This window comes from Corticimicrobacter sp. (assembly GCF_040137905.1).
Taxonomy (GTDB): domain Bacteria; phylum Pseudomonadota; class Gammaproteobacteria; order Burkholderiales; family Burkholderiaceae_B; genus Corticimicrobacter.
This window is the reverse complement of sequence record NZ_JBEFDG010000040.1, coordinates 1-57,671: the sequence shown is the minus strand read 5'-3', so window position 1 is coordinate 57,671 and position 57,671 is coordinate 1. Positions and strand designations below refer to the sequence as shown.

Annotated in this window: 46 protein-coding genes (1 of these 46 running past the window's edge); 29 read left to right on the top strand and 17 right to left on the bottom strand. The window is 62.1% G+C overall.

Going from position 1 to position 57,671, the window contains the following annotated elements; genetic code table 11:
• On the bottom strand, nt 1-911 hold the 5' portion of the coding sequence (locus ABN482_RS06710; RefSeq protein ID WP_349503256.1) for a hypothetical protein. The gene continues 280 nt to the left of window position 1, outside the view; 911 of the gene's 1,191 nt are visible here — the first part of the coding sequence; the start codon lies at nt 909-911; the stop codon falls past the left edge of the window.
• Between the two features lie 36 nt (nt 912-947).
• Entirely contained in the window at nt 948-3,161 is a 2,214-nt protein-coding gene (locus ABN482_RS06705; RefSeq protein WP_349503255.1) for a bifunctional diguanylate cyclase/phosphodiesterase, read from the bottom strand.
• Between the two features lie 242 nt (nt 3,162-3,403).
• Between ABN482_RS06705 and ABN482_RS06700 the strand changes: the two genes are divergently transcribed.
• Nucleotides 3,404-4,102: a TerC family protein gene (locus ABN482_RS06700; RefSeq protein WP_349503254.1), complete on the top strand. Its 699-nt coding sequence runs from the start codon at nt 3,404-3,406 to the stop codon at nt 4,100-4,102.
• A gap of 96 nt (nt 4,103-4,198) precedes the next feature.
• Here ABN482_RS06700 and ABN482_RS06695 read toward each other — a convergent pair whose 3' ends face one another.
• From ABN482_RS06695 to ABN482_RS06685, 3 genes are all read right to left on the bottom strand, one after another.
• Entirely contained in the window at nt 4,199-5,236 is a 1,038-nt protein-coding gene (locus tag ABN482_RS06695; RefSeq protein ID WP_349503253.1) for an HAD family hydrolase, read from the bottom strand.
• Nucleotides 5,237-5,500: 264 nt separating this feature from the next.
• Nucleotides 5,501-6,610, bottom strand: a complete 1,110-nt coding sequence (locus ABN482_RS06690) for an S-(hydroxymethyl)glutathione dehydrogenase/class III alcohol dehydrogenase (RefSeq protein ID WP_109061925.1) — start codon at nt 6,608-6,610, stop codon at nt 5,501-5,503.
• A 77-nt stretch (nt 6,611-6,687) separates the two neighbouring features.
• The gene (locus tag ABN482_RS06685; protein ID WP_349503252.1) at nt 6,688-6,963 is read right to left on the bottom strand and encodes a metal/formaldehyde-sensitive transcriptional repressor; all 276 of its coding nucleotides are present in this window, start codon (nt 6,961-6,963) and stop codon (nt 6,688-6,690) included.
• A gap of 179 nt (nt 6,964-7,142) precedes the next feature.
• Between ABN482_RS06685 and ABN482_RS06680 the strand changes: the two genes are divergently transcribed.
• Nucleotides 7,143-7,646, top strand: a complete 504-nt coding sequence (locus tag ABN482_RS06680; protein ID WP_349503251.1) for a macro domain-containing protein — start codon at nt 7,143-7,145, stop codon at nt 7,644-7,646.
• A gap of 19 nt (nt 7,647-7,665) precedes the next feature.
• Here the strand turns inward: ABN482_RS06680 and ABN482_RS06675 are convergent, their stop codons facing one another.
• Nucleotides 7,666-8,427: a transporter substrate-binding domain-containing protein gene (locus tag ABN482_RS06675; protein WP_349503250.1), complete on the bottom strand. Its 762-nt coding sequence runs from the start codon at nt 8,425-8,427 to the stop codon at nt 7,666-7,668.
• Between the two features lie 227 nt (nt 8,428-8,654).
• On the opposite strand from ABN482_RS06675, the gene ABN482_RS06670 reads away from it, so the two are divergent.
• The 4 genes from ABN482_RS06670 to ABN482_RS06655 all read left to right on the top strand — a co-directional run bounded on the left by ABN482_RS06670 (nt 8,655) and on the right by ABN482_RS06655 (nt 13,312).
• Nucleotides 8,655-8,966 (top strand): DUF485 domain-containing protein, encoded by a 312-nt coding sequence (locus tag ABN482_RS06670; RefSeq protein ID WP_349503249.1) that lies wholly within the window; start codon nt 8,655-8,657, stop codon nt 8,964-8,966.
• A complete protein-coding gene (gene actP / locus ABN482_RS06665; protein WP_349503248.1) occupies nt 8,963-10,627 on the top strand; it encodes a cation/acetate symporter ActP in 1,665 nt (554 codons plus the stop codon). The genes ABN482_RS06670 and actP overlap by 4 nt, the downstream gene beginning before the upstream one ends.
• Before the next feature lie 68 nt (nt 10,628-10,695).
• Nucleotides 10,696-12,648 (top strand): acetate--CoA ligase, encoded by a 1,953-nt coding sequence (gene acs / locus ABN482_RS06660; protein ID WP_349503247.1) that lies wholly within the window; start codon nt 10,696-10,698, stop codon nt 12,646-12,648.
• A 7-nt stretch (nt 12,649-12,655) separates the two neighbouring features.
• Nucleotides 12,656-13,312 carry a response regulator transcription factor gene (locus ABN482_RS06655; protein WP_143858701.1) on the top strand — a complete coding sequence of 219 codons (657 nt, stop codon included), beginning with the start codon at nt 12,656-12,658 and terminating at the stop codon, nt 13,310-13,312.
• 160 nt (nt 13,313-13,472) lie between these two features.
• On the opposite strand, the gene ABN482_RS06650 is transcribed toward ABN482_RS06655, so the two are convergent.
• Both ABN482_RS06650 and ABN482_RS06645 read right to left on the bottom strand, forming a co-directional pair.
• Nucleotides 13,473-13,808 (bottom strand): hypothetical protein, encoded by a 336-nt coding sequence (locus ABN482_RS06650; protein WP_349503246.1) that lies wholly within the window; start codon nt 13,806-13,808, stop codon nt 13,473-13,475.
• On the bottom strand, nt 13,805-17,284 hold the full coding sequence (locus ABN482_RS06645) for a hybrid sensor histidine kinase/response regulator (RefSeq protein WP_349503245.1): 3,480 nt from the start codon (nt 17,282-17,284) through the stop codon (nt 13,805-13,807). The genes ABN482_RS06650 and ABN482_RS06645 overlap by 4 nt, the downstream gene beginning before the upstream one ends.
• A gap of 237 nt (nt 17,285-17,521) precedes the next feature.
• On the opposite strand from ABN482_RS06645, the gene ABN482_RS06640 reads away from it, so the two are divergent.
• The 9 genes from ABN482_RS06640 to ABN482_RS06600 all read left to right on the top strand — a co-directional run bounded on the left by ABN482_RS06640 (nt 17,522) and on the right by ABN482_RS06600 (nt 29,685).
• The gene (locus ABN482_RS06640) at nt 17,522-18,034 is read left to right on the top strand and encodes a sigma-70 family RNA polymerase sigma factor (protein WP_349503244.1); all 513 of its coding nucleotides are present in this window, start codon (nt 17,522-17,524) and stop codon (nt 18,032-18,034) included.
• A 3-nt stretch (nt 18,035-18,037) separates the two neighbouring features.
• A complete protein-coding gene (locus tag ABN482_RS06635; protein ID WP_349503243.1) occupies nt 18,038-19,054 on the top strand; it encodes a FecR domain-containing protein in 1,017 nt (338 codons plus the stop codon).
• 154 nt (nt 19,055-19,208) lie between these two features.
• Nucleotides 19,209-21,677 carry a TonB-dependent siderophore receptor gene (locus ABN482_RS06630; RefSeq protein WP_502877254.1) on the top strand — a complete coding sequence of 823 codons (2,469 nt, stop codon included), beginning with the start codon at nt 19,209-19,211 and terminating at the stop codon, nt 21,675-21,677.
• A gap of 7 nt (nt 21,678-21,684) precedes the next feature.
• The gene (locus ABN482_RS06625) at nt 21,685-22,908 is read left to right on the top strand and encodes an MFS transporter (RefSeq protein ID WP_349503242.1); all 1,224 of its coding nucleotides are present in this window, start codon (nt 21,685-21,687) and stop codon (nt 22,906-22,908) included.
• A 15-nt stretch (nt 22,909-22,923) separates the two neighbouring features.
• Entirely contained in the window at nt 22,924-24,141 is a 1,218-nt protein-coding gene (locus ABN482_RS06620) for an ABC transporter substrate-binding protein (RefSeq protein WP_349503241.1), read from the top strand.
• Entirely contained in the window at nt 24,125-25,201 is a 1,077-nt protein-coding gene (locus ABN482_RS06615) for a FecCD family ABC transporter permease (RefSeq protein WP_349503240.1), read from the top strand. The genes ABN482_RS06620 and ABN482_RS06615 overlap by 17 nt, the downstream gene beginning before the upstream one ends.
• Nucleotides 25,195-25,956, top strand: coding sequence for an ABC transporter ATP-binding protein (locus tag ABN482_RS06610; RefSeq protein WP_349503239.1), 762 nt, complete (start codon nt 25,195-25,197; stop codon nt 25,954-25,956). Before ABN482_RS06615 ends, ABN482_RS06610 begins: the two co-directional genes overlap by 7 nt.
• A gap of 126 nt (nt 25,957-26,082) precedes the next feature.
• Complete coding sequence (locus ABN482_RS06605) at nt 26,083-26,727, top strand: pseudouridine synthase (protein WP_349503238.1); 645 nt, start codon at nt 26,083-26,085, stop codon at nt 26,725-26,727.
• A gap of 96 nt (nt 26,728-26,823) precedes the next feature.
• Nucleotides 26,824-29,685, top strand: coding sequence for a sensor domain-containing protein (locus tag ABN482_RS06600; protein ID WP_349503237.1), 2,862 nt, complete (start codon nt 26,824-26,826; stop codon nt 29,683-29,685).
• On the opposite strand, the gene ABN482_RS06595 is transcribed toward ABN482_RS06600, so the two are convergent.
• Nucleotides 29,573-29,908, bottom strand: a complete 336-nt coding sequence (locus tag ABN482_RS06595; protein WP_109061911.1) for a YbbN family protein — start codon at nt 29,906-29,908, stop codon at nt 29,573-29,575. The two genes, ABN482_RS06600 and ABN482_RS06595, sit on opposite strands and share 113 nt — an antisense overlap.
• Before the next feature lie 407 nt (nt 29,909-30,315).
• Here ABN482_RS06595 and trpB point away from each other — a divergent pair, with 407 nt between their 5' ends.
• From trpB to ABN482_RS06565, 6 genes are all read left to right on the top strand, one after another.
• On the top strand, nt 30,316-31,545 hold the full coding sequence (trpB, locus tag ABN482_RS06590) for a tryptophan synthase subunit beta (protein ID WP_349503236.1): 1,230 nt from the start codon (nt 30,316-30,318) through the stop codon (nt 31,543-31,545).
• Between the two features lie 78 nt (nt 31,546-31,623).
• Nucleotides 31,624-31,893 (top strand): YtcA family lipoprotein, encoded by a 270-nt coding sequence (locus ABN482_RS06585; protein WP_349503235.1) that lies wholly within the window; start codon nt 31,624-31,626, stop codon nt 31,891-31,893.
• Between the two features lie 6 nt (nt 31,894-31,899).
• On the top strand, nt 31,900-32,949 hold the full coding sequence (gene mdtN, locus ABN482_RS06580) for a multidrug transporter subunit MdtN (protein WP_349503234.1): 1,050 nt from the start codon (nt 31,900-31,902) through the stop codon (nt 32,947-32,949).
• Nucleotides 32,950-32,958: 9 nt separating this feature from the next.
• Nucleotides 32,959-34,815 carry an FUSC family protein gene (locus tag ABN482_RS06575; protein WP_349503233.1) on the top strand — a complete coding sequence of 619 codons (1,857 nt, stop codon included), beginning with the start codon at nt 32,959-32,961 and terminating at the stop codon, nt 34,813-34,815.
• A complete protein-coding gene (locus tag ABN482_RS06570; protein ID WP_349503232.1) occupies nt 34,812-36,332 on the top strand; it encodes a TolC family protein in 1,521 nt (506 codons plus the stop codon). Before ABN482_RS06575 ends, ABN482_RS06570 begins: the two co-directional genes overlap by 4 nt.
• A 74-nt stretch (nt 36,333-36,406) precedes the next feature.
• Nucleotides 36,407-37,141 carry a sulfurtransferase gene (locus tag ABN482_RS06565; protein WP_349503231.1) on the top strand — a complete coding sequence of 245 codons (735 nt, stop codon included), beginning with the start codon at nt 36,407-36,409 and terminating at the stop codon, nt 37,139-37,141.
• 15 nt (nt 37,142-37,156) lie between these two features.
• Here the strand turns inward: ABN482_RS06565 and ABN482_RS06560 are convergent, their stop codons facing one another.
• From ABN482_RS06560 to ABN482_RS06540, 5 genes are all read right to left on the bottom strand, one after another.
• Nucleotides 37,157-37,837 carry an anaerobic ribonucleoside-triphosphate reductase activating protein gene (locus ABN482_RS06560; RefSeq protein ID WP_349503262.1) on the bottom strand — a complete coding sequence of 227 codons (681 nt, stop codon included), beginning with the start codon at nt 37,835-37,837 and terminating at the stop codon, nt 37,157-37,159.
• A gap of 98 nt (nt 37,838-37,935) precedes the next feature.
• Complete coding sequence (gene nrdD / locus ABN482_RS06555) at nt 37,936-38,151, bottom strand: anaerobic ribonucleoside-triphosphate reductase (RefSeq protein WP_109061904.1); 216 nt, start codon at nt 38,149-38,151, stop codon at nt 37,936-37,938.
• A gap of 50 nt (nt 38,152-38,201) precedes the next feature.
• Nucleotides 38,202-39,926, bottom strand: a complete 1,725-nt coding sequence (locus ABN482_RS06550) for a ribonucleoside triphosphate reductase (RefSeq protein ID WP_349503261.1) — start codon at nt 39,924-39,926, stop codon at nt 38,202-38,204.
• Nucleotides 39,927-40,310: 384 nt separating this feature from the next.
• The gene (locus ABN482_RS06545; RefSeq protein ID WP_349503230.1) at nt 40,311-41,429 is read right to left on the bottom strand and encodes an NADH:flavin oxidoreductase; all 1,119 of its coding nucleotides are present in this window, start codon (nt 41,427-41,429) and stop codon (nt 40,311-40,313) included.
• Between the two features lie 15 nt (nt 41,430-41,444).
• Complete coding sequence (locus ABN482_RS06540) at nt 41,445-42,233, bottom strand: SDR family NAD(P)-dependent oxidoreductase (protein ID WP_349503229.1); 789 nt, start codon at nt 42,231-42,233, stop codon at nt 41,445-41,447.
• A 140-nt stretch (nt 42,234-42,373) separates the two neighbouring features.
• Between ABN482_RS06540 and ABN482_RS06535 the strand changes: the two genes are divergently transcribed.
• A complete protein-coding gene (locus ABN482_RS06535; protein ID WP_349503228.1) occupies nt 42,374-42,943 on the top strand; it encodes a TetR/AcrR family transcriptional regulator in 570 nt (189 codons plus the stop codon).
• 79 nt (nt 42,944-43,022) lie between these two features.
• On the opposite strand, the gene metG is transcribed toward ABN482_RS06535, so the two are convergent.
• On the bottom strand, nt 43,023-45,125 hold the full coding sequence (gene metG / locus ABN482_RS06530; RefSeq protein ID WP_349503227.1) for a methionine--tRNA ligase: 2,103 nt from the start codon (nt 45,123-45,125) through the stop codon (nt 43,023-43,025).
• Between the two features lie 102 nt (nt 45,126-45,227).
• Entirely contained in the window at nt 45,228-45,494 is a 267-nt protein-coding gene (locus tag ABN482_RS06525) for a hypothetical protein (protein WP_349503226.1), read from the bottom strand.
• 188 nt (nt 45,495-45,682) lie between these two features.
• On the opposite strand from ABN482_RS06525, the gene apbC reads away from it, so the two are divergent.
• The 4 genes from apbC to dcd all read left to right on the top strand — a co-directional run bounded on the left by apbC (nt 45,683) and on the right by dcd (nt 52,800).
• Nucleotides 45,683-46,771, top strand: coding sequence for an iron-sulfur cluster carrier protein ApbC (apbC, locus tag ABN482_RS06520; RefSeq protein ID WP_349503225.1), 1,089 nt, complete (start codon nt 45,683-45,685; stop codon nt 46,769-46,771).
• A 23-nt stretch (nt 46,772-46,794) separates the two neighbouring features.
• Nucleotides 46,795-48,630, top strand: a complete 1,836-nt coding sequence (locus tag ABN482_RS06515; protein ID WP_502877253.1) for an autotransporter assembly complex protein TamA — start codon at nt 46,795-46,797, stop codon at nt 48,628-48,630.
• Nucleotides 48,627-52,127, top strand: a complete 3,501-nt coding sequence (locus ABN482_RS06510; protein WP_349503224.1) for a translocation/assembly module TamB domain-containing protein — start codon at nt 48,627-48,629, stop codon at nt 52,125-52,127. Before ABN482_RS06515 ends, ABN482_RS06510 begins: the two co-directional genes overlap by 4 nt.
• 106 nt (nt 52,128-52,233) lie before the next feature.
• The gene (gene dcd / locus ABN482_RS06505; protein ID WP_109061896.1) at nt 52,234-52,800 is read left to right on the top strand and encodes a dCTP deaminase; all 567 of its coding nucleotides are present in this window, start codon (nt 52,234-52,236) and stop codon (nt 52,798-52,800) included.
• Between the two features lie 199 nt (nt 52,801-52,999).
• Here dcd and ABN482_RS06500 read toward each other — a convergent pair whose 3' ends face one another.
• Complete coding sequence (locus ABN482_RS06500; RefSeq protein ID WP_109061895.1) at nt 53,000-54,052, bottom strand: cytochrome-c peroxidase; 1,053 nt, start codon at nt 54,050-54,052, stop codon at nt 53,000-53,002.
• A gap of 46 nt (nt 54,053-54,098) precedes the next feature.
• On the opposite strand from ABN482_RS06500, the gene ABN482_RS06495 reads away from it, so the two are divergent.
• The 3 genes from ABN482_RS06495 to ABN482_RS06485 all read left to right on the top strand — a co-directional run.
• Complete coding sequence (locus ABN482_RS06495; RefSeq protein WP_349503223.1) at nt 54,099-54,413, top strand: hypothetical protein; 315 nt, start codon at nt 54,099-54,101, stop codon at nt 54,411-54,413.
• Nucleotides 54,414-54,453: 40 nt separating this feature from the next.
• The gene (locus tag ABN482_RS06490; RefSeq protein ID WP_349503222.1) at nt 54,454-56,715 is read left to right on the top strand and encodes an Orn/Lys/Arg family decarboxylase; all 2,262 of its coding nucleotides are present in this window, start codon (nt 54,454-54,456) and stop codon (nt 56,713-56,715) included.
• A 54-nt stretch (nt 56,716-56,769) separates the two neighbouring features.
• Nucleotides 56,770-57,671, top strand: a 902-nt coding sequence (locus ABN482_RS06485; protein ID WP_349503259.1) for a BaiN/RdsA family NAD(P)/FAD-dependent oxidoreductase, incomplete at its 3' end; no start/stop codon positions are given.

Sequence of the window (57,671 nt, the reverse complement as noted above, 5' to 3'; positions counted from 1 at the left end):
TATCCCCATCGATAGTAGGGGGCATTATGGTCTGTCAGGCGTGATGGACACCATGGATGACCATAGTGGGTCAGGATGTCACCGATGCGGGTCTGCTCGGCCACCCAGTGAATGGCAGGTGTGGGGCCCTGGGCCGGCAGGCGGGCGACCTGCCAGTAGCTGTCCATGTCGGGCAGGTAGATGCCAAAGCGGGGCCCGCCATCGAGATGCGTACGCTGGTACAGTGACTGTTCCGAGGCCAGCAGCCAGACTTCGCAACGGTCGGCGAAATGACAGATCAGGGCTTGACGATCCTGGGCCTGCAGAAAATCGGGCAGTGCAGCGGTATAGTCCTCCAGGCTCAGGCGCAGGGCTCCATTGCGCTTTTGCATGGACAGCCATTCGAAACCATCATGCGCTACCAGCGAGCGGTCACTGGCATTGAGGAACGGGCAGGTGGCCTCCCAGAGTGTGCCGTGCCGGTACCAGTCTTCCAGCGACAGCGCATCCTGCAGATAGGCATTGCCGTAGCTTGCCCAAAGGACACGGCGCCAGCGAGCAGGGGTGTCCGGCCTGAGGGCGGGATCATCCGACAGCGTACCGGCCTGAAGGCCCTGGAGTGCGGGCAGGCTGCTCGGAGGATAGGGGACTTGTTCTGGATCGATCCCCGAAGGTGACGGTGTGCTCAACAACTCGCCGAGTATGTTGTCGGCCTCTGGTGGGCGTGCCACGGCCAGGGGCGCATCGGGTTCGGCGGGGCTGTCATCACCCTCCTGCTGCGCAGGCACCAGCGCGGTATCGGGCTGACTGTGGAGACGGTACTGGATCAGCGCGAAGAGTGCGACCAGCAGCACGCCTGCCAATCCCCATGACGATGTTCCGAGGATCAGAAACCAACCCAGCGCCAGACTCAACCATGAAAGCAGTTTCAAAACGTGCACCTGTAAGTTTTATTGTCCGAGTGTATGTCAGGAAATCCAGGGTGTGTTGATCTCGATCCAGGATGGGACGGCATGCGCCGGTAATGGATGAGAGAACAGATAACCCTGTCCGATGTGATAGCCCAGTTCGGTCAGTTGCGCCAGATGACTCGAGGTTTCGATGCCTTCGGCAATGACTGGCAACTGCATGCTGTCGCCGATGTGGAGAATGGCCTGTGTCAGGGCATGCAGGGTGATATCGGTGTCCATGCCGTGCACATAGCTTTTGTCGAGCTTGATGGCGCAAACGGGCAGGCGACGCAGATAGCCGAGGCTTGAGTAGCCGGTGCCGAAATCATCCAGCGCCAGGCGGATGCCCAGGCGATGAATGGCATCCAGGGTGCGCAGTGTATCCGGGTGGTTGTCCAGAAGGACGTTTTCCGTGATCTCCAGGATGAGGTCTTGCGGCGAAAGGTTTTCATCCCACAGGATCTGCCCTATCTTGGTGGGAAGCTCCGCATCGTGCAGGCTGTTGGGCGACAGGTTCACGGAAATGGACGGGATGAGGGCACCGGCGCTGCGCCAGTGTTGCAACTGTTGGCAGGCCTCAGTGATCGACCAGATGCCAATGCGGTCGATCAGTCCGCAGTTTTCTGCGATCCGGATGAACAGTGTCGGCGGGACGTGGCCGAGCCTGGGATGATACCAGCGGGTCAGCGCCTCGAATCCGTGCAGCGAGCCATCCCTGAGGTCGATCTGCGGCTGGTAGTAAAGTCGCAACTGGGCGCTATCAAGGGCATCATGCAGCGCGGACTCCAGGGCAATATGCTCTTGCGTGGCTTCGTTGATGGCGTTGTCGAAGAAATTCCAGCGATTCCGTCCGGCTGTCTTGGCCTGGTCCAGCGCCATGCTGGCTCGGCTGATAAGCTGTTCTGTATCCTGTCCATCTTCCGGATATGTACTGATGCCGATACAGGCGGATGGGTGGATGGGGACATTGCCGATCAGCACCGGCTGGCTGAGCTGCTCCAGGATATTGCCGGCGATGTCGACGACATGCCGCATGTCGCGGAATGCCACGATGGCGATGAATTCGTCGGCAGAGAGCCTGCAGACGATGTCGGGCTCGACGATCTGCCCCTTGAGCCGATGTGCGGTGGTTTTCAGCAGCGTGTTGCCGGCAGCGGTGCCGAGGGAGTCATTGATGCGCTTGAAGCCGTCTATATCGATGAACATGAACGCCAGCTTGCTGCTGGCGCGTGAAGCTGCCGCCAGGGCCTGGCGTGACTGGGCTTGCAGGAATTGCCGGTTGGGCAGTCCGGTCAGGTCGTCGTAAAAGACCAGGCGCTGGATTTCGTCGCGCGAGGCCTCGCGCTCGAACAGCAGTGCGCAAAGTTGCAGGCACAGCGCGGTCAACTGCGCCTGCATGGCATCGTTTTTCTGTGGGTGGCGATAGTATTGCGTGAAAACGCCGACTACCCTGTCGTTGCCACCCTTGATCGGATGCGAGTAGCTGGCATGCAATCCCAGTGAAAGCGGCAGATGACGATGGTGTTCCCAGAGCGGGCTGGTGGCGATGTCATTGCTGACCACGGTTTGTCCGAGATAGGCTGCCGTACCGCTTGATCCGGCCATCGGGCCGATCTGCATGCCCTCGGTTTCATCATAGAAATGCTTGGGCATGCCGGGCGCTGCGAGGATGCGCAGGCGGTCTTCTGCGTCGACCTTGGCGATGGTGGCAACACAGTCCGGCTGCAGCGTCATTACCTCATGGCATAGCAGTGTGGCAATATCGTAGATCGGCTTGTCTTCGACCAGCGCGGCAAGTATCTTGCCATTGAATTGCTCATGGATCTTTGACATGCCGATGTCGGTCAGCATCATGGCAAGGCAGGTATTGTCCTGGTGATCTGGCAGGCAGGGCATGATCTGGCAGGCGCACCATAGTGGTCGCCCCTGGGCATGGCGCAAGGGCAGATCGATGCGCACCGGCACCGCTTTCGACAGACAGTGACGTGCCTGGTTGTGCCAGATCTGCAGATCCTCCGATGACAGCAGCATGTCGAGCGATTGGCCGTCCAGGTTGGCTGGTGCATGCCCCAGCAGTTGGGCCACACCTGGGGTGGCATGCCGGATGAACCCATTGCCGTCAATGATGAGGAGGGCACACAGGCTGCCGGTCAGTGTGCTGACCAGAATGTTCCTGATGTGTGGCTCGCTCTCGGCGAGCTGAGGTAAAGGGGGAGTATGGCGAGAACCCATGGCAGGTGCCTGGCTCCTGAAAAGACAAAAGACCACTTCGCAGTATTCCCCAACTTTCTGTCAGGGTATTGTGAAAACAACCTGCTGGTTTGGCCCTAGTTCAACATTTGGAATTATGTGTGACAAACAGGGCGGTAGCCTGACAACTGAAAGCTAAATGAAATTTACGCAGATCGATGTTGTGCCATAATCGGGAAACCTTACATTATCCTTAAAGCAACCACAGACAGCATTTATCCATCATGATTGAATTCCTGCAGACCCTGAGTTGGGCAGCTGTATTCCAGATTATTGCCATCGATATCCTGCTGGGGGGCGACAATGCCGTCGTTATTGCCCTGGCGTGTCGCAACCTGCCGCCAGAGCAGCGTCTCAAGGGTGTGTTGTGGGGAACTGCAGGCGCGATTATTTTGCGTGTGATCCTGATTGCCTTTGCGTTGACGCTGCTGACCATTCCTTATCTCAAGATCGTGGGGGGAGCCCTGTTGCTGTGGATCGGCGTCAAGCTGCTGATGCCCGAGGATGAGGGACATGCCAATGTGCAGGGCGGCGCTTCGATCTGGGCTGCGATCAAGACGATCATCGTGGCCGACTTCGTCATGAGTCTCGACAATGTCATCGCGATTGCCGGTGCGGCCCAGGGAGCCCATCCTGATCATCAGGTGGGGTTGGTGATTTTTGGCTTGGTAGTCAGCGTGCCGATCATCATCTGGGGCAGCACGATTGTGCTCAAGCTGATTGACCGCTATCCCCTGGTCATCACGCTGGGCGCTGCGCTGCTGGGCTGGATTGCCGGCGGCATGATCGTGGGTGACGTCGTGGCTGTACGCCATTTCGGGGAACCCGGCACGGCGACTTCGCTGATTGCGCAGGTGGTGGGTGCCCTGTTCGTGGTGGGCCTGGGTCGGGTGCTGGCCGAGCGCCGCCGCAGCAGCAAGTAAACGACTGGGGCTGACACCTTCTGCGGAAGGTGTCACCGCAAACCGCCGGATGTGTTTACACATGCCGGCGGTTTTTCATTGCCGGCACAATGTGATTCAGCGCGCGCTGGGGTAGACCGTATTCCAGTCGTCGCGGATGCTGATGCGTGTCCAGTCACGCTCGGCTGCGCGTGCATGGCTGCGGTCGGCTCCCCGGGCGTAGTCATATTCACGCTGTGCGTCGTCGTGATCCACCAGCAACACCAGGGAGGGGCCGCTGCGGTCGGCCACATAGGTCATCATGGCCAGGTCGCCATCCGAATTGCCGGCGGCCAGGATGGGACGCATGCCCAGGGCAACCTCGATGCCGACAGGCTTGTCTTCGTTGTAGTTATAGAAATCCAGTGTGGGTTCGCGCATGACGACCGAACCGCCTTCCTGCTCCTGGTAGGTCATTTTCCAGCGGGTGGCAAGCACTTCATAGGGCTGGATGCCATAGACGGGAGCCAGTGCGCGGGTGAATTCATCGAATCCACCCGTGCTGATGTAGGTGCGAAAGCCATGACCACGCAGCAGGTCGAGCAGCTCCAGCATGGGCTGGTAAACCATGTCCCGGTAGAGCATGCCGGTTTCCGGATGCCGGGCGGTGGCCAGCCAGTCGCGGGCAATCGCGCGGAAGCTTTCCTGGTCCAGGCCGGTTTCCGCCAGCGCGGCCAGTCGGATCACTTCCTTGCCGCCCAGCTTGGGCGGATCAGCCGGATCGTTGGCGATGACCGAGGCCAGCAGGGGGTCGGCCATCCATTCGGGATGCTCCGGTGCCAGCGCGCGTACGCGGTCTATGTAGAACTGTACCGAGAACCAATGCGGCTTTTCCGCCCAAAGTGTGCCGTCGTTGTCGAAGACCGCCAGTCGCTCGGCAGGAGGCACATAGTCAGGGTGGCCGGGTGTGGTGACATGCTCGATGAATGCCAGGATTTCCTGCCGGGCTGCGCGATCCTGCCAGGAGGGAAGCGCCTGCGTGGTGGCTTGTGTGGCGCAGGTTGCCGAAACGGCAGAGCGGGCCGGGCTGTCTGCGGGAGGCAGGGTGCAGCCGGCCAGGGCAAGGGTGGCGGCGATCAGGCCGACGCGCAGGCGAAGGGAGAAGGAAGGGGACATGGGATAGGCAACCGTAGCGAACGAGGATGACAGCAGTCGCGCTGTGTGCCCAGATTCTAACCGCCGATGCCGCCTTGGCGGGGACCGCGATATCCAGTCAGCCCGGAGATGCGCATTTTTTGCGCAGTGCGTGTGATGGCCGCATGGTTGCGAGGGTGGAGGGATATACCCATCGCTTGCCCCCAGGGTTGTCCACAGGTGATGGGGACAACCCTGGCAAGGGCAGCCCACGACAGCCAGAGGCTCGTGGGGGGGCTGCATCGATCAGTAGTGGATGACCGTGCGGATCGATTTGCCTTCGTGCATCAGGTCGAAGGCTTCATTGATCTGTTCCAGCGGCATCGTGTGGGTGATGAAGGGATCAAGGTCGATTTCTCCCTTCATGGATTGCTCGACCATGCCTGGCAACTGCGTACGGCCCTTCACCCCGCCGAAGGCCGAGCCGCGCCAGACGCGGCCGGTGACCAGCTGGAACGGGCGGGTCCGGATTTCCTGCCCGGCACCGGCCACGCCGATGATGACGCTTTCGCCCCAGCCCTTGTGGCAGCACTCGAGCGCGGCTCGCATGACGTCCACATTGCCGATGCACTCGAAGCTGAAATCGACGCCGCCGTCGGTCATCTCGACGATGACTTCCTGGATGGGCCGCTCATGATCCTTGGGATTGATGCAGTCGGTGGCCCCCATGGCCTGCGCAAGGATGAACTTGTTGGGGTTGGTGTCGATGGCGATGATGCGGCCTGCCTTGGCCTGTACTGCGCCCTGGATCGCGGCCAGCCCGATGCCGCCCAGGCCGAAGATGGCGACGGTATCGCCTTCCTGTACCTTGGCGGTGTTGTGGACGGCACCGATGCCGGTGGTCACGCCGCAGCCCAGCAGGCAGACTTTTTCCAGCGGAGCCTCGGGATTGATGACTGCCAGCGAGATTTCGGGCACGACCGTGTATTCGCTGAAAGTCGAGCAACCCATGTAGTGGTAGATGGGTTCGCCGTTGTAGGAGAAGCGCGTGGTGCCATCGGGCATCAGGCCCTTGCCCTGGGTCGCGCGTACGGCCTGGCAGAGGTTGGTCTTGCCGGACAGGCAGAATTTGCAGGCACGACACTCTGCGGTATAGAGCGGGATGACATGATCGCCGGGCTTCAGGCTGGTGACGCCTTCGCCGACCTCGACCACGATGCCGCCGCCCTCATGGCCGAGCACCGCCGGAAAAATGCCTTCCGGATCGTCTCCCGACAGGGTGAAGGCATCAGTGTGGCAGACGCCGGTGTGCGTGATGCGGACCAGGACTTCACCTTTTTGAGGGGGGGCGACATCGATCTCGACGATTTCGAGGGGCTTGCCTGGGCCGAAGGCCACTGCTGCACGTGATTTCATGGTGGAACTCCTTGTTGGTATGGAATGGCGCGGCGAGGCCGGCGCGTGCGAGAAGGACACAGAGAACGGGATGCTGCCTACTTGAGATAGGAGCGGACCAGACTGTTGAGCTCTTCGATCTGGCGGCTGCGTTCGGGGGAGGTGTCGGGCGTCTGGCCGAAGGTTTCGCGGATATGGGCTTCCATGACCTCCGACATCAGGCCGTTGACGGCACCGCGGATGGCCGCGATCTGCTGCAGGACGGCAGCACATCTCTGGTCCGCATCGAGCGCGCGCAGCAATGCTTCGGTCTGTCCGCGAATGCGCTTGACGCGTGCGGTGACGCGTTTTTTCTCATGAACGGTATAAGGCATGTCCAGCACTCTCTATATACTGGGGGGTAGTATATTTATATTGTCTGGCCATGGCAAGTCGAGTGGCAGGAAATACAGCGCAGCGTGTTTGATCACTGTCAAGGCAGGGCCGGCATGGCGGGCGTACCCTGACATTGCCAGCTGGTTCTAGTAGAAGTGTTCAACCAAGAGGAATAATCATGATTCGAGAAGTTGAAGGCGATATTCTGCTGACCCAGGCCCAGGTGATTGCCCACGGCATCGCGCCACAGGATCCGTTCGACAGCGGCCTTGCGCTGGCGCTGCGCGAGCGCTGGCCGTCGCTGGTCAAGGATTACCGGCATGCCGTGCGTGCCCATTCCGTCGAACCGGGCGACATCTGGCCCTGGGCCGGTGTGAACGAGGATGGTTCGGTGCGTCGCATCGTCAACCTGGTGACCCAGGACAGCCTGGGTGATGGCCGTACGGCTCGGCCCGGCAAGGCAACCCTCGAGAATGTGGGGCATGCCTTGCGCCATCTGGCCAGGCATCTGCGCGACGAGCACGTCACCAGCGTGGCATTGCCCCGGCTGGCAACCGGCGTGGGCGGGCTGGCGTGGCATGATGTCAAGCCGTTGCTGGAAAAGTACCTGGGCGAACTGGATATCCCCGTGATCGTCTACGAGGTCTATCGTTCCGGCGTGCAGGCCGACGAGGCGATCTGACAGATCGCCTCTCAGGCGGTCAGTCTTCCGGCGGGCGCAGGGGTGCCACCGTGGCCCCTGCGATGCCGTGTTCGTCGAGGCGAGCCTGGATGAAGCCGCTCTGCTTGAGATATTCGGTATAGGCCGCCAGGAATCGGGCGGCATCCGCGCCGACCTCTTCGGAAATGCCGAGTACCTGTTGCAGGACCATGAAGCAGCCATCGAGCTGGCGCAGCCGGTCTTTGTGGGGGGAATCATTCCAGGACGTCTGGCGGATGCCGACGACCGCATCGGCACCGCTGTCGAGCATGCGGGCGATGGCATCGAGCGAGGTGCTTGCGCGTACCAGCTGTGCATATTCCAGTGACTTGCCCAGGAATTGCTCGTAGGCGCTGCCCTGGCTGACCACCACCTTGTGATGGGCCTGGTCCACGTCTTCATTGCTGCGGATGGGGGACTCCTGCCTGACCAGATAGCAGCCTTCGATCAGCAGATAGGGCGCGCTGGTGGCGATGGGCTGGTCCTGACAACTGTCGAGGGTGAAGAAACCGAGATCCGCTTCAAGGCTGCCGACGGCCTCGACGGCCTGGCGTGCATTGTCCACCACCATCAGGCGGGCTTCCACGCCCAGGCGCTGGGCCAGATCCTGGGCAATATCGATGGAGACACCTGCGACCTGCTGTTCCGGGCCTGGCCGCACGCGTGCCAGTGCAGGATTGCCCAGGTTGATGACGGTGCGCAGTACGCCGGTGGGGGCGAGGCTGGCAACCAGTGTGGGGTCGATGGTGAGGATCGCACTCATGGTGATGTCTCCTGAAAATCACTGGCGATGACTGCTGGGTCGATCGATAACTCTGGATCGATCGGCTGCTAGTGTATCAGCACAATGGTGTTTCCCAGTACGACCAAAGTCGCGCTGTCCATGCCGCTGGCAGGGCTTTATATTGGCTGCCAGAAACCGCGTGTAGCGGTGTCGATATACGCAGGGCCATAACCTGCGATACCCCATAAACGACTGGAGGCATCAACATGAGCGACAAAGATGTTGTCACTGCCGTTCTCAAGCATCCCAAGTATCAGGAATTGCTGAGGCGGCGCAACCGGATGAGCATGCAGTTCTTCATTGCGACTCTGGTCATTTACGCAGGGTTCATCCTGACCCTGGCCTTCGATCCCGAACTGTTCGGCAGTCCCCTTGGGCCGGGCTGGACGATGAGTATCGGCGTGCTTGCGGGCGTGCTGGTCTGCGTGAGCGCTGTGGTGCTGGTGGCGGTCTATATCTACTTTTCCAACAAGATATTCGACCCCCTCATCAAGGACATCGTGAAGGACGTATCATGAAAAAAATATTTGCTGCTTCCTGGCTGTTCTTCGCCATGACGGGGCTGGCACAGGCCGCTGCGCCTGGGCAGGTCAGCACGTCCGCCATTGTCATGTTCCTGGTCTTCATCGCCGGCACGATGGGCATCACATGGTGGGCTGCCCGCCGCACGGTGACGACATCCGATTTCTATACCGCAGGTGGCGGTCTCACCGGTTTCCAGAATGGCCTGGCCATTGCGGGTGACTATCTGTCGGCGGCGTCCTTCCTCGGGATTGCCGGGCTGGTCTATGTGAGCGGTTTCGATGGCATGATCTATGCCATCGGCTTCCTGTTTGGCTGGCCGGTGGTGATGTTCCTGATCGCCGAGCGCCTGCGCAATCTGGGTCGCTACAACTTTGCCGACGTGACTTCGTTCCGTCTGGGCCAGACGCCGATGCGCGTGCTGGCAGCAAGTGCTTCGCTGCTGATCATTGCGTTGTACCTGATTGCGCAGATGGTAGGGGCGGGCAAGCTGATCGTGCTGCTGTTCGGCCTCAACTACAAGCTGGCCGTGCTGATCGTCGGCGCGCTGATGATGATCTACGTAGCCTTTGGTGGCATGACGGCCACCACCTGGGTGCAGATCATCAAGGCCGTGCTGATGCTGTTCGGTGCGACGCTGATGGCCGTGCTGGTACTGGCGATCTTCAATTACAACCCCAATACCATGCTGGCAGAAGCCGTCAAGGTGCATCCCAACCATCTTGCATTGATGGCGCCGGGCGCATCGGTCAGCAGCAATCCGCTCAATGCGCTGTCACTGGGGATAGCCCTGGCGTTCGGTACGGCAGGCCTGCCGCATATCCTGATGCGATTCTTTACGGTGTCCAATGCCCAGGAAGCGCGCAAGTCTGTGATCTATGCCACCAGCTTCATCGGCTACTTCTATATCCTGACTTTCATCATCGGTTTTGGTGCCATTGCCCTGCTGGTTCGTCATCCCGAGTATTTCGTGACGGGACCGGATGGCAAGTTCAATATGCTCACCAACCTGATCGGTGGTACCAACATGGTGGCCGTGCACCTGGCCAATGCCGTTGGTGGCAACCTGCTGCTGGGCTTTCTGGCTGCGGTGACGTTCGCTACGATCGTGGCGGTGGTGGCTGGTCTGGCGCTGGCCGGTGCAGCCGCAATCTCCCACGACCTGTATGCCAACGTGTTTGCCAAGGGCCGTGCGACCGAGCAGCAGCAGATGCGCATCTCCCGCCTTTCGACGGTGGCGCTGGGCGTACTGTCCATCCTGTTGGGGATCGTGTTCGAGAACCAGAATGTGGCCTTCATGGTGGGCCTGGCCTTCGCGATTGCGGCCAGCTCCAACTTCCCGGTCCTGGTGATGTCGATCTCGTGGCGCGGCTGCACGACCCGTGGGGCAACCATCGGCGGCTTTATCGGTCTGGCCACGGCCACGATCTGGGTGGTGCTGAGCAAGACGGTCTGGGTCGACGTACTGGGCAATGCCGAAGCCATCGTGCCGTTCCCGAATCCGGGTATCCTGTCGATTCCGCTGGCGTTCCTGTCGATCTGGCTGTTCTCCAAGCTTGATAACAGCGAGCAGGCCCGCAAGGAAAGCGAAGCCTTCGATGCACTGACAGTGCGCAGCCAGACCGGGATCGGTTCTACGTCGGCCGTTTCCCACTAAACTGATCTGTCGATGACCATGCCTGGACCCTCCGGGGTCCAGGCCTGATTTCTGAAAGAGGTAATGCCATGACCGAAGTTCTCGACCGCTATCCCGCTCCTGCCGGATTTGCTGGCCCCAATACGATCACCGAAGCCGAGTACAACCGACTGTACAAAGAGTCGATCGATGATCCTGATGCGTTCTGGGGCAAGGTCGCCAAGCGCCTGCAATGGTATAAGGAACCGACCAGGATCCGCGATGTCGACCTTAATCCCGACCACTTCAAGATCAAGTGGTACGAAGACGGCGAGCTGAACGTCAGTGTCAACTGCGTGGATCGCCATCTCGAAAAGCGGGCCGACAAGACCGCCATCATCTGGGAACCGGACGATCCCAACGCACCAGCGCAACGCATCACCTACCGTGAACTGTATACCCGCGTCTGCAAGCTGGCCAATGCGCTGCGCAAGCTGGGCGTGGGCAAGGGTGATCGGGTCACGGTCTATCTGCCGATGGTGGTCGATGCTGCCGTGGCGCTGCTGGCCTGCGCCCGTATCGGTGCGATCCACAACGTGGTGTTCGGTGGTTTTTCGCCGACATCGCTGGCCGACCGGGTGCGCGACTGTGACGCCAAGGTAGTGATCACGGCCGATGAAGGCCTGCGTGCCGGCCGTCGCGTGGCGCTCAAGGCCAACGTCGATGCTGCGCTGCAACTGCCGGACGTGACCAGTGTCGAGGCGGTTGTGGTACTGCGTCATACCGGTGGCGAGATCGAGATGCAGACGGGTCGCGATCACTGGTGGCACGAAGTGACGGCCAATGAGCCGGGTGATTGCGAGCCCGAGCGCATGAATGCCGAAGATCCGCTCTTCATTCTCTACACCTCGGGCAGTACCGGCAAGCCCAAGGGCGTGTTGCATACGTCGGGGGGCTACCTGACCTATGCCAGCTATACCCATGAGTGCGTGTTCGACCTGCGCGAAGACGACGTGTACTGGTGCACGGCCGATATCGGCTGGGTCACCGGCCACAGCTATATCGTCTACGGCCCGCTGGCCAATGGTGCCACCACGGTCATTTTCGAGGGCGTGCCCAGCTATCCCGATTCGTCGCGCTTCTGGACCACCATCGACAAGCATCAGGTCTCGATTTTCTATACGGCACCCACGGCGATCCGTGCGTTGATGCGCGATGGCGAGGCACCGGTCAAGAAAGCCTCGCGCAAGTCGCTGCGACTGCTGGGCACGGTGGGCGAGCCGATCAATCCCGAAGCCTGGCGCTGGTACTACGATGTGGTGGGCGACGGCCGCTGCCCGATCGTCGATACCTGGTGGCAGACTGAAACCGGCGGTTGCCTGATGGTGCCGCTGCCGGGTGCCACGGCGGCCAAGCCGGGGGCGGCCATGAAGCCGTTCTTTGGTGTCGAGCCGGCACTGGTTGATGCCAACGGAGAGTTTATCCAGGGGGCCGGCGAGGGGAATCTGGTGCTGATGGGATCGTGGCCCGGCCAGATGCGGACGGTGTACGGTGATCACCAGCGGTTCATCGATACGTACTTCAGGGCCTATCCGGGCATGTACTTCACGGGAGATGGCTGCCGCCGCGACGCCGATGGCGACTACTGGATCACCGGGCGTGTCGATGACGTGATCAACGTCAGCGGCCACCGGATCGGTACGGCTGAACTGGAAAGCGCATTGGTGCTGCACGCCAAGGTCGCCGAGGCCGCTGCGGTCGGTTTCAACCATGACGTCAAGGGCCAGGGTATCTATGTGTACGTGACGCTCAAGGCCGGCGAGGTCCCGAGCGAGGAGCTGCGCAAGGAGCTGGTGGCCCATGTGCGCCAGAATATCGGCCCCATCGCCACGCCGGACTACCTGCAGTGGGCACCTGCATTGCCCAAGACGCGTTCGGGTAAAATCATGCGGCGCATCCTGCGCAAGATTGCCGAAAACGCGCCTGAGCAATTGGGTGACATCAGCACGCTGGCCGATCCGTCGGTCGTCGAGTCGCTGGTCCAGGAGCGTTTCATCCGCTGATGACCGCATGACAGAACTGCTGATTGCCGACGACCATCCCCTGTTTCGCGAAGCGTTGCGCGGGGTGGTCGCGCGGGCATTGCCAGGGACTGCCATCCATGAAGCCGACCAGCTCGCACGCCTGTACGAACTGGTCGAGGAATATCCCGATGCCGACCTGCTGCTGCTGGATCTCGATATGCCGGGAGCCAGTGGTTTCAGCGCACTCATTCACCTGCGGGCACTGCATCCGCAACTGCCTGTCATCATTGTCTCGGCACATGAAGACCCGCTGCTGATGCGACGGGCGCTCGACCATGGTGCCATGGGATTCATCCCGAAGTCCGCCGATGCCACCATTCTCGGGCAGGCCCTGCAGCAGGTGCTCGATGGCGGTACCTGGGTTCCAGAAGTGGCCTATTCCGTCCAGGGAGCCAGTGATGAGGAGCAACTCGTGGCCGCCCGTGTGCGTGAGCTGACACCACAGCAGTTTCGTGTGCTGCAGATGGTCGGAGCCGGACAGCTCAACAAGCAGATTGCCTATGATCTTGGCGTATCCGAAGCCACGGTCAAGGCGCACATGACCGCGATCATGCGCAAGCTGGGCGCGTCCAACCGTACCCAGGCAGTGCTGGTTGCCGGCAAGCTGGGCCTGAACCTGCCGAATCGGCCGATCCAGGACTGAGCCTGCTTTTTTTGTCACCGGGCCGCCCCAAGACAAAAAGCGCCCCTTTGGGGGCAGCGCCGGCGCGCAGTGACAAGCATGAGGGTATTTTTTGGCTGTCCTTGATCTACTAGGTTTATTTACCTGTGCCGGGTGAGAAAGCCAAGGCGGACAGGCTGGATCATGGCTGTTCGATATCTATGCGGTAGCAATCGGGGCTGGACCACGAGATGACTTTATAGCTTCCGCAGTAAAGTCCCTGTTCCCTGTACAGCGCCATGACTTCGGAGGGGTACCACCCATATCCGAAGAGAAACAGAGCATCCATCTTGGCCAGCGTTGCCAGGATCTGGATCTTTTCAGCCTGATCGTGCGTGATCCTGACCATGCAATCGTTTTCGGCCCTGAACCCAAGGTGCTTCATTTCTGACAACAGACACTGGCCTTCGACCCTGATCCTGATTTTCTCTGCGGCAATGTCCTGCACGATGATGGTGTCTGGAGGTGTGGCGTTCATGCATCTATGCTTGTAGACGGCAGGTTTCGGCGCCGGCTGGCCTGCGCAGAGAGAAACGCCCGCAGCGAGGCCGGCTTGACCGGTTTGGTCAGTACCCGATAGCCTCGCGTGCGAGCGGCCTGCTTGACTTCGGCGCTGCCATCGGCCGTCAGGAGTGCTCCTTCTATGCCCGGACAACGCGCCGTGAGTGCGTCGAGGCTGTCGAGACCGTCAAGACGATCATGCAGGTGATAGTCCACCAGCAGCACATCGGGGCATTCCTGCATCAGTTCCAGCGCTTCGTCGATCGTGGTGGCGCAGATCGGTTCGATCTGCCATCGGCCAAGCAAGGCCCGCATGCCGGCCAGGATGTCGGGATCATTGTCCAGGCAAAGCACGCGCAGGCCATGCAGCGAGGCATCGACCGGCAGCACCGGGCGCTGGGTGTCGGCTGCCTGTATCACAGGAGGAGCAGCCACGGCAGGCACCGAGATAGAGAACATGCTGCCTTTGCCGACGACAGAGCGCGCGCCCAGCGCATGGTCAAGCAGCAGTGAAATGCGCTGGCAGATCGACAGGCCCAGGCCGAGGCCGCGGCCATCCCAGTCGAAAGGCTGTTCGAAACGATGGAACTCTTCGTAGATCTGCCGCAGGTGGTGCGCGGGAATGCCTGGACCGGTATCCCAGACCTGCAGGATGATCTGGTCGCCGCGTCGTCGTGCCGACAGGATGATCCTGCCTGTGCGTGTGTAGCGCAGGGCGTTGGCCAGGAAGTTCTGCAGTACCCGGCGCAACAGGCGCCGGTCACTGCGCACGAAGGTGGGGCGGGCATGGATGCGTATTCGCAGGCCGCGTCCGGTTGCCATCGGTACATACTGGTCGGCCAGTTGGCGCAGCATGGCGCTGACATCGAATTCGGACAGCTCCGGGCGCAATGCGCCCGCATCCAGGCGCGATACATCGAGCAGGCCGTCGAGCAGTTCTTCGGCGGCGCGCAGCGAGGTATCGACCCGTTCCGCCAGATGCCGGAGTTCCTCTGCCTCCTGGCTTTCCCGCATGGCCGAGGCGAAGAGCCGTGCGGCATTGATGGGTTGCAGCACATCGTGGCTGACGGCAGTCAGAAAGCGCGAGCGTGATTCGTGTGCCTGTTCGGCTTCGCGGGTGCGTTCGGCGACCCGCTGCTCCAGGGTTTCATTGATATCGCGCAGTTCACGCTCGACTCGCTTGTAGTCGGTGACATCGCTGTAGCTGGTGACGTAGCCGCCACCAGGCAGCGGGCGCCCGCGCAGTTCGATGACCTGGCCGGACTTGAGGGTGCGCTGGTAGATGTGGGGAGAGCCCGCCTGCATGAAGGCGATGCGCTTGCTGACCTCCTGCTCCATGTCGAGATCTGGGCGACCATCGCCGATCTTGCCGCTGGCGACGTTGTAGCGGATCAGGTCGGCTACCGAGCGGCCTACATAGAGCATGCCGGCCGGATAGTTGAACAGTTGCTGGTAGCGCTGGTTCCAGGCCATCAGGCGCATTTCGCTGTCGACCACGCTGACGCCCTGGTCGATATTCTCCAGCGTGGCCAGCAGGATGTCGCGGTTAAAACGCAGTTCCTGGCCGGCTTCGTCGAGCACGGCCACGACGGCGGCAATTTCCATGCCGGAACCCTGCAGGGCACTGGTCATGACCAGCCGTGCCGATGCCGCGCCCACGGCAGCGGCCAGCAGCAATTCGGTGAAGTGTACCCAGGCACGATCGGCGCGCTGATTGGGATCGAGCGGCTGATTGAAGACCTTGGCCTGGCGCTTGAAGGCGCGCAGGGCAGTCTTTTCGCCGACGATGCGTGCAGCCAGCGTCTGCAGGTCATGCACGCGCAGGGTGCCGTGCCACTGGCGCGATGTATGGGCGCGGCGGTCGGCATAGGGATCCAGGAATGGCTCTGCGCGCAGGCGCTCGGCCAGGCTGGGGCCCCAGCGTGCCGAAACCAGCAGCATGACGATGCTGTTGAGCAACAGCGACCAGAAGGTACCATGCGTGAGTGGATCCCAGCCATCGAGGCCGAATAACTGGTGGGGGCGCAGCCAGCCGATACCGAACGGGCCGTGAACCATCCAGCCGGGATCGAGCCAGCCGGCCTGGGTCAGGCTGGGCAGCAGCAGGGTGTAGGCCCAGGTGCCAAAACCGATCAGCAGGCCGGCCTCCACACCCTTGCGGCTGGCACCGTGCCAGTAGAGACCGCCGATCAGCCCGGGACCGAACTGGGCCACGGCGGCAAAGGACATCAGGCCGAACGAGGCCAGCGACGAATCGCCGCTGCCGGCGCTGGCACGGTAATAGCCATAGGCCACGGCCGCCAGGCCGAGAATGGACAGGCGCCGTACCCACAGCACGACCGAGGCCACGCTGCCCTGATGGGCCTGGGCCCATTTGCGGCGCAGCAGCATCGGCATGATGAGGTCGTTGCTGACCATGGTGGCCAGCGCCACGCTGACCATGATCACCATGCCGGTGGCTGCGGAAAAGCCGCCGATGTAGGCGATCAGCGCCAGCCAGGTCTCGCGCTGCGACAGCGGCAGCGCCAGCACGAAGCTGTCGGGGGCAACGACGCCGTGCGCACCGAACAGGGCGACGCCCGCGCTGGCAATCGGCAGGACCATCAGGCTGATGATGACCAGGTAGGCACCGAACAGCCAGCGGGCACGGCGGATGTCGCTGACATTGCCGCATTCGACAATGGCGACGTGGAACTGGCGGGGCAGGCAGATAATGGCGGCAAACGCCAGCAGGGTCTGGCCGACAAAACCAACCGGCGGCGTGGATTCGATCAGCGCACGGCTGGCAGAGACCAGGTCCAGCTCATGGCCGGAGAACCAGTGCATGGCGAACAGGCCGACCGCGACCAGCGCCAGCAGCTTGACCAGTGATTCGAAGGCGACGGCCAGCATCAGGCCGGGCCGGTGTTCGGTGGCATCGACCTGCCGGGTGCCGAACAGTATGGAAAAGAGCGCCATCAGCGCTGCCACGTAGAGCGCTGGATCACCGAACGTGGTGGACAGCATTTCGACGCCGCCCAGTACCCCCAGACTGATGGCGACGGCCTTGTATTGCAATGCCAGGTAGGGGATGGCGGCGATGATGGCGATCACTGCCACGATGGCCGCCAGGCGCTGGGAGCGGCCATAGCGCGAGGCGATGAAGTCGGCGATCGAGACGGTGTTCTGCGACTGGGCGATCAGGGCCAGCCGTTCTAGGATGCGCCAGCCGAACAGCATCATCAGGAAGGGGCCGAGATAGATCGGCAGGTAGCCGATGCCGTAGCGCACGGCCGAGCCGACCGCGCCGTAGAACGTCCATGACGAGCAGTACACCGCCATGGCCAGGCTGTAGACGGCCGGGCGCAGCCAGGGGCGCTGCGGATACAACGGATAGCGGTCGCCGATCCAGGCGACGGCAAAGAGCAGGGCGGCGTATCCCAGGGATGCCAGAACGACCCAGCCGGGCAGCATGCATGTTCTCCTCGACAGGCGGGTCATGCCCGCATGTTCTTGTTGTGATGTGATGCTTGGTTGTGTCGCCATTATCCACCAGCCTGAGGTTGCCTGCGTGATGCAGAAGGGGGGCAGAAGAGGAGGCATCGTCCGGGGGATGTGCTGCATATCTTGTTTTTGAAAAGAGTGATTTATAATAAAAATCAATCACGTTGATCTTCAAAGTCCTCTCTTTTCATTCGAGGCGCTGTCCTCATGTCTGCACCCGACGTCAATCCGCTGGATTTCCCCGCTTTCGAACGCCTCTATCGCGACCACCATGGCTGGCTGCGGACCTGGCTGCATGGCCGCATGGGTGGCAGCGCCGAGGCCGCGGATCTGGCGCACGACACCTTTGTCCGGGTGCTCAGCACGCGCCGCATGCCGGCGATGCCGGAGGATGGCCGGCGCTTTCTGACTCACATCGCCAAGGGCTTGCTGATCGACCATTGGCGTCGCCAGGATCTGGAGCAGGCCTGGCTGGAAACCCTGGCGGCCTTGCCAGAGGCCATGGCACCCTCGCCGGAAACACAGGCGTTGCTGCTGGAAGCACTGCATCGTATCGATGCCATGCTGCAGACCTTGCCGGCACGCACGCGGCGTGTCTTCATGCTGTCGCAGTTCGATGGCCTGACCTATGCCCAGATCGCGGCCGAAACAGGCCTGTCGCTGCCGACGGTCAAGCGTCATATGCGGTCGGCCTTTCTGGCCTGCCTGTCGGTGGGCTGAGTCATGCCGCGCAACGTGTCAGGCAATATGCCAGGCAAAACGACCGACATCGTCCCTGACCGCAAGGTGCTCGAACAGGCTGCCGACTGGATGGTATTGCTGCAGTCGGGTGAGGCCACGGCACGCGATCGCAGCCGCATCGAGCACTGGCGCAGCCAGAGCCCGCATCATGAGGCGGCATGGCAGCGGGCCGGGCAGATCATGGGCTTGCTGGGGGCCGTGCCTGGAGAACTGGCCGGCGAGACGCTGGGCCGGCTTGACCGCAAGGGGCGGCGTCGCATCGCACTCAAGCTGGCCGTGCTGATGGCGGCCGGGCCGCTGGCCTGGGCGGGCTGGCAGGGGCGTGACGGGATACGTGCACAACTGGCCGATGTCCAGACCGGTACCGGCGAGCAACGGACCCATACGCTGGCCGATGGCGGGACCGTCCTGCTCAATACCGGCAGTGCCGTCAATGTGGTCTATACAGACGAGATCCGGGCGCTCGAATTGCTGCGGGGCGAGATACTGGTGACGACCGCATCAGATCATGGCACGGCGGCACGGCCGTTCGTGGTGCGGACTGCCTATGGCGAGATCCGGGCGCTGGGGACCTGTTTCGACGTGGCTCTGACGGGTCGGGGTTGCCGGGTGGCCGTCTACGAGGGGACGATCAGTATCTCCAATGTGGCAGGAGAGGCAGCCGGGTTGCGGATCGAGGCGGGTTGGCGCGGGCAGGCCGATGGCAACCCTGCGGTCTGGTCACGGGAGCCGATGGCATCCGGCAATGATCGTCCCGCCTGGACGCGGGGCATGCTGCTGGCACAGGACATGCCGCTCGAGACCCTGCTGGGAGAATTGTCACGTTACCGCCCCGGCGTGATCCGCTGCGATCCTGCACTGGCGCAATTGCGTGTGTCGGGAGCCTTTCCCGTACTGGATAGTGACCGCAGTCTCAATCTGCTGGCTCAGACACTGCCGGTCCGTGTCGTGCGTATGACGCGCTACTGGATCAGGGTGGTGCCTGCCGCCCAGGTGTGAACGGGCTGGCAACTGTGTGCCCTGTCGATGTTGCGGCATGTGCAGTCATTTTTTGATCATAATTGCATAACGCACTGATACCTTTTTTCATTTCGTTCGGTATAGCTCATGAAGCGATGATTGCATCGCACGAAACCGGAGAAAAGGTAGCACCATGTCGTCATTCTTCCTTCCGTCTCATGCGCTGCCGGGCCATCGCGGCGTGTCTCGCACCCTGCTGGTGCGCCGGCAACCACTGGCCTGCGCCGTTCAGGCTGCCCTGGTCGGCATGCTGTTGCTGTCTGCCATGCCGCAGCAGGCCTCGGCACAGACAGCCGAAGCGGCGTCGGCTGCGCAGGCCGTGGATATCGCTGCAGGCCCGCTGGCCGATGTGCTGTCGCGTTTTGCTGCGCAGGCGGGGGTGGCCCTGTCGTTCGATCCGACGCAGGTGGCCGGTGTGCAGAGTCAGGGCGTGCGTGGTACGGTCACGCCCAGACAGGGCTTCGAACAGATCCTGGACGGTACCGGTTTTGATCTGGTGCAGCGTGGCGATGGTTATGGCCTGCGTCGCCTGCCACAGGCCCCCGGCGTGGAAACGCTCTCGACGATTTCGGTGACGGCGGCCGACCAGTCGCTGGATCTGCTGCCCCTGCCGTATGCCGGTGGCCAGGTGGCGCAGGGCGTGCGTCTGGGGGTGCTGGGCAATACTTCGAACATGAAGGCCCCGTTCAGCACGACCAGCTATACCGCAGAGGCCATCGGCAACCTGCAGGCCAATACGATCGCCGAGGCGGTCAATCGCGATCCCTCGGTGCGCTATACGGTGCTGCCGGGCGGTAATGTCGACAATCTGTATATCCGCGGCTTCCCGATCTGGGAGGGCAATTCGGGCGAGATCGCCTTCGACGGCATCTACGGCGTGGCACCCAACTACCGTGTCAGGACCGAATATGTGGAGCGCATCGAAGTCGTCAAGGGGCCGGGGGCGCTGCTGTTCGGCATGTCGCCCAATGGATCGGTCGGCGGGGTGATCAATATTGCGCCCAAGCGGGCGCTCGAGGACAGCGCCAGCCTGACCACGACCTACACTTCCGACAGCCAGTTCAAGGGGCACCTGGATGTAGGCCGGCGTTTCGGCGAGGACGAGGAGTTCGGTATCCGCCTCAATGGCAGTTACTACGGTGGTGATACCACGATGAAGCACCAGTCGGTCGAAGGCAATGTCGGCGCGCTGGCGCTGGACTATGCCGGTACCCGTTTCCGAGCCACGCTGGACCTGCTGTCGCAGAACGAACGGATCGATGCCACTGGCCGTCCCATCATGCTGGCAGGCAATTTCGACATGCCCGATGCGCCGGATGGCAAGATCAATGTCACCCAGCCCTGGGAGTGGTCGCGCAACCGCGAGCGTGCCGCATTGCTGCGTACCGAGTTTGACGTGACGGATTCCCTGTCGGTATTTGCCAACGTCGGCACGTCAGGTGCCAAGGTCTCGCGCGTATATGATTCCGCGCCACGTCTGATCAGTGCCTCCGGCGATACCCTGATCACGCCGACGTACGCAATCTTTGAAGTTGATCGTCGTACTTTCGACGGCGGCCTGCGCGCCCGCTTCGAGACGGGTTCGGTCAAGCATTCGGTGACCCTGCAGGCAAGCGCTTACCGTGAAGTGTTCGACCGTGCGCTCAACCCCGGTACGGCGGTGCAGTCCAATATCTATGATCCTGTCTACTACCCCGAACAGAATATTGCGCGGCCATCCGAGGTGCCGCGGATCCATGACAACCGCAATACCAGCCTGGCCCTGGTCGATACGATGACTCTGTTCGACGACACCCTGCAATTGTCGCTCGGGGTGCGTCGCCAGAAGATCAAGTCCACCAACTACAACGTGCTCAGCGGTGGCGGCTCCAGCGTCTATGACGAGAGCGTCACGACACCTGCCGTGGGCATCGTGGTCAATCCGTCGCGCAACTGGTCCCTCTATGCCAACTATATCGAGGGTCTGAGCAAAGGCGAGATTGCACCACCCGCCGCCAGCAACTACGGCGAGGTCATGGCCCCGTACAAGAGCAAGCAATACGAAATCGGCACGAAATACGATTTTGGCGACATGTTTGCCAGCCTGTCCCTGTTTCAGATCGAGAAGCCCAGCGGAGGGCTGAATCAGGGCGTGTTCTCGGTCAATGGCGAGCAGCGCAACCGCGGACTGGAGCTGTATGGCTATGGTGAGGTTCGGCCGGGCCTGCGGGTGCTGGGTGGCGTCACGCTGCTGCAATCCAAGATGACCAGTTCGGGCAATCCGGCGCTGGTGGGCAATCGTCCCATCGGTGTGCCGCGACTGATGGCCAACCTGGGTGTCGAGTGGGATGTACCCGTCGTGCCGCGCCTGACCCTGACCGGTGATCTGGTCCATACGGGGCGGCAGTACGTCAACCAGACCAACAGTGCGGAGATCCCGGCGTGGACCCGGTTTGACCTCGGTGCCCGCTATGTGGCCAGGATTGCCGGTCACACCACGACTTTCCGGGCGACGGTGCAGAATGTCGCCGACCGTGCTTACTGGGCCGGCGTGACATCGTGGGGCGCGGCGTCGCCTGCGACACCCAGGACCTTTGTATTGTCTGCCACGGTGGATTTCTGACCGAATCGTGAGGGCAGCTTCCGCGCTGACGCGGCGGATTATCGTGATCCAGTTCATTTCCATGGGAGCCATGGAAATGAGCAACCCATTCTGGCCCCTGTATCTGCAGGGACTGGTGCATGATCGCGCCCTGTTGTCGCTGGCCGGAGCAGGGGTCTACATCCTGCCGATGCTCGGTGTGGCACTGACCAGCATCTGGTGGGGGCGCGTGGGTGATCGGGTCGGGCACCGCTGGATGATGATCCGCGCACTGATCGGACTGGCGCTGACGCAACTGGCGCTGGCCTTCAGCAGCGGGGCGGTCGAAGTGCTCGTGCTGCGCTTCCTGCAGGGGGCGCTGGCCGGTTTCATCGCGCCAGCCCAGGCCTATTGCGCTGCATTGACACGCCGCAGGCAGCGCTATCGGCTGTTTGCCAGACTGCAGATCGCGACCAACGTCGGGTCGTTCCTGGGCGCGTTGGCGGGTGGTGCGCTGCTCGGCGTGGCACCGTTCTTCTGGCTGAATACGCTGGCGGCACTGGCCTGTACGGCCTGTGCGCTGGCCGTGGCCGTGTGCCTGCCGCCGCTGCAGGGGCGTGCACGCCTGCCGGCCTCTACCCGGTTGGCTGTACGGGCTTCCGGACACGCATCAGCAGATTTGGCAGGCCGTCAGGGTGAGGGTGTGCCAGGCTGGCTGCGTATCACGATCCTGGCTCTGGGTTTGCTGCTGGCCGCCAGAATGATCCTGCAACTGCCGCTGTCCCTGTATGCCGAGCAGGTATTGCAGTTTGCGCCCTGGCAGACAGGGCTCTCTTACGGACTGGTCGCATTGGGTTTCTGCGCAGGGGCGGGAGCCTGGGCACGCCATTTCGAGGGGCAGCAGGCCGTCGGCGTCATGCGTGTTCAGCGATGGCTGGCCTGGGGGCTGGCGCTGGTTGGCTGCGTGCTGGGGGTAGCCAGGGTGCCGGGATGGTTTTTTGCCGGCCAGTTCATAGTGGGCGTGCTGCTGGCGGCCACCACGCCGGTTCTGACAGGACTGGTGTCCCGGCATACGCCGGCCGGTCGGCAGGGGGCGGTGCTGGGACGGCTCCAGAGTGTATCCCAGTGTTGTTCGGTGGTCGGTGTCGCCTGCGGTGCCGGCCTGCTGTATGCCGGCGCGCTGGCAGATATCTATTTTTACGTGGCGGCGGCCTATCTGGTCGCATGGTGGGTGCTGCTGCGGGTGCGCCCGCCTGCGGTATCGGGTTCGTGATGGACGGAGGAAAGGATGATGCATGAATGGGCAGGCAGCAACTGGGGACGCCTGCTGGCAGGCATGGGGCTGTGGCTGGCGATGGGGTGGGGAGCGGTGCAGGCTGCTCCGGCATCTGTCGTACCGGCGTCGGCAGTTGAGGCCGGCACGGGGGGCGAAGACCGCATCGTCGTGACCGATGTGCTGGGGCGGCAGGTGGAGATCAGGCTGCCGGTGCGGCGCATTATCCTGGAGGAGGCGCGCCAGGCTTATGCCGTGGCCATGCTCGAGGGGGCTCGTCCTTTCGAGCGTATCGTGGGGTGGGGCGGCGACCTGGAGCAGGCCGACCCGGCGACCTATACGCAGTACCTCAAGATATTTCCAGAGATCCGAGAGATCCCGGTATTGGGACGGCTGGCCGATGCTTCGTTCAATCTCGAGCGCGCGGTGGCACTCAGGCCCGATGTGCTGTTTCTCAACATGGAGACAGCGCGCATTGCCGATGATGCCCGCTATCTGGAAACGCTGGACAGCCTCGGCATCCCGGTCGTGTATGTGGATTTTCGCCATCATCCCGAGCGCAACACAGAGCCCTCGCTGCGGTTGTTTGGCGACATCCTGGGGCAGCGTGCGCGCACGGAGGATTTCATCGCGTTCCGTGCTCGAGAACGTGCGCGTGTCACCGAGCGCCTCGCGCAGGCAGACGTGACGCAGCCGCGTGTGTTCATCGAAAGAATGGGAGGGTTCGCCGAAGAGTGTTGCTACAGCTTTGGCGATGAGAATATGGGCCATTATGTGGAAATGGCAGGAGGGCACAACCTGGCGGCTGAGGTACTGCCGGGTACCTTCGGACAGCTCAGTCCCGAACAGGTGCTGGCCATGTCCCCGGACGTCGTGCTGGTGACCAGTGCCGACTGGAGCGCCTTCCGCCCTGATGGCGACTGGATCCCGGTCGGGCCCGGCGCGGACGCGGTGCGAGCCCGGCAGGCTTTGGCACGTTATCTGGACAAATCCGCCTACAGCGGCTCGCCCGCTGTTGCGCAGCGCAGGTTCTATGCCATCTGGCACCAGTTCTACAACAGTCCCTACGACTTCGTCGCCGTACAGCAATTGGCCAAATGGCTGCATCCGGCGCTGTTCGAGGATCTGGATGTGGACGAGACATTCAGGACGCTGCACGCGCGTTTCCTGCCCGTGCCCTATGCGCCGGGCTATTTTGCCGCGCTGGAGGGAGAACATGACCATGCACACTGATTCGTCCCTTGGCAGGTCGCAGGCGAGTGGGCGTCATACCTATGGGCGCAGGGTCCATTTCAAGGTCGGGGTATTGCTGGCCTTGCTGGTGGCGCTGTGCCTGAGCCTGGTGGCCGATATCGGTTATGGCCCGACGCAGTTGTCGCTGTCCGAGGTGTTGCAGGCGATTGTGTCGCCGGATGGTGTAGAGCGCACTGTCCGGGTAGTGGTGTGGGACATGCGCCTGCCGATGGCGCTGATGGCCGTGCTGTGTGGTGCGGCGCTGGCACTGGCCGGCGCGCAGATGCAGACCATACTCGACAACCCGATGGCGAGCCCCTTCACGCTGGGGATCTCCGCTGCGGCCAGCTTTGGCGCTTCGCTGGGGATTGCCGCCGGGATCAGCCTGGTTCCGTTCGTGACGGCGCAGGTGGTGCCTGTCAACGCTTTCGTGATGGCCATGCTTTCTGCGGGTGTCATCCACCTGCTCAGTGTGCGTCGGCACGTGACCCGGGAAACGATCATTCTTTTCGGGCTGGCCATGGTGTTCATTTTCAATGCACTGCTGGCGATCGTGCAGTTCTTTTCCTCGGACCAGGCAGTGGCCGCAGTGGTGTTCTGGTCGCTTGGCAGCCTGACCAAGAGTACCTGGCCCAAGCTGGGGATCGTGTTGCTGTCGCTGGCGATAGCGGTCCCGTTCTTTGCCTGTCATGCCTGGAAACTGACAGCCTTGCGGCTGGGTGACCAGCGGGCTGCCAGCCTGGGGGTGAAAGTCGCCCGCCTGCGGCTGTACGTGCTGGTGATGGTCAGCCTGCTGGCAGCCTGCTCCGTGGCGGCGATCGGCACCATCGGTTTCATCGGTCTGATCGCGCCGCATCTGGCACGGCTGACCGTAGGCGAGGACCAGCGCTTTTTCATGCCGGTCGCCATGCTGTGTGGCGGCCTGATCCTGTCGCTGAGTTCGCTGGTGAGCCGGATGATCCTGCCGGGCGCAATTTTCCCGATCGGAGTGATCACGACCCTCATCGGCATTCCGTTTTTCATTGCACTGATCATGGACAGGAAGAGACAGGCATGGTGACGCTGACATTGGATCGGGTCGGGGCTGCCTATGGCCGGCAGACCATTCTGGAGGGGGTCTCCACGCCTGCGTTGCAGGGTGGTTCCCTGGTGGCGCTGGTCGGTGCCAATGGTGCAGGCAAGTCCACGCTGCTCAGGCGCCTGGCCGGCCAGCTCGACGGGCCGGGGTGTGTTGTGGCCGAGCATGATGGCCGGCCGGTCGAGGCGGCCCGGATCTGCTACATGCCGCAGGACACGACGCCGGAGGCACGCCTGACGGTCTATGAGTCGATGATCCTTTCACTCAAGAACCAGAGCCGAGGCTGGCGGGTCAGCAGTCATGAGCATGATGAAATCGAGTCCGTGCTGGCGATGCTGGGGATTGCCGAACTCGGCTTTCGTACCATGGCCGAATTGAGCGGCGGTCAGCGGCAACTGGCCGGCCTGGCCCAGGTGCTGGTGCGCCAGCCGCAGATCCTGTTGCTGGACGAACCCACCAGCGCACTGGATCTGCGCCGACAGATGCAGTTTTTCAAGCAGATCAGCCAGGTGATCGCGGCACGCAGCATGGTGTGCGTGGCGTCCCTGCACGACCTGAACCAGGTCATGCGGTTTGCCGAATGCGTACTGGTGCTGGAAGACCGGCAGCACAGCGTGTGCGGACACCCCGATGTGGTGCTGACGCCCGAGCGGCTGGCCCGGATCTACGGCATCGAGGCGCGCATCGAAAGCTGCTCGCGAGGGCAACGGCATGTCTTTGTGGATGACTGTAGCTAGGATGACTCCCCCTGGCTTCCCCTGCGCAGCGCCTTTTGATGTGAACCGGTGTCCAGTGGATGCTTCGGCCGGGAGTCGTTGCGGCCGGGTACACTGCAGGTCGTCCTGTCCTGTCCCGGTTTCCCCATGGTTGAATCTCGCCGTCAACGCCCTGCACGTTCTCGTTCACCTGCCGCGCCCGCTGCCCGGGGGCCGGTCGGCCAGGTTCGGCAGACGCTGGCTGCGCCGTCGCGCCTGATTCTGCTGAACAAGCCGTATGATGTCCTGACGCAGTTCAGCGATGACCAGGGGCGGCCCACGCTCAAGGATTTCGTGCCCGTGCCGGGGGTCTACCCTGCCGGGCGGCTTGACCGGGACAGCGAAGGCCTGTTGCTGCTCACCAACGATGGCCGTTTGCAGGCACGCATTGCCGACCCGCGGCACCAGATGGAGAAGACTTACTGGGCCCAGGTCGAGGGGCTGCCGACCGAGTTGCAGTTGCAGCAGCTGCGCGATGGCGTGGTGCTCAAGGATGGCCCGACGCGGCCGGCCAGAGCCCGCCTGCTGGATGCCCCGACACTGTGGCTGCGCGATCCCCCCATCCGTTTCCGCCAGCATATTCCGACCGCCTGGCTGGAACTGGTGATCACGGAAGGCCGTAACCGGCAGGTACGACGGATGACGGCGTCGGTAGGCTTGCCCACGCTGCGGCTGGTGCGGATGCGCATCGGCCCGTGGGCGCTCGATGACCTGCTGCCCGGACAATGGCGCGAGGTGCCTGGCCGGTTCTGAGCGGGCCGCTATCCCCATTCCTGATATGGGAATGCTTGTCATTTTTGTTGAAAAGCAATAAATTCCAATATTCTGTTGCTTTTTCAACTTTGCCCAATGAGTGATCCTTTGCTCGACGCGCAGCCGTTCGCCGCGTCATCGGTCACGGCTGGCATTCCGGGCGAGACCGGGTTCAGGCTTTTCTTCGAACGCAATCCCATTCCCATGCTGGTCCATGACCAGGATTCGCTGCGGCTGCTGGAGGTCAATCAGGCAGCTCTGGACCTGTACGGATATGGGCGGTCGGACTTCCTGATGCTGACCCTGCATGATCTCTGGCCCGGACAGGATATCGGGCAGGCACTGTATGGCGGTGTGCCTCCTGTTACGCCGAAGGCGGCAGATTCCGAGAGCCTGCGACAGCGACACTGCCGTGCCGATGGGACGCTTATCGATGTGGAGGTCATTGGCAGCCAGTTCGAACTGGCCAGGCGGCGTGTCCGATTGCTGTCACTGCGAGATATCACACGCCAGATCCGGGCCGGTCGGGAGATACTGCGTGTCGGTGGCGTCCAGCGCCTGTTGAGTGCCTGCAACGAAGCGCTGGTTCGTGTCGACTCCAGGGCTGATATGTTCCGGCAGGTGTGTGCGCTGGCCGTGCAGGTGGGCGGCTATCGGCTGGCCTGGGTCGGGCTGGCCCGTCCTGGGTTCGACAAGAGGCTGGAGCCGGTGGCGGCCGCAGGCGATACGCGTTATCTCGATGATGCCGTGGTTTCCTGGGGTGAGGGGATGGCAGGCCATTCGGTGCTGGCGCATGGTGTGATGACGGCAGGCGAGATCGGCGTGGCCGATGACCTGGCCAGGCAGACAGACATCGCCTGGCCGGAGCGTGCCCGCCGGTTTGGCCTGGCCAGTGCGATCTGCCTGCCGCTTTGCGAAGATGATCGTGTCATCGGCATGCTGGGCCTGTATTCTGCCGATCCTGTCCAGGCGGGCGAGGATGAGCGGCGTCTGCTGCAGACGCTGATGGATGATCTGGCATTCGGCATGGGGCGCATGCGTGCCCTTGAAGAGCAGCGGCATATCCAGTCGGCCATGCTGCAGGTGGCAGCAGCGGTGTCCTCGCATTCCGGCAGTGCCTTCTTCGAGCAGATGGTGCGGCACATGCTGGAGGTGCTGGGGGCGAAGGCGGGTTGCCTGGCACGTTGCCTGCCGCAGGGCGGTTTGCGTACCGTGGCCGCGATCGTCGAGGGACAGGCCTGCCCCGATCTCGAATGGCAGCCGGAGCGCATGGCATGCGGCAGCGGAGCGTGTCGGGTGCGCTGGATGATGGCGGGGCATGACCTGCCTGCCGGGACGATGCTGGGACAGTGCCATGCCCAGGCCTGCGTGGCCTACCGTGTCGAGGATGCCTCCGGGACGGCCATTGGGGTGCTTTATGCCATGCTCGACCACCAGCCCAAGCAGCACGACTTCATCGTATCGATCCTGCAGATATTTGCCGCCAGTGCGGCCAGCGAGATGCAGCGCCAGGAAGGGTTGAGGGAAATCCGCCAGATCGCCCTGCATGATGCCCTGACCGGCCTGCCCAACCGCAAGCATCTGATGGATATGCTGGAGCAGGCGCTGAACCGGGCGCGACACGAGCAGGGGGCGGGCGCACTGCTGTTCATCGACCTGGACAATTTCAAGACGATCAACGATACGCTGGGCCATGACAAGGGCGATCAGTTGCTGGCGCAGGCGGCCCGCCGGTTGCGTCAGTGTGTGCGCAGCGGCGACATGGTCGGGCGTCTGGGCGGGGACGAGTTCGTTGTGCTCCTGGAAGGGCTGGGTACAGTGCCGGCCCAGCTCAACCGCCAGGCCCGGCGCGTGGCACGCAATATCCTGTCGGCCCTGAGTGCGCCCTACCATATCGATGGCTATACCTACGAGAACAGCTCCAGCATCGGGGTGGCGGCGTTCCTGGGCGGGGGCGAAACGGTCGGTGAACTGATGAAGCAGGCCGACATGGCGATGTACCAGGCCAAGGCGGCAGGGCGCAATGGCGTGTGTTTTTTCGACCGTCGCATGCAGGCCGACATGATGGCCCGCGCCTTGCTCGAAATGGACCTGCGCCAGGCGCTGGCGCAGGAGGATTTTGCGCTCTATTACCAGCCTCAGTCGGACAGCCTGGGGCAGGTCACCGGCGTCGAGGCGCTGGTGCGCTGGCGGCATGCCCGTATGGGCCTGGTATCGCCGCTGCAATTCATTCCCGTGGCGGAAGAAACCGGGCTGATCGTCCAGTTGGGCCAGTGGATACTGCAGTGGGCCTGCGAGCGCCTGGCGGCATGGGCGAGCTCCCCGGAAACGGCGCGGCTGACCATGTCGGTCAATATCAGCGCCCGTGAATTTCGTCATCCCAGGTTTGTCGAGCAGGTGCAGGAGACGTTGCTGCGGACAGGTGCCGATCCATCGCGCCTGAAGCTGGAACTGACCGAAAGCCTGATGGTGGAGGATATCAAGGGCACCATTGCCAAGATGGAGTCCCTGCGGAAACTGGGTATCGGCTTTGCCCTGGATGATTTCGGCACGGGTTATTCATCGCTGTCGTATCTCAAGCGCTTGCCGCTCGAGCAGATCAAGATAGACCGCTCGTTCATCCTGGATGCGACCCTGAGCCGGACCGGGGGAGCTATCGTGCACAGCATTTTCCAGCTGGGCCGGGATCTCGGCCTGACGGTGGTGGCCGAGGGGGTGGAGAACGAGACGCACCTGGATTTCGTGCTCAAGCACGGGTGCGAATGCTATCAGGGCTATTTTTTCAGTGCACCACTGCCCGAAAGCGCGCTGCCGGCCTTCCTGGCCATGCATGGGGTGAGGGCGGTCAGGGCAGTTCGGCAGGGTAATTGCTTTCCGCCAGCGCCAACTGACGGCGGATATCCCATGACTCCAGCCGTGCGTCGACCGGCCCGTAGAACACGCCGTCGCGGGCCATGAACATGCTGGGCAGGTGGAAAACCTCGTAGCGCTGCACCAGGCCGCCATTGTCGCCGGCATCGATCCAGCACAGCCAGTCTACCGGCAGGTTCATCTGCGGCAGCTGTTCGCGGGCAAGCTGGCAGTTGCCGCAGGTGCGACTGTAAAAGACCAGCAGGCAGGTGCCTGGCGTGTCCAGCAGAAAACGGTCTGCCGTGCCATCGTCGAGTTCGGTTTCTTGCATGTCGGCTGCCCCTGGCGGCGAGGAATGTGTGGCGGGCATCATAGCGGCAGATGCGCTTCGGGCCAAGAAGGTCGTTACCCGGTTCTCAAGCGTGCGGTTTTGTATTAATCTGGACAGGTCGCTCTTTCCTGACAGATATCGCATTGGTCACTGCCACCAACAAACGTCATCTCTCGCCGCGACTCTCGTGGTGGGTACGCATCGGCAAGCGCGAGCGCTGGCCGTTTTCCCTGCGCCCTTGAGCGGCCCGGGTGGTTCTCGCTGACCACCGATCTCTGCTGTCCTGCATGCAATGATGATGCCCTGCACAGTATGTGCGGGCCAGACTTCTGCCGCGTGCCGGACGTATCTGCATCAGCCTTCCACCCGCCTGTGCGCGGAGGATGAACGCTATGGAAAGTCCCATCATGAATCACGTCCACGCCAATCCTGTTTCCTGCCTGCCCGACGAGGCCGGCCATTTCGGTCGCTATGGCGGCAGCTTCATCGGCGAAACCCTGGTCCCGGCCGTCGCGCAGTTGCGCGAGGCCTACCTGCACTATCGCGACGATCCCGCATTCCGCGCCGAATTTGAATATGAGCTGGCCCACTATGTCGGCCGCCCGACGCCGATCTACCATGCACGGCGGTTGAGCGAGCAGGCCGGGGGCGCGCAGATTTTCCTCAAGCGCGAGGACCTGAACCATACCGGCGCGCACAAAATCAACAATGTGATCGGGCAGGCCATGCTGGCCAGACGCATGGGCAAGCCGCGCATCATTGCCGAAACAGGGGCGGGTCAGCACGGCGTCGCCACGGCCACCATCTGTGCACGTTATGGGCTTGAGTGCGTGGTCTACATGGGCAGCGAGGATGTGCGCAGGCAGCGGCCCAATGTCGAGCGCATGCACCTGCTGGGGGCTACCGTGCGGGCGGTCGATTCCGGCAGTCGCACACTCAAGGACGCCATGAACGAAGCCATGCGCGACTGGGTGACGAATGTCGACGATACCTTCTACCTGATCGGCACCGTCGCCGGCATGCATCCCTACCCGATGATGGTACGCGACTTCCAGAGCGTGATCGGCCGCGAATGCCTGACACAGATGCCGTCGTTGCTGGCGGAGCTGGGCATGGGCCGACGCCAGCCCGATGTCGTGGTGGCCTGCGTGGGCGGTGGCAGCAATGCGATGGGTATTTTCCATCCCTACATCGATCAGCCGGATGTCCGTCTGGTGGGGGTCGAGGCAGCCGGACTGGGGCTCGACAGTGGCCGGCATGCTGCGTCCATCCTGCGTGGCAGTCCCGGTGTGCTGCACGGCAACCGTACCATGGTGTTGCAGGATGCACATGGGCAGGTCGTCGAGACGCACAGCATCAGCGCAGGGCTGGATTATCCCGGTGTCGGGCCTGAGCATGCCTGGCTGCATGAAACGGGGCGCGCCGAATATGCCGGGGCAACCGACGAGGCCGCGCTGGATGCATTCCAGCGCCTGTGCCGCGTCGAGGGGATCATTCCTGCGCTGGAATCCAGTCACGCCGTGGCCCATGCCCTGGCACTGGCACCGTCGATGCGCCGGGACCAGGTCATCCTGGTGAACCTGTCCGGGCGTGGCGACAAGGATATCGATACGGTATCGGCTGCGCTGGCGCGATAGGGGCGGAACGGAAATTACCTGAAAATTCAGGTCATAATATGTGAAGACTTCCGATATCTGCAAAAGGATGAATACCGCATGCATGTGCGCAGTGCTTTGATGGCGGTGATGACCGCATGTCTGCTGACGGGCTGCGGTACCCCGCGTGCCGGGGAATTCCTGCTGTTCGGCTCGTATTTCCCGGCCTGGCTGGTGGGAACGGCGCTGGGCATTCCCCTGACTTTCCTGGTGCGCTGGGTGCTGGTACGGACTGGCATCGATGACCAGTTGCCGCTGCGGCTGCTGGTCTATGTCTGCCTGACCGTACTGTTCGCCATGGCCTTCGCCTATGCCTATTCTCCCCGTTGATCCCACATGACGACTTCTGCCCAGCGATCTTCCAAGCGTCCTGCAGCCATTGCCGTTGCGGTCCTGTTCATCGGTCTTACCCTGATCGCCGCCATTGCCTACCTGCGGCATGACGAACTCAATCCGCTGTCCGAGGATGCAGCCTTGCAGGCCAATATCGTGCATATCAGCGCGGCCGTGCCCGGGCAGTTGATCGAGCTCGCGGTCGAGGAGGGCGCGCGCGTCAAGCGTGGCGATCTGCTGTTCCGGCTGGATCCGACGGTTTACGAACTGCAGTTGCAGCAGGCCGAGGCCGGGCTGGAAATGGCGCAGGCCGTATTGTCCACGCGAGGTCGCCAGATTCGCGCCGAGGCGGCCAATGCGGCGATTGCCGATGAGCAGATCGCGCGGGCCCGCACCAACCTGGAACTGGCCGAACGAACCTTGCGTCGTTTGCAGCCCCTGGCGGCCAAGGGTTATGTGCCGCAGCAGCAACTGGACACGGCCGCGACGGCAGAACGCGATGCCCGCATCAGCCTGACGCAGGCATTGTCGCAGGCCGAGGCAGCCCGCGAACTGGTCGGTGAAATGGAAGCGGCCGAAGCCGCCGTGATGCAGGCCCAGGCCACGCTGGGCCTGGCCCGCAAGGCCCTGGCCGATACCGAGGTGCATGCCCTCAACGATGGGCTGGTGGTGGGCCTGCTGGTGTCGCCCGGCGAGCGTCTGGCACCCGGGCAATCTCTCTTTACCCTGATCAATTCCGAGCGCTGGTATGCCACGGCATTCTTTCGCGAGACCGACCTGCTGGCCATTCGTGGGGGCAATTGCGCGGTGGTCTACACCATGATTGATCCGACCCGTCGTATCGAGGGACGGGTCGACAGCATCGGCTGGGGGGTCAACAACGAAGACATGATTTCCCTGCCGCGTGCCTTGCCCTATGTGCAGAAATCCCTCAACTGGGTACGTGTCGCGCAGCGTTTTCCTGTACGCATCCTGCTGCAGGATCCGCCCGAGGACCTGATGCGCATGGGGGCTTCGGCCACGGTGGCGGTACGACCTGGCGTGGATTGCTGAGGCCGCACGGTGCCGCACGCGATCTGGGAGATCCTCAAGAAAGAGCTGGCACCGTTTGACGGCCGGCTGGCCACGGCCTGGCGGGTTGCGGCCATCTGCATGCTGGCATCGTCGATCTTCATGATCTACCAGTTGCCACTGGTGGCGATCGGCTGCTACCTGATCCTGTTCGTGATGAAGCCGAACACAGGCGAAAGCATGCTGATGGGGCTGGGGATCTGTGTGCTGGTCTCCATCGTGGTCGGCATCATGTTCATCCTGATGCGCTGGACCATCGACAGCCCGATGATGCACATGGTGGTGCTCGCCCTCAGTTCCTTTCTCTTTCTGTACCTGGGGGCCGCCAGCCCGCTCGGGCCGGTCGGCAACATCATCGCGCTGGTCATGGGCTTCATCATGTCTTTGCTGGGCATGGTGCCGCTGGGCGAGGTGGCAACGCGGGCATTGCTGTATGCATGGCTGATGGCGCTGGTGCCCATGGCAACGCTGGTGGCCTTTTGCGCGGCCTTTGGCCGGTCGCCGCTGAGGCTCGTGCGGACTGAAATAGCCGAGCGGCTGCGCATCGTGGCGGCGGTGTTGCAGGCAGGAGCGGATACCGACCCGCCTGTGCCGACATCTGGTGCCCAGGACGAAACGGCCCGGCCGCGCCTGCTGGAGCGCATCCGGGAAGGCAATGAGTCGATCGGCAAGGCCATGCTGTTCGTCCAGTTGTTCCACCTTTCCTCGAGCAAGGAAATACGCCTGCTGGCCGATGCGATCAGGAGTACCTATGCCTTGATGGTGGCTGCTGCTGCATTGCCTTCCGATGCGGCTGCCGATACCTGGCGGTTACGCCAGGGCGAGCGTTGCCTGATGCTGGCTGCGGCAGTACAGGCAGGCGATGTGCGCACTCTGGCAGCGCAGCAGGTCGAGGACACCGCGGCGGCGACCGATCCGGCCGGGGCGCTGGCTGGCATGCTGGCTGCCTTTCCGGTGGTGCCGGGGGCGGAGCAGCACAAGGTGAAAGAACCGTCGGCAGGCTTTTTCTTTGCCGATGCGTTGACCAATCCGGAATACACCCGCTTTGCCCTGAAAACGACATTGGGTGCCATCTTCTGCTATCTGGTCTATACCGCATTGCAGTGGCAGGATATCCATACGGCCATGATCACCTGCTATATCGTGGCCCTGGGCTCGACCGGAGAAACGGTGCACAAGCTGACTCTGCGCATCATCGGCTGCCTGATCGGTGCACTGATGGGCGTACTGTCCATTCTGCTGCTGATGCCGCAGATGACCTCGATCGGCGAATTGATGCTGCTGGTATTTGTCGGCATCCTGTGCGCAGCCTGGGTGTCGAGCGGCTCGGAGCGTATCGCCTATGCCGGTGTGCAGGTGGGGCTGGCATTTCTGCTGACGGTCCTGCAGGGGTTCGGCCCAAAGGTCGAACTGTCGGTCGCCATGGACCGAACGATTGGTATCCTGCTCGGCAATGTGGTCATGTATGTCCTGTTTACCCGCGTCTGGCCGGTGAGTGCGGCCCGGCTGGCCGAGCGCAAACTGGCTGCCGTGATCGAGGCGACGGCATTGCGCTGCAGCGATGTGGACTATGGTCCCTGGCGATTGCGTGCCTATGCCGACAGTGCCCTGGCCCAGATTGCCGCTGCGCGCGAACAACTGGTCATGTCCCATTTCGAACCCGCCAGCGTGCATCCCGGCCGTGAGCGCCTGCAGCGCCTGCATGCACTGGCTGACGATCTGGAACAAACCTATGTCGCGCAGACCTTTCCTGCCCGGCAGCCCAAGACGGCCAGTGCCGCATCCCGGGAGGATGCCATGGCAAAACTGGCCGGGTTCAGGCAGACACTGACAATGAGCCCTGCATGATGACGATATACAAACTCCTGCCTGTCACGCTGCTGCTGGCCGGCTGCGCCGGGCAGGCGCTCGATCGCGCACCTGCCAGCTCCGACCGACCCTGGCACGGTACCGCACCCGACGGGATCAGTCAGGAAGTCAGCGAGGCACCTGTCGATGGCTTTGGCGTGCCCTATATCCGGGCACTCAGCCAGCCGGCATCCGGGCAGGCCGCAATCCCCTTGCAGGAGGGGGCCTACGATCTGGCGCAGCTCATCGACCTGGCTCAGCGTGAAAATCCCCAGACCCGGCAGGCCTGGAACCATGCCCGCGAAGCAGCGCTGGCCACCGGCCTGGTCGAGGCGACTTTCCTGCCTCAGTTGTCGGCCAATGTCCTGACCGGGCAGCAGCGTACCCGTCGGCCTTTGCCGACCGATATTGCCGGTATCAGCGATATCGATACCAAAGTGCAGGGGACCGTACCATCATTGGCACTGGGGTGGTTGCTGTTTGACTTCGGGCAGCGTGCAGCGCTGCTTGAAGGGGCCGAGCAGCTTTCATTTGCCGCCAATGTCCTGTTCAACGGCATCCATCAGAAGGTCATCCGGGATGTCACTGACCAGTATTACCAGTACGAAGCCGCCCGCAGCCGTACCCGGCTGGCCCACGAGGCGCTTGCCAACCAGAAGGCAGTCGAGGCGGCCGCTGCCGCCCGGCTGCGTGCCGGCGTGGGAACCACGGTCGAGCTGGCCGTGGCCAGGCAGGCTGTTTCCCAGGCACAGTTCCACCTGGTCAACAGCGAAGGCCTGGAGCGCAACATCTACCTGGCCCTGCTGGGGGCCGTGGGTCTGCCGCCCATGACGCGCATTGAGGTGGCTGCGCCGTCGCTGCGCACCCTGCCGGGGCCGGAAAGTGCCCTGACCCAGGAGGCGCTGGATATGGCTATCGCACGGCGTCCGGACGTCGTTGCAGCGTATGCCGCAGCCAAGGCTGCCGAAGCAGGGATACGCGCAGCCGAGGCTGAGTTTCTGCCCAAGGTCTACCTGGGGGCCGTGGCCTCGCACAGCCGCACCAGTTTTGACGTGCGCGGCCTGCCGACCCTGAGCCAGCAGGCCACCTCGCGTGGTGTACTGCTGGGGGTGTCGCTGCCGCTCTACGATGGCGGGCTGCGGCGTACCCAGCTGCAGCGGGCCGAGATTCGCCATGAGTCTGCGCGTGAGACACTGCAGACGTTGCAGCGCGATGCGGTGCGCGAGATGGTCGCGGCCGAAACCATGCTGAACTCGGCATTGCAGGGGCACCAGGCTGCCGATGACCTGGTGCGTACCGCGCAGACGGCCTACGATGCCGCGCTGGCGGCCTTCGAGTCAGGGGTTGGCACCATCACGCTGGCGACCGAGATGGCGACCCGCCTGCTCGAAGCCCGCCAGGCGCGTGCCGATGCCTACAGCATGGCTCTGGTGACAGCCGCCAACCTGGCGTTTGCCACCGGTGCCATGATCCATCCCCAGGAAGACTGGTTGCCGGCCGCCGACGCAGTCAGGTAAATTCTGCGGTGCACGGGAGTGTGGCGGTGCCTCTGGCATAAAATGGGGTATCGTCAATTTCCGGCTGTGCATCCGTGTCTTCCGTCGTCAATATCTCCGCCTATAAATTCATTACGCTCGGCGACCTGCCGGTTTTGCGCGAAACCCTGCTCGAACATACTCACCAGCATGGTCTCAAGGGCACGATCCTGCTGGCCGAGGAAGGCATCAACCTGTTCCTGGCCGGGGCTCAGGAAGAACTGGATGCTTTCGTGGCATGGCTGCGCAGCGATACCCGCTTTGCAGATATGGAGCCCAAGTACAGTTGGTCGGATACGCAGCCGTTCGGCAAGATGCTGGTCAAGATCAAGCGCGAAATCATCCGCATGAATCACCCGTCGATCCGCCCTGAAAATGGCCGTGCCCCGGTGGTCGATGCGCCGACGCTGGCGCGCTGGCTGGCGGCAGGCCAGGATGATGCCGGCCGCGAGGTCGTCATGCTCGATACCCGCAATGATTTCGAGGTCGATGCCGGCACGTTTGAAAACGCGGTGGACTGGCGGCTCGAAAAATTCTCGCAGTTTCCCGATGCCCTGCAGGCGCACCGCGCCGACTTCGAGGGCAAGACCGTGGTCGGTTTCTGCACGGGCGGTATCCGCTGTGAAAAGGCAGTGATCTACATGCAGGAAATCGGCATGGAAAATGTCTACCAGCTCGAGGGGGGCATCCTCAAGTATTTCGAATTGGCAGGCGGGCAGTCCTACCAGGGCAACTGTTTTGTCTTTGACGAGCGCGAGACGCTTGATGCCGGGCTGGCACCTTCCCGTTGACCCGCGCTATTTGAATCAACGCACCACGAAATCCGGAAACAGACCGGCAATTTCTGCCAGCGTATCCGATGACGGGAACGTGCCCGCATACATGGTGGCCTTGAGTGCATCGTTGTCGCAGCCGTCAGGTCGGAAGCGCTGCAGTGCGTAATGCTGTACGCCGTAGGCGGCCAGTTGCCGAGCCAGGGCCAGGATGCCGGCATCGTTGTGCAGGTCTGGATGGATCGTGGTCCGGCATTCGTAGCTGACACCACTTTGCAGCATGTGGGCCAGGCTGTCCCGCACGGGATCGCCGCTTTTGGGAATGCAGGTGATATCGGCATAATCGTCGAAGCCGGTCTTGATATCCAGGCCTATCCAGTCCAGGTATGGCAGGATTTTTCGCAGCGGGGCAGGGTACGAGCCTCCACTGTGCAAGGCAATCTTGAAACCCATGGCCTTGGCTTCGAGCACGGCTTCGGGCAGCATGGGATCCATCAGGGGTTCCCCACCACAGAATACGACCGCATCCAGCAGGCCGCGCCGCCGTTCCAGCCAGTCACGCAGATCGGGCCACGATAGCGGGCTGTGACGGGTGCGTGGCTGCAGGTGCGGGTTGTGGCAATAGTGGCAACGCCACGGGCAGCCCTGCACGAAAATCACGGCCGACAGGTGACCGGGATAGTCGGTCGCGCTGAAGGGCGTCAGCCCACCGATCTTGAGAACGCGATCAGGGCGCAGTTGCGACCGTCCGGGCCAGACGACGGGCCGCTCGGCAGTGGCAGGGGCGGTGGCGCAGGCCGGACGGTCGGAGATCATGCGTGTGCTCGTACTTGGGCGCGACCGGCCTGGCTGGGCTCGACAAAGAACTGGCGCTCGTGGAACTCGCCTTGCTTGCCGATATTGAACGACTCAACCGGGCGGTGGTAGCCCATCACGCGGGTCCAGATTTCGCAACGCTGGCGTTCTGCGTTGTCCAGCACGGGGTGGGCAGCCTGAGCCTTGACGGGGGTGTCGGTATGAGTAGACATATCGGTAGTTCCTTGAGATTTCAAAAAGTTTTGGTAAAGCGCCTGCGCAGTCAGTGCAGGTGTTCCTGTTTCTGCGCCATCAGTTCGGCATCGCACTTAGGGCAGAATTCGTGATGTCCCGACAGATAACCATGCTTGGGGCAGATCGAGAAAGTCGGGGTCACGGTGATGTAGGGCAGCCGGAAGCGGCCCAGCGCACGCTGCACCAGCGTACGGCAGGCGTCGGCCGAGGACAGTGCTTCGGTCATGTAAAGGTGCAGGACCGTGCCGCCGGTGTATTTGCGCTGCAGCTCGTCCTGGCGCTCGAGCGCCTCGAACGGATCGTCGGTGAAGCCGACAGGCAATTGCGACGAGTTGGTGTAGTAAGGCATGTCGCTGGTACCGGCCTGCAGGATCTCGGGCCAGCGCTTGCGGTCTTCCTTGGCAAAGCGGTAAGTAGTGCCTTCTGCCGGCGTGGCTTCCAGGTTGTACAGGTGGCCGGTTTCTTCCTGGAACTCGACCATGCGGGCACGCACGTGATCCAGCAGGCGCACCGCAAAGGCGTGGCCCCAGGGCGTCGTGAGGTCGTGCTCGTCGTGCGTGAAATTGCGGATCATTTCGTTGATGCCGTTTACGCCCAGTGTCGAGAAGTGATTGCGCAATGTGCCCAGATAGCGCCGGGTATAGGGAAACAGTCCATCATCCATATGCTGCTGGATGACTTCGCGCTTGATCTCCAGGCTGACCTTGCCCAGTTCCAGCAGTTCGTCGAGGCGGCTGATCAGCCCAGCTTCGTCACCGGCATGGAGGTGGCCCAGGCGGGCGCAATTGACCGTCACCACGCCCAGCGAGCCCGTCTGCTCGGCCGAACCGAACAGTCCGTTGCCCCGCTTGAGCAGCTCGCGCAGATCGAGCTGCAGGCGGCAGCACATCGAGCGGATCATGTTGGGCTCGAGTTCCGAATTGATGAAATTCTGGAAATACGGCAGGCCATAGCGTGCCGTCATTTCGAACAGGCGGTCGGCATTGGGGGTGTGCCAGTCGAAATCACGCGTGATGTTGTAGGTGGGAATGGGAAAGGTAAAGGCGCGCCCCTTGGCGTCGCCCTTCATCATGACCTCGATATAGGCCTGGTTGATCATGTCCATCTCGGCCTGCAGGTCGCCGTACTGGAAGGACATTGTTTCGCCACCGATGACCGGCACCTGTTCGCGCAGGTCTTCCGGGCAGACCCAGTCGAAGGTCAGGTTGGTAAACGGGGTCTGCGTACCCCAGCGCGAGGGAACGTTCAGGTTGTAGATCAGTTCCTGGATGCACTGCAGCACTTCGGCATACGGCAGGTTGTCCTTGCGAATGAAGGGGGCCATATAGGTGTCGAACGAACTGAACGCCTGTGCGCCGGCCCATTCATTTTGAAGCGTACCCAGGAAGTTGACGATCTGGCCGACCGCGCTCGACAGGTGCTTGGGCGGTGCGGCCTCGACCTTGCCCGGCACTCCGTTGAGGCCTTCGTGCAGCAGGGTACGCAATGACCAGCCTGCGCAGTAGCCGGCGAACACGTCCAGATCGTGGATGTGCAGATCTGCCTGTCGATGTGCCTGGCCGATGGCTTCGGGGTAGATGTGGCTCAGCCAGTAGTTGGCCACGACCTTGCCCGAGACATTCAGGATCAGTCCGCCCAGCGAGTAGCCCTGGTTGGCGTTGGCATTGATGCGCCAGTCGCGCCGGTTGAGGTATTCATTCATGGTGCTGCCGACTTCGACGGCAGGGGCGACGGCGGTATTCAATGCATTCATCGTATCTATGGGATCGTTGGCCGCAGGGTGCTTGCGCGTATGCAGCGGGAGGATGGTCGGAAGAATGGCTCCGGCAAGGAATCGGTGCGTAGTCATGCGTGCTCCATTCTATATATAGTGGTGTATTTACGGTTTTGATCTATATGTAGTGTGTGGAGCATAGTCCTTTTGGCCGGACGGATACCTTGATATTGGTTAAACAATGGGGAGAGTAGAGGAAACAGGATGTTTCTGCGGGTGCTGGATGCACAGCAGGAAATGAGGTACAGGGGGAGGCGTTGGGGAAGGGATGCCTGGCATATGTGCATATGCCAGGCTGTATCGGCCAGAGCAATCTGGCCAGAGAGGCTGTGTTGAAAGCAGCCGCCAGAGGCGGTGCGTGTGTCAGTCGAGTGTGGCCAGGTCTGTTGCCTTGAAGCCTGCCAGTTCCTGGGTGCGTTCATCCCGGACCTTGTTGACCCAGTCGGCGTCGGAAATCAATACGCGGCCGATGGCAATCAGGTCAAATTCGCCTTGCTCGATACGCGCAGCCAGGTTGCCCTGCAGTGTGGTGGCATGGGAGCCCTGACCACCAAAGGCGCTGAAGAAATCATCGGACAGCCCGACCGAACCTACGCTGATGGTCGCCGCGCCAGTGAGCTTCTTGGCCCAGCCGGCAAAGTTCAGGCCCTGCTCGCCATCCAGTTCAGGGAATTCCGGTTCCCAGAAGCGCCGTTGCGAGCAGTGCAGGATATCGACACCCGCCTCTACCAGCGGCAGCAGCCAGGCGGTCATCTCATCGGGCGAGCAGGCATTGCGGGCGGCGTAATCCTGCTGCTTCCATTGGCTGACGCGCAGGGCGATAGGAAAGGCCGGCCCGACTGCCTGGCGTACCGCACGTATGGCACTGGCAGCAAAGCGTGATCTCTCGGCAATCGTGGCACCGCCGAACGCATCATGCCGCAGGTTGGTGCCTTGCCAGAAGAACTGGTCGATCAGGTAGCCGTGGGCACCATGCAATTCGACGAGATCGAAACCCAGTTTTCGTGCGCTGGCGGCTGCACTGGCGAAAGCTGCCACAGTGTCGGCAATGTTTTCTTCCGTCATCGCGATGCCGCGTGGATCGTTGGGGCCGACCAGTCCCGAAGGGCTTTCAACCGGGGACTCGGGTACCCAGTTGGTACCCATGCTGCGGGTGGATCCGGTATGCCATAGTTGCGGGCCAATGCGGCCGCCGGCTGCATGTACCGCCTGGGCGACATTTTCCCAGCCGGCCAGGGCCGCCGAACCATGGAAAAAGGGGATGCCCGGATCGTTGCGTGATGCCGGACGATCAATGACGGTGCCTTCGGTCAGGATCAGGCCGACGCCGCCTGCTGCGCGACGACGGTAATACTCAGCCTGTTTTGCTGCCGGTATGCCGTCCTGCGCCATGGCTCGCGTCATGGGGGCCATCACGAAACGGTTGGGCAGGGTAAGTCCGTTGACGGTGAACGGACTGAAAAGGATTTCGTTGGACATCATGTTTCCTTGCTGTGTTCAGGAGGCGCTGCGATAACGTTGTGCGGCATGGCTTTGATCGAGATCGCCCAGCAGAGCCAGGCGTGCGGTGTCCAGGGCGTCCCAGTGCGCGGCATCCTGGAGCGGTGGAATGGTGACTGGCTCGTGGCGGTCGAAACCGACCAGCGCCGCATCGACCAGTTCTTCGACTTCCATGATGTCGGTCACGGTATCGATATCGATGCCGGCCTTGTCCCAGATATCCGTCCGCGTGGCGGCAGGCAGCACGGCCTGTATCTGGACGCCCTTGGGCCCCAGTTCCTGCTGCAGGCCTTGTGACAGCAACAGTACGTAGGCCTTGGTGGCGCCATAGAGCGTCATGCCGAATTCCGGTGCCAGGCCGACAACCGAGCCGATATTGATGATGGCACCGGTTCCTGCCTCGGCCAGCCGAGGCGCGATGGCCGCCGACAGACGTGTGAGTGCCGTGATGTTGAGGCCGATGAGCCTGTCGATGCCTGCGGTGTCCTGCTGCAGGAAGTCACCCGCTTGTGGCAGGCCGGCGTTGTTGACGAGGATGCCAATGCGACGATCCGAACGGAGCCGGTCTTCTACGGTCGCCAGTTCGCGGGGAACGGTCAGATCGGCCGGCAGGACGTCGACGGCAACGCGGTGTGACTGGGCAAGCGCCGTGGCCAGCGTCTGCAGTCGTGCCTGGTCACGGGCGACCAGGACGAGATCGTGTCCCCGGCTCGCAAAGCGCTTGGCATAAGTGGCCCCGATACCGCTGGATGCACCGGTGATCAGGACGGAGGGCAATGTAGTCATGAGATTCCTTGTGATGACATGGCAAGCTGCAGCTTGCCATGTGTGGCTGCGTTGAGATGACGTACGATATAATGATGATGGGCATCATAATAGATGTCAAGATTTTTGATTATGAATAAAATCATTAAAGGGGCTGAAGCATGAAAGTCAGCAAGGCGCAGGCACAGGAAAATCGGCAACGAGTCGTCGAGGCAGCGTCCCTGCTGTTCCGCGAGCGAGGCTACGACGGTGTGGGGGTGGTCGAGCTGATGGCGGCTGCCGGGCTGACCCACGGTGGTTTCTACAAACAGTTCTCTTCCAAGGCTGCATTGATGGCCGAGTCTGCTGCCTGTGGCTTTTCGCAGTCGGTCAGGCAACTGGAGGGTGTCGATATAGCCCAGTTTGTCGAAAACTATCTCTCCAGGGCGCACCGGGACGTGCGAGGTCCTGGCTGCACGATTGCAGGGCTGGGGGGCGATGCTGCGCGGCAGGACGATGACATCAAGCGTGAGTTCGGCAATGGTATAGAAGCCCTGGTGCAGGCGCTCGGGGATATGCTGGCAGGGCAGGGAGCTCCTCATGACCGCGCTCGGATACTGGCGTTGATAGCGCAGGTTGTGGGGGCATTGGTTCTGTCGCGAGCGTGTCCGGATACGTCTGCGTTGTCAGAGGAAATCCTGGTTGCCTGCCGCCAGCAGGTGATGACGCAGATGCAGAACACTCAGGCATAAGAAAACGCCCCTGGAATTCTCCAGAGGCGTTGTGCCTGAGCATGTGAAGGCGAGCCGGTGAATCCGGCCTGCGGTGTCGTCAGCCGATACGCATACCGGGCTGTGCGCCGGGCCAGGGTTCCAGCACATACAGGCCGGGTTCCTGCTTGCGGTCTGCGTGAGATGCCGACAGCACCATGCCTTCCGAAACGCCGAAGCGCATCTTGCGCGGAGCCAGGTTGGCCACGACCACGGTCAGCTTGCCGGCGAGATCTTCAGGCTTGTAGGCCGACTTGATACCGGAGAAGATATTGCGCAGGCGGCCTTCGCCCAGGTCCAGCGTGAGCTGCAGCAGCTTGTCGGAGCCTTCCACTTCCTTGCACTCGACGATGCGGGCAATGCGCATGTCGACCTTGGCAAAGTCGTCGATGGTGATGTCTGGCCCGATGGCGGCACCTCCGGGCAGGGTGGCCTGCGCTTCCTGTGCCGGTGCACCGATGGCGGTATTGCCGGACGGCATCTCGAAAAGCTGGTCAAGTTGCTTGGGATCGACACGCTGCATCAGGTGCTTGAAGGGGCTGATCCGGTTCGGTAACTGGCCGGCATCCTGCCAGGCAAAGCCTTCTGACAGGCCGAACAGTTCGCGTGCCACCCGGTCGCCCAGTGCGGGCAGAATCGGCGTAAGCATGACCGACAGGGCCTTGAAGCCCGCCAGGGCGCGCGAGCAGACATCCTGCAACTGGTTGCGGGTGGCCTCGTCGGCATCGGCCCAGCCTTTTGCCAGGACCCAGGGCTGCGCCGTGTCGAAGGCCTGGTTGATCTGGTCGGCATGCGCCATGATGTCGCGTATGGCGCGGCCATACTCGCGTGCCTCGAGCAGGTCGCGGATCTGGTCGGCGGCCTGCTGCCAGTGCGCGGCCAGCGCGGCCGTATCGCCATGCACCCGGACTTCGCCGTCGAAGTGCTTGCTGATGAAGTTGGCGGCACGGCTGGCAATGTTGACGTACTTGCCTACCAGGTCGCTGTTGACGCGGGCCACGAAGTCATCGGGATTGAAATCGATGTCTTCGACGCGGCTGTTGAGCTTGGCGGCGATGTAATAGCGCAGCCATTCGGCATTCATGCCGATCTCGAGATAGCGCAGCGGCGAAATGCCGGTGCCGCGGCTCTTGGACATTTTTTCGCCGCTGACGGTGATGAAACCGTGTACGTTGAGCGCGTCCGGTACTTTGCGGCCGGAGAACTTGAGCATGGCGGGCCAGAACAGGGCGTGGAAGTAAACGATGTCCTTGCCGATGAAATGTACCTGCTCGGTCGGGCTGTCCGGTGCCAGCAGGGCATCGAAATCCAGGCCGGCCTTGTTGCAATAGGCCTTGAGCGAGGCCAGGTAGCCGACGGGGGCATCCAGCCAGACGTAGAAATACTTGCCCGGCGCATCGGGAATCTCGATGCCGAAATAGGGCGCATCACGCGAAATGTCCCAGTCGGCCATGGAGGCATCCGAGGCATCGCCGCTGCCCAGCCATTCGCGTGTCTTGGCCAGGACTTCGGCCTGCAGGCGCTTGTTGCCCTGGCGGTTGTCGCCGCGGGTCCAGTCCTGCAGGAATTCGACGCAACGCGGGTCCGACAGCTTGAAGAAGAAGTGCTCGGACTGGCGCAGCACCGGCGTGGCGCGGGTGATGGTGGAATAGGGGTTGATCAGCTCGGTCGGGTTGTAGACCGTGCTGCATTGCTCGCAGGCGTCGCCGTACTGGTCTTGGGCATGGCAGTGAGGGCACTCGCCCTTGATGTAGCGATCGGGCAGGAACATGCCCTTGATCGGATCATAGAACTGTTCGATGGTGCGGCTCTCGATGAAGCCGGCTGCCTTGAGTGCCTGGTAGATGCTGCCCGACAGCTCGACATTCTCGGGCGAGTGGGTCGTGTGCCAGTGGTCGAACCTGATGTGAAAGCCGTTGAGGTACATCGGTCGTTCGGCCGCATAGCGGGCGACCAGCGCCTCGGGGGTGATGCCCTCGGCCTCTGCCTTGAGCATGATGGGCGCGCCATGGACATCGTCGGCACCGACGAAATGTACGGTATGTCCCGCCATCCGCATGCTGCGAACCCAGATATCGGCCTGGATGTATTCCATGATGTGGCCGATATGGAATGAACCGTTGGCATAGGGCAGTGCGGTGGTGACGAACAGTGTGCGCGACATGGATCTGCTGAAGGAAAAATGACGGAGGGTGAATCCGTCATTTTAGGATGGATGCCGGGTTTTGTCCCGGCGCGATCCGGGGCGAGCTGCCCGCTGCGGCCTTCAGCGTACTTCGCGGACCTCGACGTCGATGGCGTCCTGGTTGCTGAAATGCTGCTTGCCATACTGGAATGGCTTGGCGCGCGCGGCCTGACGGCGGGCCCAGTAGGTACGGATGCCGAATGGCTGACCACGCAGGCGCGCCACGATGTAGAGCACGCCGACGGCAATGGCCGTGGAAACCATGAAGATCAGGGCCATGCCCATGCCGACCAGGGCCAGGATGGCCAGCACGGTGAGACGGAGAAAACGGCTGATTGTGTCTTTCATAGAATGATTGAGTTCCGTAGGGGAGAAAAGTTCCCGATGATCCGGCTGAAGGCAGGTGACGGAGTGTGTGTATTACTGCGATGAAGCGGCTTATCCGCTATCCTTGTCGCCTGATGCATGAAAGGAATATGCATGTTTTCTGGCAGCATACATTGCCATGCCGCCATACTGCAAACGATGGAAACGAAATGACAGCAACACTCGAACAGATCCGCGCCGTGCTGGATCACATCGTCGATGACGCCACCGGGGTCACGCTTGGTCAGGCGGTTCGCGATCGCGACATCGATCTGGGCGGCAGCGTGCCCGCCATCCGTGCCGAAGTTGGCTATCCCCTGCCGGAAGAGCGCCGTGGCGCGTTGCTTGGCCAGGCGCTGGCCGCATTCAGCGAAGCAGGTCTTGGCGAGATCGCGCTCGACCTGCAGTGGAAAGTACAGTCGCATGCTGTGCAGCGCACGCTCAAACCGGTGCCGGGCATACGCAATATCATTGCGGTTTCATCCGGCAAGGGCGGGGTGGGCAAGAGCACCACGGCCGTCAATCTGGCATTGGCGCTGGCCCGTGATGGTGCCCGCGTCGGAATGCTCGATGCCGACGTCTACGGCCCCAGCCTGCCCACCATGACCGGTGCGACCGGCCGTCCGCCCAGCCATGATGGCAAGACCATGGAGCCGCTCGAGGCACACGGCATCAAGGTCAATTCGATCGGCTTCCTGATGGGAGACGATGCGCCGGCGATCTGGCGTGGTCCGATGGCTACCCAGGCGCTCGAGCAACTGCTCAAGCTGACCAATTGGGGTGAACTGGATTACCTGATCGTCGATATGCCGCCGGGTACGGGCGATATCGCCCTGACCCTGTCCCAGAAAGTGCCGGTGGTGGGGGCGGTGATCGTCACCACACCGCAGGACATCGCCTTGATGGACGCGCGGCGGGGCTTGATGATGTTTAACAAAGTGGATGTGCCGATTTTGGGTATCGTAGAGAATATGGCCGTGCATGTCTGTTCCAATTGCGGTCATGCAGAACATATTTTCGGAGAAGGAGGCGGTCAGCGCATGGCGCAGCAGTACGACACCCCCTGGCTGGGCAGCCTGCCGCTGTCCATGCCGATACGTGTCCAGGCTGACAGCGGCAGGCCGACCGTGGTGGCCGATCCGGGCAGCACCGAGGCACAGGCCTACCAGCAGATTGCCCGTCGCGTGGAGGGCCGTGTGGCCGTGCTGCCGCGTGACATGAGCGCCCGCTTCCCCTCCGTCGTGGTCGAATCTATCTGAGGCGCGTGGAAAATGAGGACTGGATGCGTATAGCGTCGGGATATTCAGGCTGCTGGCTCTGGCTGGCAGCGACCGGGCTTTGCCTGGCATCGCCGCCTTCGACGGCAGCCGAGCAAGAGGCATCCAGGCCCGAATCGATCCGGCCAGAGGTCACGATCGATCCGGGCGGCGTAGGGCCCGAGGTGCTGCAGGCCATCATGGGGTCCGTCGATGTGATCGTCCGGCTGGCCGAGGACATGGATGGTGGCGAGTCGACCCGGTTGCGGCGCCGGGCATACGAGGCCGCACTGTCGGCCCTGGCGACGCAAGGTTATTTCGAACCGGTCGTCACGCTGGAGGTTGGTACCGATTTCGCCGGCGAGACCTGGGATTTCGTGATCGAACCTGGCAAGCGCGCCGTGGTGCGCAAGATCGACCTCGAGTTCACCGGCGCGGCTTCACGGCCCGAGTTCGCAGCGCGGCGCGAGACATGGCGTCAGGGCTGGCTGTTGCCTGTCGGCGATGTTTTCATCAACAAGGAATGGAGCCAGGCCAAGGCCGATCTGCTGAATCAGGTTGGCGAGCAGGATTTTTTTCTGGCTCGCCTGGCGCATTCCCAGGCCCGGGTTGATCCCGAGGCCGGTGCGGTGGACGTGTCCGTCACCATTGACAGTGGTCCCCGTGTGTTGCTGGGCGAACTCAAGGTCGAAGGGCTGCGCCGCACGCCCGAGGAACTGATCGATTACTACGTGCGCTACAAACCAGGCCAGCCCTACGAGCGGGACCAGTTCGTGACCTGGCAGCAACAGTTGCAGAGCACCAATTTTTTTCGTGGTGCCTTTGTCTATCCCGAGCAACCGACGGCAGCGGATGATGTCGTGGTCAAGTCCGATGGCGATCTGACGCTGCCTGTCCAGGTCCAGGTCACAGAGGCGGCGGCCCGGCGCTACGCATTTTCCCTGGGCCTGGATAGTGACGTGGGGGTCCGGGCCGAGGCACAGTATCGCCAGAATATCGTGTTCGGCCTGCCGCTGACGATGGAAACCGGCATCGGGCTGGACCGCAAGCGCCAGCGCGCCTACCTGGATTTCTACTTGCCGCCCGATGCCAATGGCTACAAGGACAGCATAGGTTTACTGGCCGACCGTTCTGATATCAACGGCCTGGATGTCACGCGGCTGGCGCTGGGGGCAACCCGGTTCATCGGCTGGCGCTCCGAAACCAATCGTCGCGTCGACTACGAGGCGCGTTATGGCGCGCTACTCGCACACGATCGGGTGCGCCTGGAGAATGGCGAGCCCTATAGCCTGCCGTCGGCCTCGCTGACTGCAGAATGGCTGCGGCGTGACGTCAACGACAAATACGATCCGCGCGACGGCAACCTGATCGTGCTGGGCACGGGAGGCGGCATGACGCTCGACGATGGCAAGCCTTACCTGCGCGGCAGCCTGCGCGTGCAGACATGGTGGCCGCTCAGCAAGCGCGATATCCTGAGCCTGCATGCCGAGGTGGGCAAAGTCTGGGCCAACGACCGTGTCCAGGTGCCCGACGATTTCGGATACCGCACCGGCGGTGCCCGCAGCATTCGTGGCTACAAGTACCGCAGCATCGGCGAACATCGCGACGGCGCGGTCATCGGGGCGCGAACGCTGGCGCTGGCGGGGATCGAGTACACCCACTACTTCAACGATACGGTCGGCATGGCAGTGTTCGTCGATGCTGGTGATGCTGCCGCATCATTCAAGGACATGAAGGTATTTACTGGCTATGGTGCCGGCGCACGCGTACGCACGCCGGCTGGGCCGCTTGAACTGGACCTGGCCTGGGGACAGCGAGATCACCGCCTGCGTCTGCACTTTTCCTTGGGGATCGCATTTTGAGATCACTCAAATACCTGCTGCGGCTGCTGGTCTACTGGTGGCTGCCGGCGCTGGCGATGCTGCTGACCATTGCGGTCGGTTTCGTGGTCTGGGCGCTGGGCTCGCAGCCGGGTACCCGCTTCCTTCTGCAGACTGTCAGCAGTCAGTTCGGGGGGGAGGTGCGTGAGGTGCGCGGCTCCGTACTGGGTGGACTGACCATCGGGCATTTTTCGCTGAACGATCCGGCATTCGAGGTGTTGCTGGAAAACGCACGGCTCGATGTCAACTGGCTGGCGCTGGGCTCGAAGCGCCTGCAGGTCCGGGAGCTCTCCGCTGGCCAGGTTCGGGTGGCATTGCACAGCAGCAAGGAGGATTCTGCTCCTGAGCCGGATGACGAGGCACCGTTTGCCATGCCGGCGTTGCCGGTTTCCATTGCGCTCGACAAGCTGGCCGTCGGGCGTTTCGAACTCCTGCAGGATGGTGAGGCGCTGCCGGTTGGTGTAAGCGATGTCGAAGCGGCACTATTCCTGGGCGCGGCACAGGCGCAACTGGTACTGACGCAGGGGCGGGTGAACCATGAACAGGCGGAGGTCGACCTGAGCGCCGACCTGCGCCTGAGTGGCCTGCAGGATCCCTGGCCGCTCAATGGCTGGATCCAGGCCAAGGCCAGGGGGCCGACCGCAGAATCCGTTCTGTGCGTGCCCGCGCGCGTGCAGCGGCAGGATGCGGCAACTGCCTGCGTACTGGATCTGACAGTGGCAATGGAAGGATCGCTCGACGCCATGACCACGACGCTGGCCGGCAGCGGTGCAGGGTTGTCGCTGCGTGCGCAGGCCGATCTGTTGCCGCGTGCCCCCTTTCCGGTGCGCATGGCCGATATCGTGCTCGATATTGCCCAGGGTGGCAGCATCGAGGGCAAACTGGATTGGTCGGGTGAGGGGGGGGGCCAGACGCCCGACTGGCGGGCCTGGAAAAGCAATCTGAAGATTCGTGGCCTCGACCTGTCGCGCTGGCTGCCTGCGGATGTGCCGCAGGCGGTCATCTCGACCGATCTGGATATCGATGGACGGCTCGACGAGCAGGGGCGTCCGCTCGATGTCGGACTGGATATGCGGATGGGGCCTGGCGCGCTCTGGAACCGGCAGGCGGTGTCCGGCAGCCTGGCGCTGCGGGCCGATATGGCCGGGCCAGACTGGACGACATGGCGACTGCCTTCGTTCCGGTCGGATCTCAAGGTGGGGGATGCCGGCCTGCGCGGCAACGGTGCCTGGGGGCAGGCCGGCGACAAGCTCATGCTGGAGCTGGCGGTGCCTGCGTTCGGTACGCTGTGGCCGGACCTCGAGGGGAGGGCCGACCTGAAGGCCGAGATCGATGGAACATTGCAGGCACATCGCTTGCGACTGGAGGGCCACTATGCTCCCCGCGATGTCCTGCCGGGTGTGGTGGGCCAGGGCCCGGTCTCGGCCAGGCTCAATGCTTCTGGTGCATGGTCGGTATCCACGCAGGGCTGGCGGGGTCAGTTGTCGCAGTTACAGGCCGAACATGCAGGATTTTCTCTGGCACTGCAACAGGCGCTGCCGCTGTCGCTGGACATGCCGCCTGGACAGCCATTGCAGTGGCGTGCAGGGAAAACGACATTGCTGGTGGGTTTGCCCGATGATCAGCAAGTGGCGATCGATCATGATTTGAGTGCAGGGGCCGGCGAACGCGTCCAGAGCAAGGGCAGTATTCCGGACCTGGTGCTCAGCAGCGGCCTGGTGGACAAGTTCAAGGCGGCTTTCCAGCAGGCAGACAGTGCCACGGCTGATGCGCGTGGCGGTGTGGTCGTGCTCAATGAACGCCGCTCCGAACAGCGCGTCAACCTTTCTGCAGAATGGGATTTGGCTGTGGCCCGGCATCTGACCGGTACGGTCAGCATCGAGCGACGTGGCGGCGATATTCTGATTCCGGGAGAACCCCAGGTGGCATTGGGACTCGACAAGCTGCGCATCGAGGCGCGTGCGCGTGCGGCGGGTGCGCGGGGCAGCCAGGTCGATATCGGCCTGGAATTGCAGAGCCAGCGCGTGGGCAGTGCCAGCGGCGAAGGCTCGCTGCTGCTGGTCAGGCCGGCTGCTGGTGGCTGGGCGCTGAGCCCGACTGTGCCTGTCCGTGGTACCTTGCGCGCCGACCTGGCTGACCTGTCATGGCTGGCGCTGCTGACCGGTGATTCCCTGGAGGTGGGAGGGAGCCTGCATGCTGATGTGCAGGCCGAGGGGCTGCCCGGCAAGGACTGGGATATCCGCGGCCGCGTGACTGGCGAAAAACTTCGGGTCGTGCGCGTCGATGATGGTATCCGGCTGGTCGATGGCAGGCTTGCAGCACGTTTCGACGGCGACCGGCTATTGCTCGATGAACTGTACTTTCCGGCTTCTGTCCGGGTCGAGGCAACCGAATGGCGTACCCGCGAATGGATCGCCAAGGAGTCCGATGTCAAGAATGGCTATGTCAAGGCAACGGGCGACTGGAACCTGATGGCCTCGGCGGGCAGGATCCGTGTCGAGATGCACCATTTCCCTGCGATGCAGCGTACGGACCGCTATGCCATGCTGTCGGGGGCGGTCGAGATCGATGCAGCGCTGCCCAAGGTCAGTATTACGGGTTCACTCACGGCCGACGCCGGGTGGTTCGGCCTCGATATGCTCAGCAGCGTACCGCGTGTCGATGATGATGTGATCGTTGTGCGCAGTATGGATCAGCACGTGGCGCAGTCATCTGCGCTGGACCTGTCCATGCAACTCAAGATCGATCTGGGGCCGCGTTTCTATATCGTGGGGCTGGGGATCGATGCCGGACTGGTCGGTTCGCTGGAGATCACGCTCAGGGATGGACGCCTGACAGGCATGGGTACCTTGCGCACTCGGGCTGGTCGGATCGAGGCCTATGGCCAGCGGTTACGCCTGCAGAAAGGTATCCTGACTTTCCAGGGCAGCCTGGAAAATCCGCTGCTCGATATCGAGGCCTTGCGCAACGAGGGGCAGGTCCGGGCGGGTGTGCGCGTCGTTGGTACGGCGCAGCGGCCGCGCATCGACCTGATTTCATATCCTGAAGTCTCCGATGTCGAAAAACTGTCCTGGCTGCTGCTGGGGCGCGGACCGGACGAGGGAGGAGGAGATACGTCGATGCTGCTGTCACTGGGCGCGTCGCTGATCGGTGGCAATGGCGAGCCGTTCTATCGCCGTTTCGGCCTGGATGATGTCGGTATCCGCAGCGGTTCTGTGGGCTCGTCCGGCAGCCTGCTGCCGGATGTGACGGTAGCGGGCAGCGTGAACCGTACCGGGGATGATGACCTGTCCTCGCAGTTCATCTATGCCAGCAAGACCTTTGCCGATGGCATCACGGTGGGCATCGAGCAGGCATTGTCCGGCTCCGAAACCGTGGGTCGCATCGGCTACCGGCTGGCGCAGGGACTGTCCCTCGACTTGAAGACCGGCACGGTTAATGGGCTGGAGTTGATCTATCGACTGATCCTGCCGGATTGATCCTGCGCATGCTCATGGCAAAGATGCGGCGCGCATGTCAACACATCGCGCCGCGGCTATGCCATACTTGCGCCTTGTATAAAACTCGCCGGTTTTCAGGGCCCCTATGAGCATTAAAAGTGATCGCTGGATTCGCCAGGCTTCGGCCGCAGGCATGATTGAACCCTTCGAACCCGGACAGGTCAGGATTGATGCCCGGGGCGAGCGCATCGTCAGCTTCGGTACCAGCAGCTATGGCTACGACGTGCGTTGCGCCGACGAGTTCAAGATTTTCACCAACATCAATTCCACGATCGTGGATCCCAAGAATTTCGACGAAAAATCATTCGTCGATTTCAAGGGTGATGTCTGCATCATCCCGCCCAATTCCTTTGCGCTGGCCTATACGGTCGAGTACTTCCGCATCCCCCGCAACGTGCTGACGGTCTGCCTGGGCAAGAGTACCTATGCTCGTTGCGGCATCATCGTCAACGTCACGCCGCTGGAACCGGAGTGGGAAGGCCACGTCACACTGGAGTTCTCCAACACCACGCCGTTGCCGGCCAAGATCTATGCGGGCGAAGGCTGTGCCCAGATGCTGTTCTTCGAGGGCGACGAAGCCTGCGAGACTTCCTACAAGGATCGCGGCGGCAAGTACCAGGGGCAGCGTGGCGTAACACTGCCACGTACCTGACGCTGTGGACCCTGGAGGAGCGGGACCGGACCCGCTTGAACTGACAAGGCGCTACCCTGTGCGGGGGCGCTTTTTGCCTTGGGGCGACCCGACACGCAAAAAGCCCGTTTGCCAAAGGCAAAACGGGCTGCGGTGTCGTGCCGTCCGGTTGCCCGTGCGCGGGCAACCGGGGCAGGGGCGGGAGCGCCCCTGCGTGCCATTACATCGGCTTGGGCAGCGGCGTATCCCTGGTGCTGGGCGGCAGGATCGGGTATTCGACCTTGGGTTGCTCGCCGGTCAGCGTCTTCAGGAAGGCCGTGATGGCCTTGACTTCACCGTCGTTCAGGTCATGGCCGAGCTGGCTGGTGCCCATGATGGCAACAGCCTGCTCCAGATCCCAGACCTGCCCACTGTGGAAGTAGGGGGCGGTCAGGGCAATGTTGCGCAATGGGCCGGCGCGGAAGACGTACTCGTCCACGGCGGTTTCCGTCACGGCAAAGCGGCCCTTGTCGCCTTCGGGCAGGATGTTGGCACCCGGCTTTTCGATCACGCCGAACGGGAAGTAGCCCTGCCCACCGACGTTCTGGCCGGCATGGCAGGCCACGCAACCCTTGTTGATGAACAGGTCCAGGCCCTGCAACTCTTGCTGCTCAAGCGCCGACTGGCCGGCCAGGAACTGGTCGAAGCGCGAGTTGGGGGTGACCAGGGTCTTTTCGAACGCTTCGATGGCGTAGGCCATGTTGTCGAAGGTGACGGGGTCCTTTTCGCCGGGGAAGGCCTTCTGGAAGAATTCCACATACTCGGGAATGCTCTTGAGGGTCGTCACGACGTGTTCGGGTGTACTGTTCATCTCGACGCTGGCCTGAACCGGACCCTTGGCCTGGGCGGCCAGGTCGGCGGCACGACCGTCCCAGAACTGGGCGGCGTTGAATACGGCGTTCAGCACGGTCGGCGAATTGCGCGGACCGGCTTGCCAGCCGTGGCCGATCGAGGTCGGGATGTTGTCTGCGCCACCGGTACCAACGCTGTGGCAGGTATTGCAGGTAATGATGTGGCTGGCCGACAGGCGAGGTTCGAAAAACAGCCAGCGACCCAGTTCGATCTTGTCGTTGCTGATATTCTGCTCTGTGATGATCTGCTCCGCCGTCGGGATGGGCTGGAACAGATTCTGTGCAGTGGCACGCAGGTCTTTTTCGACGACCTGTTGATCGGCCATGGCCGGATTGGCGGCCAGGAATGCACAGGATATGGCAAGAGCGAGTCGGTTATACATAACGCTTCTCCATGGTTGAACAACCTTCTTCAGGCCTCATATAACCATGTTGGCAGTGCAGGAATCTTTGCGTTACATCAAAGGTTCGGATATTGCAGAAAATCGTGTGCCGGTAATTTTCAGGATTATTCCGCATGAAAATCATTCACGACTTTCGGAAAAGCATGCCGATATGCGACATATTGTCATCGGTATGGATTTACAATTCCGCCAAATCAAGCGCTGGTGCGGCTTTCAGCGGTTTGGTCGGGATTTTTTCAGGTATTTGTTTTTATCTATTGGGTATATTCCAAAATGCTATCGTGCGATAATCTGGGTATATATCCTGGGTATTTTATTTTTCTATCACCTCAATTCATGAATGCTATTCCGATGAATAATGTCGCCAAGGAGCACCAGGCATGAAATTCCGTTTTCCTATCGTTATTATTGACGAAGACTATCGCTCGGAAAATGCTTCCGGCCTGGGTATCCGTGCACTGGCCGCAGCCATCGAGGCCGAAGGCGTCGATGTGGTCGGGGTGACCAGCTATGGCGACCTGAGTTCGTTCGCGCAGCAGCAGAGCCGCGCCAGTGCCTTCATCCTGTCGATCGATGACGAGGAGTTCGATGTCGACTCTCCCGAGGATGTGGCGCATGCGATTCGTAACCTGCGTACCTTCATCGGTGAACTGCGTTTTCGTAATGCCGACATTCCGATCTATCTGTACGGTGAAACGCGCACCTCCGAGCATATCCCCAACGATATCCTGCGCGAGTTGCATGGTTTCATCCACATGTTCGAGGACACGCCCGAATTCGTGGCCCGGCACATCATCCGCGAGGCCAAAAGCTATCTGGACGGGTTGGCACCGCCTTTCTTCCGCGAACTGGTGCAGTATGCGCAGGAAGGTTCCTATTCCTGGCACTGCCCCGGCCACTCGGGCGGCGTGGCATTCCTGAAGAGCCCGGTGGGGCAGATGTTCCACCAGTTCTTCGGCGAAAACATGTTGCGTGCCGACGTCTGCAATGCCGTGGACGAGCTGGGCCAACTGCTGGACCATACGGGTCCGATTGCCGAGTCCGAACTCAATGCCGCCCGCATCTTCCATGCCGACCATTGCTTTTTCGTGACCAACGGTACGTCTACCTCCAACAAGATTGTCTGGCATGCCAACGTGGCACCGGGCGATGTGGTGGTGGTGGACCGCAACTGCCACAAGTCGATCCTGCATGCGATTACCATGACAGGCGCGATTCCGGTATTCCTGCGTCCGACCCGCAATCACCTGGGGATCATCGGGCCGATTCCGCTCGAAGAGTTCGACCCGGAAAGCATCCGTCGCAAGATCGAGGCCCACCCGTTTGCGCGCAATGCGGTGAACAAGCGGCCGCGCATCCTGACGCTCACGCAAAGCACCTACGATGGCGTGATCTACAACGTCGAGATGATCAAGGAACGTCTGGGCGATGCCATCGATACGTTGCACTTTGACGAGGCCTGGCTGCCGCATGCGTCCTTCCATCCTTATTACAAGGATATGCATGCCATCGGGTCGGATCGCCCGCGCAGCAAGAATGCCATGGTGTTTGCCACGCACTCCACCCACAAGCTGCTGGCCGGAATTTCGCAGGCATCGCAGATCGTCGTGCAGGAACCCGAGGCGCGCAAGCTGGATCGCAACATCTTCAACGAAGCCTACCTGATGCATTCGTCCACTTCGCCGCAGTACGCGATCATTGCGTCCTGCGACGTGGCTGCCGCCATGATGGAGCCGCCGGGTGGCACGGCACTGGTCGAGGAAAGCATCCGCGAGGCCATGGATTTTCGCCGTGCCATGCGCAAGGTGGCGCTGGAGCTTGGACACCATGACTGGTGGTTCAAGGTATGGGGGCCGGAGGGGCTGGCACCGGAGGGCATCGGCAAGCGTGAGGACTGGGTGCTGCAGAATCGCGGCAACTGGCATGGCTTTGGCGAGATCGCGCCCGGATTCAACATGCTGGATCCGATCAAGGCCACCATTGTCACGCCCGGGCTGGATGTGTCCGGCAGTTTCGGTGAAACAGGCATTCCGGCCGCCCTGGTGTCGCGTTACCTGACCGAGCACGGTATTGTGGTTGAGAAGACCGGCCTGTATTCGTTCTTCATCCTCTTTACCATTGGCATCACCAAAGGCCGCTGGAACACATTGCTGGCATCGCTGCAGCAGTTCAAGGACGACTACGACCGCAATCAGCCGCTGTGGCGTATCCTGCCCGAATTCTGCCGTGCGCACCGCCAGTACGAGCGCATGGGCCTGCGCGACCTATGCCAGCAGATCCATGAGGCCTACCGTGAGTTCGACGTGGCACGGCTGACCACCGAAATGTACCTGAGTGAAATGGAGCCGGCGCTGATTCCATCCGAGGCCTTTGCCCGCATTGCCCATCGTCGCATCGAGCGCGTGCCGGTCGAGGTGCTGGAGGGGCGCGTGACGGCTGTACTGCTGACCCCGTACCCGCCGGGCATCCCGCTGCTGATTCCGGGCGAGCGCTTCAATCGGTCCATCGTCGATTACCTGCGCTTTGCCCAGGGGTTCAATGCCCGTTTCCCCGGTTTCGAGACCGATATGCATGGCTTGGCGACCGAGCGCCAGGACAATGGCGAATTGCGTCACTACGTCGATTGCCTGATCGAGGATTGAGCGGCGGTGCGCACTGACCTTGATGTCATCATCATCGGTGCCGGCGCGGCCGGCATGATGTGCGCCGCCGTGGCGGGGCAGCGTGGTCGTCGCGTGATGCTGGTCGACCACGCCGAGCGGCTGGCCGAAAAGATCCGCATCTCGGGAGGCGGGCGCTGCAACTTCACCAACCGCCGTGTCGGGCCCGAGAATTTCGTCTCCGATAATCCCGACTTCTGTCGTTCGGCGCTGGCGGGCTATGGCCCGGATGATTTCATCAAGCGGGTCGATGCGCATGGTATCGCCTGGCATGAGAAGCATCGTGGGCAGCTTTTCTGCGATAACAGCAGCGAAGACATTATCGATTTGCTCTGTCGCGAGTGTGAACATGGGAAAGTAAGCTGGCGCATGCCTGCACGGGTGCAGTCGCTGGAAAAAGGCGACCTGTTCACGGTGCATACGACGCAGGGCATCCTGAAGGCTCCCCGACTCGTGATTGCCACGGGCGGCATGGCCATCCCGCAACTGGGCGCGACCGACTTCGGCCTGGGCGTGGCGCGTCAGTTCGGCCTCAAGGTGATCGAACCTCGTCCTGCACTGGTTCCCCTGGTTTTCGATCAGGCGCAATGGCAGCCGTTTGCCTCTCTGGCCGGATTATCGCTGCAGGCTGAACTGAGTACCGGCCAGGGCCGCCAGGCCGGCACGTTCGTCGAAGACCTGCTGTTTACCCATCGGGGGCTGTCCGGGCCGGCCATCCTGCAGATTTCCAATTACTGGCAGCCTGGGCAACCCATCGATGTCGATCTGATGCCGGGTGTCGATCTCGAGACCTGGTTGCTTGATGCCAAAAAAGCCCCCCACGCTGGTCGCTGTGCGCCGGCGCTGCCCCCCAAGGGGGTGCCTTTTGCCTTGGGACGGCCCGGCGACAAAAAAGGCGGTCGGCAGTCGCTGGTCAATGCCCTGACGACACATTGGCC

What these genes read in the sequence shown, in the direction of transcription:
- ABN482_RS06490 (WP_349503222.1), top strand. Translation starts at nt 54,454, where the DNA reads ATGAAATTCCGTTTTCCTATCGTTATTATTGACGAAGACTATCGCTCG.
- ABN482_RS06495 (WP_349503223.1), top strand. Translation starts at nt 54,099, where the DNA reads ATGTTGGCAGTGCAGGAATCTTTGCGTTACATCAAAGGTTCGGATATT.
- ABN482_RS06670 (WP_349503249.1), top strand. Translation starts at nt 8,655, where the DNA reads ATGAGCGACAAAGATGTTGTCACTGCCGTTCTCAAGCATCCCAAGTAT.
- mdtN (WP_349503234.1), top strand. Translation starts at nt 31,900, where the DNA reads ATGACGACTTCTGCCCAGCGATCTTCCAAGCGTCCTGCAGCCATTGCC.
- ABN482_RS06700 (WP_349503254.1), top strand. Translation starts at nt 3,404, where the DNA reads ATGATTGAATTCCTGCAGACCCTGAGTTGGGCAGCTGTATTCCAGATT.
- ABN482_RS06675 (WP_349503250.1), bottom strand. Translation starts at nt 8,427, where the DNA reads ATGAGTGCGATCCTCACCATCGACCCCACACTGGTTGCCAGCCTCGCC.
- ABN482_RS06545 (WP_349503230.1), bottom strand. Translation starts at nt 41,429, where the DNA reads ATGATGTCCAACGAAATCCTTTTCAGTCCGTTCACCGTCAACGGACTT.
- ABN482_RS06655 (WP_143858701.1), top strand. Translation starts at nt 12,656, where the DNA reads ATGACAGAACTGCTGATTGCCGACGACCATCCCCTGTTTCGCGAAGCG.
- ABN482_RS06500 (WP_109061895.1), bottom strand. Translation starts at nt 54,052, where the DNA reads ATGTATAACCGACTCGCTCTTGCCATATCCTGTGCATTCCTGGCCGCC.
- nrdD (WP_109061904.1), bottom strand. Translation starts at nt 38,151, where the DNA reads ATGTCTACTCATACCGACACCCCCGTCAAGGCTCAGGCTGCCCACCCC.
- ABN482_RS06650 (WP_349503246.1), bottom strand. Translation starts at nt 13,808, where the DNA reads ATGAACGCCACACCTCCAGACACCATCATCGTGCAGGACATTGCCGCA.
- ABN482_RS06525 (WP_349503226.1), bottom strand. Translation starts at nt 45,494, where the DNA reads ATGAAAGACACAATCAGCCGTTTTCTCCGTCTCACCGTGCTGGCCATC.
- dcd (WP_109061896.1), top strand. Translation starts at nt 52,234, where the DNA reads ATGAGCATTAAAAGTGATCGCTGGATTCGCCAGGCTTCGGCCGCAGGC.
- ABN482_RS06630 (WP_502877254.1), top strand. Translation starts at nt 19,209, where the DNA reads ATGTCGTCATTCTTCCTTCCGTCTCATGCGCTGCCGGGCCATCGCGGC.
- metG (WP_349503227.1), bottom strand. Translation starts at nt 45,125, where the DNA reads ATGTCGCGCACACTGTTCGTCACCACCGCACTGCCCTATGCCAACGGT.
- ABN482_RS06685 (WP_349503252.1), bottom strand. Translation starts at nt 6,963, where the DNA reads ATGCCTTATACCGTTCATGAGAAAAAACGCGTCACCGCACGCGTCAAG.
- ABN482_RS06690 (WP_109061925.1), bottom strand. Translation starts at nt 6,610, where the DNA reads ATGAAATCACGTGCAGCAGTGGCCTTCGGCCCAGGCAAGCCCCTCGAA.
- actP (WP_349503248.1), top strand. Translation starts at nt 8,963, where the DNA reads ATGAAAAAAATATTTGCTGCTTCCTGGCTGTTCTTCGCCATGACGGGG.
- ABN482_RS06585 (WP_349503235.1), top strand. Translation starts at nt 31,624, where the DNA reads ATGCATGTGCGCAGTGCTTTGATGGCGGTGATGACCGCATGTCTGCTG.
- ABN482_RS06680 (WP_349503251.1), top strand. Translation starts at nt 7,143, where the DNA reads ATGATTCGAGAAGTTGAAGGCGATATTCTGCTGACCCAGGCCCAGGTG.
- ABN482_RS06570 (WP_349503232.1), top strand. Translation starts at nt 34,812, where the DNA reads ATGATGACGATATACAAACTCCTGCCTGTCACGCTGCTGCTGGCCGGC.
- ABN482_RS06640 (WP_349503244.1), top strand. Translation starts at nt 17,522, where the DNA reads ATGTCTGCACCCGACGTCAATCCGCTGGATTTCCCCGCTTTCGAACGC.
- ABN482_RS06610 (WP_349503239.1), top strand. Translation starts at nt 25,195, where the DNA reads ATGGTGACGCTGACATTGGATCGGGTCGGGGCTGCCTATGGCCGGCAG.
- ABN482_RS06550 (WP_349503261.1), bottom strand. Translation starts at nt 39,926, where the DNA reads ATGAATGCATTGAATACCGCCGTCGCCCCTGCCGTCGAAGTCGGCAGC.
- ABN482_RS06620 (WP_349503241.1), top strand. Translation starts at nt 22,924, where the DNA reads ATGATGCATGAATGGGCAGGCAGCAACTGGGGACGCCTGCTGGCAGGC.
- ABN482_RS06515 (WP_502877253.1), top strand. Translation starts at nt 46,795, where the DNA reads ATGCGTATAGCGTCGGGATATTCAGGCTGCTGGCTCTGGCTGGCAGCG.
- ABN482_RS06600 (WP_349503237.1), top strand. Translation starts at nt 26,824, where the DNA reads ATGAGTGATCCTTTGCTCGACGCGCAGCCGTTCGCCGCGTCATCGGTC.
- ABN482_RS06605 (WP_349503238.1), top strand. Translation starts at nt 26,083, where the DNA reads ATGGTTGAATCTCGCCGTCAACGCCCTGCACGTTCTCGTTCACCTGCC.
- apbC (WP_349503225.1), top strand. Translation starts at nt 45,683, where the DNA reads ATGACAGCAACACTCGAACAGATCCGCGCCGTGCTGGATCACATCGTC.
- trpB (WP_349503236.1), top strand. Translation starts at nt 30,316, where the DNA reads ATGAATCACGTCCACGCCAATCCTGTTTCCTGCCTGCCCGACGAGGCC.
- ABN482_RS06695 (WP_349503253.1), bottom strand. Translation starts at nt 5,236, where the DNA reads ATGTCCCCTTCCTTCTCCCTTCGCCTGCGCGTCGGCCTGATCGCCGCC.
- acs (WP_349503247.1), top strand. Translation starts at nt 10,696, where the DNA reads ATGACCGAAGTTCTCGACCGCTATCCCGCTCCTGCCGGATTTGCTGGC.
- ABN482_RS06615 (WP_349503240.1), top strand. Translation starts at nt 24,125, where the DNA reads ATGACCATGCACACTGATTCGTCCCTTGGCAGGTCGCAGGCGAGTGGG.
- ABN482_RS06540 (WP_349503229.1), bottom strand. Translation starts at nt 42,233, where the DNA reads ATGACTACATTGCCCTCCGTCCTGATCACCGGTGCATCCAGCGGTATC.
- ABN482_RS06595 (WP_109061911.1), bottom strand. Translation starts at nt 29,908, where the DNA reads ATGCAAGAAACCGAACTCGACGATGGCACGGCAGACCGTTTTCTGCTG.
- ABN482_RS06635 (WP_349503243.1), top strand. Translation starts at nt 18,038, where the DNA reads ATGCCGCGCAACGTGTCAGGCAATATGCCAGGCAAAACGACCGACATC.
- ABN482_RS06705 (WP_349503255.1), bottom strand. Translation starts at nt 3,161, where the DNA reads ATGGGTTCTCGCCATACTCCCCCTTTACCTCAGCTCGCCGAGAGCGAG.
- ABN482_RS06535 (WP_349503228.1), top strand. Translation starts at nt 42,374, where the DNA reads ATGAAAGTCAGCAAGGCGCAGGCACAGGAAAATCGGCAACGAGTCGTC.
- ABN482_RS06645 (WP_349503245.1), bottom strand. Translation starts at nt 17,284, where the DNA reads ATGCTGCCCGGCTGGGTCGTTCTGGCATCCCTGGGATACGCCGCCCTG.